Source organism: Clostridium aciditolerans (genome assembly GCF_016316925.1).
In the GTDB taxonomy this organism is placed as follows: domain Bacteria; phylum Bacillota; class Clostridia; order Clostridiales; family Clostridiaceae; genus Clostridium_AM; species Clostridium_AM aciditolerans.
Genome location: NZ_JAEEGB010000001.1, coordinates 1 through 57,671, shown reverse-complemented (window position 1 = coordinate 57,671; position 57,671 = coordinate 1). Strand labels below are relative to the sequence as shown.

The following is a 57,671-nucleotide window of genomic DNA, read 5'->3' as shown; positions in this document are numbered from 1 at the left end:
CAAGTATGGCCAAAGGTTGGTGACAAAGCGAATATTTTATTTGTAAAGGCAGAATCCTCTGCTCACTTAATAGGAAGAATTTGTAGGGAAAGAGTAGTTTTATTTAAAGGTACCTTTGTTTCTGGAGAATTTAAATAATAACAACAAAAAAGGAATACAAACTGAAAAGGCTGTGGAAGCTATTATTCCACAGCCTTTGCTTCATGCTTTTTTTCGTACCTACTTTATTCAAACTATAAAAAGCAGGATAAAAAACTTGAAATAATTCAACTAAAATACTATTTTCCAACCTGGAAACCATATTTTAAAGGATCATCGTTATCTATAATATAAGTAGAAACGCCTGTTAAATAAGCACTGCCTGTAATCTGTGGTATAACTGCAGGAATTTCACCGGCTTTTGCTTCTTCTTTAATAACACCCTTGAATGTTGTTCCAATAAAGCTTTCGTATACGAATGGCTCACCAATTTCAATCTTGCCTCTTCTATAAAGAGTAGCTAATTTTGCACTTGTACCAGTTCCGCATGGAGAACGGTCTGCCATATAGTCGCCAAAGATAACCACATTTCGCATATCACATCCAGGTGTGGATGTTGGACAGTATAACTCTGCTAAGTCTACAGATGTAATATCAACCTCTGGATGCTGGATTTGGTTTTCATTATTTGCATTTTCAATTAATTTCATACCAAACTCTGTTAATGCAGGGATGTTTTCAGGTATTATGTCAAGTCCAATCTGAGTCACATCACATAAAGCAAAAAAACTTCCACCGAAAGAAATATCATATGTAACTTCCTTGCCGCCTATAACTGTTTTTAAGTTTTCTTTATAAAGGAAAGCTGGTACATTTGTAAGGGTAACGTTTACAACCTTTCCTCCTTTTACTTCTGCTTTTGTGCGTATTAATCCAGCAGGAGCATCAAGGACAACCTCTGTATAAGGCTCTTTTGCTTCTACAAGTCCGGATTCTATGATAGCAGTAACAGTACCGATAGTACCATGTCCGCACATATTTAAATAACCGCCTGTATCCATATAGATAACGCCGTAATCTGCTTCTGAATTAATTGGATTTGTTACGATGGAGCCGAACATATCATGGTGTCCACGTGGTTCAAACATTAAAGCTTTTCTGTACTCATCACAATGTTCTTCTAAATACTTTTTCTTTTCAATCATGGTGTTTCCCGGCAATTCAGGGAACCCTGACAACACTACACGAGTAAATTCTCCTACAGTATGAGTATCAACAGCAACAAAGTTTTTTTCGTAAATACTTAAATTTACATTTGGTTTTAATTCCATAAATATATCTCCCCTTAGTTATAAAATATTGTTATATAACGTTATTTTATAATTGAATTTTGAAAAAGTCAATAGAATATAGGGAATGTAAATGACAATGCTGGAAATAGAAATAGAAATATGATATCGTATACCTAAACACAATGAAAAAATTGAAAAAGTACACAGTAAAGAAGTTTGATAAAAATGAAAAATATGAGGTGCAGCATGGAAAAAGAAGAGGAAAAATATACAAAAAACGCATCCATGCCTTCTGATTTAAAGTATTTGAACAGGAAGCGTATTTTGCAAATGATAAGGAACGAACAAGTTGTATCGGTCAATGATATAAGTGAAGCTACAAAAATCAGTCGTCCGACGGTAAAAAAAGCAATTCAAAGTTTTGAAGAGAAGGGGCTTTTGGTTTCGATAGGAAAAGGATCTTCTACAAGCACTGGTGGAAAACGTCCGGAATTATATGCCTTTTATTGTGAAGAAGTTATTTTGTGTATATATTTAGAAAAAGAATGCATTCATTTTACAATTTTAAATATGAAAAATGAGCGTATATGGGAAAAAGAAGTCTCATTTTGTTACGGGGACACTTTTGAAAAATTTCAGCACATATTAAAAAACAATATATATTTAATTTTAGAGGAAGCAGAAATTTCCTATGAAAGCTTATACGGAATCAGTCTGGCAATGGAAGGATTTATAGATCGCAATATTGGAATTGTACGGTTTTGTGCGTTGGCACCAGAATGGGGAAGAAATATTCCGATAAAAGCTTGGTTGGAAGAATTATTTCCAAAACAAGTGATTATTGTAGAAAATCTTGTAAGGATTGCAGGGAGCTCTCTTCTTTTAGAAGAAGAATATCGTAATAAAAGAATGGTGGTTATATATACTGAGGCAGGTATTTCTGCGTGTTACATAGATAGAGAAGTTTTTACTGGTAGAAATGCGTTAATTGGTGAAATTGGCCACATGACAATTGATTATAGTGACGAAGAAGTATGCTCATGTGGAAGCAGAGGATGTTTTGAACGTATGGTCAGTGAAAGTAGAATACAAAAAAAATTAAAAGAAAATCCTAAAAAACTATCTTGTTCTACCATGAAACAATGGATTGAATCAGATAACCTTATACGCCATTTGTTTGAGGAAGCTGATAAAGGGGATAAATTAGCAAAAGAGATTGTTAGTTATCTTGCAGAAATGTTTTCTTTGATGCTAAAAAATGTAGCAATTAATTTTGATCCTGAAATCATTGTAATTCAAGGAAAGTATGCTTATGCGGGAGAATATTTTAAAACGGAACTTAAAGAAGCAAGAAAAAAGGCCAGATTCTTTCCAGAAGAAACGGCTTCAAAATTATATTATGATATGCGTCCTCTAAGAGAATTACAAAAACTTGGAGGATATCAAGAACTGGCAGAAATGTTTTTCGAAAATCCAGAACTTTATGAAGGAAATACGGCAGAATAGAATCTTATAAGGAGGAAGATTTTTGTTTTATTTACAGAGTGTGCTAAACTTAAAAGAACGGATTGGGATGGATAAAGATATCCCAATGAAGAATGTATTCTTTTAGTATTATGATATATTAAAAGACTTATTTTTGAGCTTGTTCAGGTGACTCGTAATTGGCATTCTGAATAAGCTCTCTTTTTACTGCTCTATAGAAAGATTCCATCTAACATGCATTTCTTTCTGATTTAAAACCTTAGCAATTCGTATTGAATCATGCCTACCCTTGTTTTCTTCGGAAATTTGCTTTATTTCTTTTCGTAAGGCTTCATTTTCTATATCTCTGTTTGAAGGTTTATTATTTAAATATTTATAATATCCAGCTTCTTGATGTTGTACTTATTAAGGTCTTTTTCAGGTACTGAAATATTACTTGTTCTTTCGCTTCAAGAACGGGTTGAGCCGAGATACGTGTAAAAATAGGCCACATGCTGCAATAAATATCCAGAATGTAGCCTTATTCTAATTTATAGGTATAGAGTTAGAAGTATCAATTGCTCTTGGTATGTTATCAAGGTCAATCATATAATCTCCAAAACGTTTTATATGTCTAGTAAGTATTAAGAGCTGCTCTTTCCTCATACATAGAGGGTATTATATTCATAGGTATAAATTAACATCGACTGCATCGAGATTTTTCGTAGTCCTCGTAAAGTTGTATAGCACATGCCATGCTTTCCTTCATCTCTCCTAAGACTCGTTCAGGAAAACATCCATTATTTTATATAATTGATTAAAGTATCTTTGAAATTTTGTGCAGCTTCGGATAAATATCGATCCTCTATCCATATGAGGGCAGTTTCAGAGTTTATGTTTGGTATTATTTCAGCAAAAGATAAGTTATTATGCATTTTTATCTGCAATGCTATTTTGGGAATAATTGCAATTCCTAGTCCTGACTCTGCTAAAGTCATCAATGTTGTCACATCAGAGCTTTCACAAATAATCTTTGGATTAAACCCAAAGCTATTACATGTCTCAACAAACCTGTGAAAAACATTATACTCACCTTGGCCGCGTAAAACTAAAAGAGGCTGATTATTTAGTTCTTTTATAGATATCGTTTTTTCCTTAAAAAAAGTGCCATTAGAAGATTGAAGAGCTACAAGAGGTTCTGATTGTATATGGTGGATTGAAAAGTTCCTCATTTCGGTCGCTTCTTTGGATTGGAATGGCAATCTTATAATGCCTAGTTCAATGTCTCTATTTTGTAGAAGCTCTTCAATTCTTCGGGAATCTTCCTCCCAAATTTGAAACGAGACAAGAGGATACTTATCATTAAATATCATCAAAAGAGGTGAAAGGTAGGGTACACATGACATTACTGTCCCTATTGAAAGTTTCCCCCTCTTTCCATCCTGTTGTTCCCTTACTTCTGTAATCATTCCATCAATTGAATTTAAAACCTCTTTCGCTCTTTTATAAAATGTCTGTCCGGCTGGGGTTAATTCGAAATTTTTATTAGTACGTTTAATGAGTATTACTCCCAACTCATCTTCTAATCCTTTTAACTGCATACTTAAAGGGGGCTGACCAATGCGTAAACGATTAGCTGCACGTGTAATTTGTCCTTCATCTACAATTGTTACAAAGTAAATTAGTTTTTTTATATCCAAGATTTCACATCCTTTATCAATCATATATTTTTTATATGTATACCTACTATTATATATATTTTACAAATATTATACATCCAATTAAAATAAATATGTAAAACAAAAAGTTAACAAATAGAAGTCATTTTTAAGGAGGATATTGGATATGAAGCCATTAAAAAGTTTTCGAGAATATGTAAATACTTTAAAAGAACATAATGAAATAGTTTCTATTAATCAAGAGGTAGACTGGAACTTGGAAATGAGTGCTATAATTCGACGTGCTTATGAACTACCTTCTCCAGCACCACTTTTTAAAAATATTAAAGACAGTATACCAGGATTTGAAGTATTAGGAGCACCTGTAGGAATGAGTCCAAATAAGGAACATCCATTTATAAGAGTAGCTCTATCCCTTGGATTACCAATAAATACTTCTGGTCCTAAGCTTGTGGAAGCTTGGTCTAATCTTCATGATGTTAAGCCTATTCCCCCTCGTTTAGTTGAAACTGGTGAGTGTAAGGAAAATAAAGTATTTGGCGATGAAATTGACCTTACAAAACTCCCTGTTCCATTCATTCATGTTGGAGATGGTGGCCGTTATATTAATACTTATGGTATTCTTATTGTACGTACACCTGATGGTTCTTGGATAAACTGGTCTATATCACGTGTAATGCTAGATGGACCTCGTTCTATGGCTGGAGTCGTTATAGCATCACAAGATATCGGAAAAATATATGAAGAATGGAATAAAATCGGCAAAGAAATGCCTTTTGCTCTATGCCTAGGTGTAGATCCTGGTATAGCTATGATTGCAGGATATCCACTTCCTGACAATGTTAATGAGGGTGAGATGATAGGTGGATGGTATGGAGAGGCAATTGATGTTGTTAAATGCGAAACCAGTGATTTAGAAGTACCAGCTACTAGTGAGATTGTTATTGAAGGAACTGCCTCTCTAAAAGATAAGGTTCCAGAAGGTCCAATGGGTGAATACGCTGGTTATACATGGGTTGGTCATGGAAAATCAGTACCACTTTTTCATGTAAATGCTATGACTCATAGAAATAACCCAATAATGCCAGTAACTGCAGCTGGTATCCCTCCTGAAGAAAACCACACTAATTGGGGTGTTGCCATTGCTGCAAGTATTCAAAATGCTCTTAAACACAAAGGACTTCCTATTAAGGAATGTTTTATTCCACTAGAATCTGCTGTGCATTGGCTAGTTGTAACTGTAGACTCTAATTATAAAAGAGATGATGATGCAAAACTTGCTTATGAAATAGGAAAAACAGTTTTTGAGAGCAAAGCTGGCTCATATGTGCCAAAGGTAATTGTTTTAGATGATGACATTGATACAAGTGACCTTAATAGAGTAGTATGGGCTTTTGCAACTCGTCACCATCCAGATAACAGAATAATTATACCTAACCAAAAGGTATTACCTCTTGTTGCATATCTGGATAAAAAAGAAAAGAGTGAAGCAAGAACTAATAAAGTAGTTTACAATTGCTTATCACCTTCAAAACATTTAGACAAAGACAAACAGCCTATAGAAGCATCCTTTGGAAGTTATTCTGAAGAGTTACGTAATAAGATAATTAATAATTGGGAAAAATACGGATTTTAATTATTCTCATATTTAATAATATATATTATAACTACATTGTACAAGGAGTATTACTATTTATGGAAACTAAACTGAAAGTCTCCACAAAAAAAAGATTAGTTATTGGTATGAGTGGAGCAAGCGGTGCCATCTTAGGTATTGATATGTTAAAAATATTGAGCGACAACCCTGAATGGGAAACTCATTTAGTTATTTCCCATGGTGCTGAATTAACCATTTCCCAGGAAACAGGATATACAATAGATGAAGTAAGAAATTTAGCCGATAAAGTTCATGACATAAAAAATATCGGAGCCAGTATTGCAAGTGGTTCATTTAAAACAGAAGGCATGGTAATCGTCCCTTGCAGCATGAAAACTGTTGCCGGTATTGCCTGTGGATATTCTGACAACCTGCTACTAAGGGCTGCGGATGTTACAATAAAGGAGAAAAAAACCTTAGTGGTGGTTCCAAGAGAAAGTCCTTTAAGTTCCATTCATTTAAAAAATATGCTTTCTCTGTCCGAGACAGGCGCAATTATTATTCCGCCGATGGTTACCTATTATAATAAGCCCCTTAGTTTAGAGGATATGAATAGACATATCATTGGTAAAATTCTTGATAAATTTGATATCGAAGTATCAGGATTTAAGAGATGGGGAGAAACTGTGAGTTAGCAGGCAAAGTGATGAGGTGATATATTGCAGGACTTTAGTTTAGAAAATGGTAGAATAAAAATAAACATGAAAGCTATTGCCATTGGTGAAGATTTATGTGTGATCATTTCAGGTGGAGATAGCCCTCATATAGGCTGTGTAACCCTAAGTGTTCCTAGACCAAGTTTAGCAGATGCACGGGTTGTCAGTGCTACAACATCTTTGCTGAATCTGGTGGGACATAAAGACGATGAAGCTGCACGATATGTGTCACACGCAATTTCTTCCCGATTGAATAAAAACGTAGTTGTAACCTGTGGTATTCATGTTGATAATATAACAAGTGAGGAAATTAAGGTTATAATGGATCTTTTAAAGCAATTAACTGACATGTTAATACAAAAATATATTTAGTGCTGGTGTTTTTTATCGAGAAAGTCCATAAATTTGTGTAAATTAAAATTAATTAATCAAAATAGAATTGAAAATTACTATAGGAAATTTTCCTGTAGTAATTTTTAAATTTTAGGGAGTAACTAAATACTGAGAGTATATAGCCTTTATATAAAAAGAAAGTTTATAAATAAAGATAATCTACATAATGCAATATTAGCAGTAGTTAATACTATACTTAAAATTAGAGTAGAAGATATCTGGGGTGAAGGAACAACAACCTGTGCTTCAGATAGTAAAAAAATTGTTGATTCTCATAGTCAAAGTGAGGTTGCTTTCGCATTTTGTTACTTATTAGGATTCAATTTAATGCCAAGAATCAAAGCAATTCATTCTCAAAAATTATATATACCTGAAACTGGTATAAATGAATGAAAGATTAGCAATAGATATATAAATCTGATGAATCGAAAACCTTCAGGAAGTATATCTTGAAGGTTTTTGGTTATATGTACCACATACTTTGCCCCTAGTGACACGGATGCTGTTATTACCCCAGATGACGACTAAAAACACTCACTGGAGTTAATATCCACCATGTGGCTTGCTTTCACACTTATCTCGGCTATACCCGAAGAAGGCTTGGTATTTTTTTTATAGTTCTAATTCCTTCTTTACCTCGTTATTTTCCTGTCTCAGTTTTTTAATTTCATACTTACACGAATAGAGTGCAGTTCCATGACCAGGAAATGCACTCTATTCGTATTCCTCATATTCACATGTCTATTTGACAGTGAAAAGTTCAATCTTTTAATAGGGTCCACTGAATTAAAGTTTAGTTTAGTGGATAGAGGATAATTTTAATATTTATATATTATACATCCCTAGTAAGTTCTGTGTATTCATAAATAAAATGGTCTGCTACATCAAGTATGTTCTGTCTTTGATAATCAGAATGTTCCTCTTGTACTCCAAAAACTTTCATACCTGCTGCTTTTGCACTAATAATAGCAGGAAGTAAATCTTCAAAAACAGCACAGTTTTTTGGTTCAACTCCAAGCTTTTTTGCTGTGAGTAAATAAATGTCAGGGAAATTCTTGCCTCTTTTTGCTTCATCAGTGGTACTTATAATATTAAAGTATTGAAATATGCCATTAGTCTTTAAAACAAGTTCTAACAAGGTACGTGAATTACTAGTTGCTAGTGCTATTTTTATAGAGCTACTATGTAAAGACTCTATAAATCTCTTTACTCCAGGTTTTAATTTAACATTATGAGTATACTCATACATCGCCATGCTAGTCCATTCTTCTATTATTTCTTCTATTGTATCATTAAGATTAAATCTTTTCTTAAAATATTTTGCTTTATCTATAAAGCTCAAATGTTCAATATTTTCTTTTAAATCCTCAGGTAGTTCTAAGTTTCTTTTTTTTAAATAATCAATATTTATTTTACTCCAAACCCAAATAGAATCAATTAATGTGCCATCTAAATCAAAAATTACTGCCTCAATATTATTTAACATCGTTACCTCCTATGCTTTTATATTTGGTATCAACAGTGAAAAAGTTTTTTTCATAAGTTTACTCTCTTTAATTATAAAACATTGTTACGTAACTATATTTTATAAATTCATTTTCAAGAAGTCAATAGTGCATAGAAATAAGCACTTTGATTATATAATTTATGACTATAAATTTCTATCCAACTAATTATAATGCAGTGGCCAATTAAGACAGGAAGCTCGAGTATAACCTTGAGCTTCTGATATTTTTTAAAGATTAATGCAAGAAGGTACTACTTTAGTTATATAAAAATATTGCTTTGGGTTAATTTATTCTGTGATTATAGCATGATATATTTTTGTTGTAATAAGAGGTGCTTATTAATATTTAGAAATGTGACAATCTATAAGCATTTATAAGTTAAAGGTGATTTATTTAAGATAATAAACTCCATTTATAGAAATGGTGCAAAAGGGTCTCGTAATAGATTGTCAATAATGTCCGCATTAAAAACAATATATAGGGAGGAAATTAGTTATGCAGTTCGCAGATATTATACTTAAAAGTAATGCGATTTTCACAGGAACTGGTGAGGAAGTGTTCAGAGGTGGTGTAGCTATTATTGGAAATAGAATAGTTGCAGTTAAAAAAGATGATGAAATTGACTCACTAAAGGGTGATAAAACAAAGGTTTATCAATATGGAGACAACTTGATTTTGCCTGGATTTAACGATTCTCATTTTCACTTTGCTTACACTGCTGCTTTTGAAGATGATAGCTTCTGCATTGATTTATCTGCATGTAGAAGTGCAGAGCAATGTATAGACTTGTTAAAAGAATTTGATGAAAAATATCCAAACAATCCTTGGATATTTGGTCGTAATTGGAATTACACTATTTGGGATAATCCAATACTACCAGATCGTACTTCCTTAGATGAAATTTTCCCAAATCGTCCTGTTTGTATTAACTCTTGGGACTGCCATGCTCTGTGGATAAATACTAAAGCTTATGAAGTTTGTGGTATTGATCGTAATACACCTCAACCTGATGGTGGATTAATTGAAAAGGATGAAAATGGAGATCCGAATGGTATAATTTTAGACATAGGAGCTACTACTATGGTGCTTGACTATGCTCTTTTAGTACCTGATTTAAAATCTTCAGTAAAAAAATTCCTAGCTAAAATAGCGCAAAGAGGAATTACATCAGTTGGGGATGTGGATCCTATAGCTGTAAGTAATAAAAATGTTTATGAAATATATAAAGAATTAGAAGATGAGGGAGCTCTTACTACTAGAATTAATTTTTATCCTGAGTTAGAGAGCAGCTTTAAAAATGCAGCTTTAAAGACAAAGTACACTTCAGAAAAATTAAGATTTGCTGGACTTAAAAAGTTTGTAGATGGAGTATGTGAGACACATACAGGTTATTTAGTAGAGCCTTATGCAGATATGCCAGAAACTAAAGGTGTTCCTCTAATAAGTGAGGAGCAATTAAAAGAAGAAGTTATAAGAGCTAACAGAGAAGGAATAGATGTTAGAGTACATGCCATTGGCGAAGGTGCTGTACGTTTATCTTTAAATGTTTATGAAGCTTCCAATAAAGAAAATGGAAATGCAGGATTCCGTAATTCTATAGAGCATATAGAAACTATTCAAGATAGTGACGTTCCAAGGTTTAAGGAATTAGGTGTTGTGGCTTCAATGCAACCTCAACATGCTGTTGCTAATATAGATGGTTATCCTACACTTATAGGTGAAGAACGTGTTAAAAATGCTTGGGCAATGAAGAAAATATCAGATTCAGGTGCTGTACTTGCGCTTAATACAGATAGTCCTGTAGTTCAACCTAAACCAATAGTAAGTATTTATTCAGCTATTACTAGAACTACCGTGGATGGTTATCCAAATGGTGGGTTTAATTCTAAAGAGAAGCTTTATATGATGGAAATATTAAAGGGATGGACTTACAACGGTGCTTATCTTGAGCAACGTGAAAAAGATTTAGGAACACTAGAAGAAGGAAAGCTTGCGGATGTTATTGTTTTAAGCAAAAATCTGTTTGAAATATCAGAGAAAGAGATTTTAGACACAAAAGTTTTACTTACTATAATGGATGGACAAGCAACTTATGAAGAAAAATAAAAACTACAAATAAGAAACATATTAGAATAATGAACATACTAGAAGTTGATTGTTGTTTAATTTAATTAAATCTATGTCTTCTAGTATGTTTGTATTTATATATAGTAAATTGTCCTAAAGGCATATAATTGTTACAACACAATATTTCAATTTATGATTTTTTATGCTATAGTTTTTATTATTGACACTAATTTATATTATATTATTTATAGTATAATTAAAATACACAGTTTAAAACTGCATTTCAGTAATGTCCAGATGGTTGTTAATGTGTAATAAATCACTAATTATTAAATGGGAGATGAGTCTTATGGCTATTATGAGTGAAAAGGATTGGTTGCTTGTTAATGATATTATTTATTTGTTTAATGCTGTTTGTGACCATACTGAGAGAAGAAAAAGATTATTGGAAGTTTTACGCATATTAATTCCTTACAATTGTGCTACCTTTTATCATGCAGATATGAAGAAGGATAATGTGCTTATAGATCCTGTAGAAATAGATCTTTTGGAGGAGAAAAAACTATCATATGATGAGTATTTTTATAAATTAGATTATTGTAAAGAATTATATTACCTTGCAAAACCAATCGTATATAGAGAAAATGATTTAATAGAGAACAGAGAGAAAACTGAATACTATAATGATTACTTAATGCCAAATACTCATGCACATTATGTAGTTAATGTGAACATGGCTAATCAAGCAGGCTTATTAGGTCATATATCTTTGGCCCGCACCAAGGGAGAGGGACAATTTTCTGAGAGGGATATGTTCATTTTAAGATTACTTGAGCCTCATTTAACAAATAGTCTACATCAGTGGAAACAACAAAAATCAACTTTGAAAAACATATCCGATGTAGTAGATGCTGGCAGTTTAGCAAATGATTATAAACTTACTTCCAGAGAGCAAGAGTTAATCTCTCTAATGCTTGAAGGTTTAAATAATGATGAAATTAGCAATAAGCTTTTTATTAGCTTGGGAACTGTGAAAAAGCATATAAATAATATTTTTCATAAAATAGGAGTGAAAAATCGTAATCAGCTGATTTGTCTTTCTATTAAAACTGGATGGAATGCAAAATAGAAAGCTTGAAGTGGATAAATATATAGAAATTAAACGGAAAGGGAAGCTGTATAACTAACTAATAGTTAGTTATACAGCTTCCCTTTCTTTTTTTTACTCTGCAGGAATTTATAAAATTTTATAAATTCCTATAGAGTAAAAAGATAGGGTTCAGGGAAGACATTTCCCGCCGCTTTCAGGAGGGTGCTCAGACGCGAATGCGTCGTCGATGGGGTGAAAGGTCTGGATGACCTTTCACGGGCGAAGCTCCGGCCCGAAGGGATAGGGTTCCCTAGCGGAATCGCAAAGCGATTTTTTTATTTTAAAAATCTGTTTTGTCACCCTGTTTAGTTTACTTGTACAGCTTGCATTGGCTAAGCGTTTTTGCAAATTAGATTGAGGTATTAGAACTTTAGTATACCACCACAACTCAAAATACTACTTTAGGTGTATAAAGATATTACAATGGGATAATTCATACTTGAGGCACATCGTAGTAACATTGTATATATAGATTTTTCAAGGTTTTTTGATTTTATGGCCAGTAAGTCAAAAATATGATATTTATTTGATCACACAAAAATGTGTTGCCTTTGCAAAAATAGAGGAGGAAATTTATAATGTCTGAAAAGAAAATATCCTTAAGCTCAATGGTGTTATTTGCCCTTTGTAGTATAATGGTATTATATACTCTTTCTGTAACTGCTAGTTATGGAGTAAGTGGTATTACTACTTGGTTAATTGTTATAGTGCTTTTTTTCATACCCTATGCTCTAATCTCTTCTGAACTTGGAGCTACTTGGCCAGAAGATGGGGGAATATATATTTGGGCGAAAAGAGCCTTTGGCGACTTTATCGCTTCTCAAGTTTCTTGGTTATACTGGATCAACGTAGTATTCTTTGTACCAGCAGTTTGCGTTACTTTTGCTGGAAATTTGAATTCTTATTTCTTTCCGAATATGTCTAAATACGCTCAAATGGGTGTGGTAATTGGTCTACTTTGGTTTATAGTTGTTATGGGGATTACAAGAGAAGAGTTTACTAGAAAAATCACTCAATATGGTGGATATGTAATATCTGTACTCATAACAATTATGTTTATTTTCGCAACAATATATGGAATTAAGTATGGATATGCAAATGACTTTGCATTGAAAAATTTCAAACCTGATTTTTCAAGTTTAATACATTTTGCACCTGTTGTAATTTTTAATTTATTGGGATTTGAATTATTATGTTCTATAGCAAGTAAAATGGATAATCCTAAAAAAAATGTTCCTAAATCTATTATGTTATCAGGAGTTCTAGTTGCAGTATTTTATATACTAGGATCTGTTAGTATATTATCAGTAATCCCAGTTGAAAAAGTTAATTCAGTAACAGCAATTACTGATAGTTTTACAATAATGATTACAGGGGTGCTTGGAGAAAAGTTCTCATTTATAGCTACTATTATGACAGCAGCGGTTTTATATAATTTATTGGCAAGTGCAACAGCCTGGGTAATGGGAGCTAATAATGTTATGATGTCAACTGGAGCTGACCAAGGCTCAAAGATTCTTGGGCATGCACACCCTAAATATGGTACACCTGATTATGCATACTATATAGTTGGCTCAGTTGGTACTATATACACTATTTTTAACTATATGGGTGGTTCCAATGTTCAAGCTATATTCTGGACTATATTTGCCTTTTCCTCAATATTGTATGAATTGCCATATTTGGCTATGTTCTTAGCAGTAATTAAGCTTAGATATAAAGAACCAAATACTGAAAGGCCTTACAGAATTCCTGGTGGAAAAGTAGGATTATGGATTTGTGGACTCCTTGCATTCTTTGGTATAGTGGCTGGTATTATATTGTTTTCTCTTCCACCTGTAGGAACTGAAAATGTATTAAAATACGAGCTAACCGTATGGGGTGGACTGGCTGTAGTTATAGCTGTAGGTGTCTTAATTAATTTAAAAACATTAAAGAAGCAGAGTAAAGTGGAATTGGAAGCTGCTATTGGTAGAATAGATCCGCTTGAAGATAAGCATTAATTATATGGGAAACGTGGTATTTGTCTATAGGAATGAATACCACGTTTTTCTAATACTCTGAGAGCTATACTGATATTCCTTGAAAGTAGCCTCAGAAGAATTAGCTAAGTCATGCATGTCGTAAAAGCTGAATTGCTTTAGGTATAGCATCAGTTTCTATCCTGCCAAAGGCTAATAGAATCGTCCCATAAGTTTCATCCTCTTTTCTAAACCAAAGTTCAGATGGATGTAGTATGTTTATTCCTACTAAACATTTCATGGAACTTAGTTACTAAATGTTCTGGTAGAACCAAGTAAGAAACCCTAATGGAAGGAAAGAGAAATTTAGAAACACTACCTAAATAAATTACTTGGGCTGGACACAAAGATTGAAGCGATGGTATAGGCTTTATATTGTAGTGCAAATGACAGCTATAATCATCTTCTATAAATTAGTCTATTTTGGCTCGTTGCCAACTCAAAAAGTTCTAAACGTCTGGAGATAGGCATAATTTTGCCAGTAGGGAATTGATGTGATGGAGTAAGATATACAGCCTTAGCATCAATCCAGATAAACCCTGGTTCTTCAATAGCAATAGTAGCAGTTTCATTTAAAAGTAGTTGGCAAATAAGACTAATAGAGTAGGGGGGCCAGCTCCGATAATAATTTGTTCTAAAGAACATTTTATATCTCTATACTCTTGTGAATATTTCATGATTTCCTTGCGCAATCCTTGTTCTCCTGTGATATGTAAGTAATCGGTAAGATGGCTTCTATATTCTCTAAGACAATTGTTTGTTAACCTTCGCCATTTAGAGATAAATTGGTCATTCGGTACAAGGGTTCTATATCGAAGTCATAGGCAAAATTTTCCCTCCTTAACTCTTGGGTTTTAGGCTTTTCCTAGTCTAATTTTTGAACAAGAGGCATTAAAGAAATATCTAAATCCTCAATTATAAAAAAATCATGGATTATATAAATGAAAAACATATAAAAGTAAATGGGAATTTTCATGAAATATATATCCTCCCTCAAGTAAACGAATTTGGAGAGGAAAACACTTTAATGCAGCTTGAAATATTAAAAAGTGAGTTATAATTGTAGAAGATGCAATATCATACCATTTCGCTTTAGATTTATTACAAATGCCTATGTCTTAAAAACATTATTCTTTAGATCCTAAATCATATCTATGTAGTCCCCAAAAATAGTTCTGACACTAAAAAAGTCATGACAAAAAACGGAATATATAATTTAGGAAGAATCTCCTGTTTTGATTTAAAACTGAATCAAAAATGGGGGGTTTTTTTTATTGAGATTTTTTCTACTCTCTTTTCATTAAAGAAATTGTATTTTTTGCTTTGAGCTATATTACAAATCCTTTTGAATATAAGATGTAAAACTTATTGACATGTATAGTTTATAGACAACTCACAAATATTTAAGTATTGCGGGAAATGCTAGTATTAATAAAAAATGTGTATAAATAATATACACAAAGTCAAATAAATTAGCTTATAAGAAATGCAGTACGATCATGTATTTTAAAGGAATTAGCACAGATAAATAATATGGCATGGTTTTTGCTGAATACATTAATGAAGGGGGGATTACTTTGAAATATGAAAACGTTGTTCTAGATAAACAAAATCATATTGCTACATTAAGCTTTAACAGGCCATCGGTATTGAATGCATTAAATAGTGATGTTTTAAAAGAATTTAATCAAGTATTAGATGAAATAAAAAATGATGAAGAAATCTATGTTCTAATAATAACTGGATACGGTAAAGCATTTATTGCTGGGGCGGATATATCAGAAATGAAGGATAAAACTCCGGAGCAAGCTAGAAAATTTGCGGAATTAGGGTTAAGCGTATTTAGAAAAATGGAACTTATGGAAAAGCCAATTATAGCAGCTATAAATGGCTTTGCATTAGGTGGCGGATGTGAATTAGCTATGAGTTGTGATATAAGAATAGCTTCAGAGAAAGCAAAGTTTGGACAACCAGAAGTTGGATTAGGAATCATCCCAGGTTTTGCAGGAACTCAAAGATTATCACGTTTAGTTGGAATAGCTAAAGCAAAAGAACTAATTTTTACTGGAGATATAATTGATGCAGTTGAAGCAGAAAAATTAAGATTAGTAAATAAAATTGTACCTCATGATGAGTTAATGGTTGAATCTTTAACTTTAGCTGAAAAGATTGTTTCTAAAGCACAGGCAGCAATAAGATATTCAAAAACTGCTATAAATAGAGGTGTGGAAAGTGATATAGAAACAGGAATGCTAATAGAAAAAGATCTATTTGGGTTATGTTTCTCAACTAAGGATCAAAAAGAGGGTATGGAAGCATTTTTGGAAAAAAGAAAAGCAAATTTTATAAATAAGTAAACTTAAGCAGATATCCAAAATCTGTGATTTTGTGATGATCGATTAAGCAGAGAACTCAAATCTTTGATTTGAAGTGAATCGCTTACTCAGCGAGTACTCATTCGACAGTAGGAGAAGAAGTTTCATAATAAAAATATGGTGTGTTTTTAGGAGGAATTGGAATGAAAATATTCGTTTTAGGAGCAGGAACAATGGGCTCAGGGATTGTGCAGGCCTTTGCACAATCTGGATATGAAGTAGTAATGAGAGATATTGAAGAGAGTTTTGTCCAAAGAGGATTTGGCATAATTTCTAAAAATCTTGAAAAAAGCGTTCAAAAAGGAAAAATTACTGAAGATGAAAAGAAAGATATAGTTAGCAGAATAACGCCTACAACAGACATGAGTTTAGCTAAAGATGCAGATTTGGTTGTTGAAGCAGCAGTTGAAAATATGTCAATTAAGAAAAAGATATTTGCAGAGTTAGATGGATTATGTAAGCCAGAAGCTATACTTGCTACAAATACATCATCATTATCTATAACTGATGTAGCAAGTGCAACTAAGAGACCGGATAAGGTTATAGGTATGCATTTCTTTAACCCTGTTCCGGTTATGAAACTAGTAGAAGTTATAAAAGGAATTGCCACTTCAGAAGAAACTAAAAATATTGTGGTTGAGGTTTCTAAGAAACTTGGAAAAGATCCAGTAGAAGTTGAAGAGGCACCAGGATTTGTTGTTAACAGAATACTTATACCTATGATAAATGAAGCAGTAGGAATTTTAGCAGATAATGTTGCAAGCGCTGAAGATATTGATTTAGCTATGAAGCTAGGAGCTAACCATCCGATGGGACCATTAGCGTTGGCTGATTTAATAGGAATTGATGTATGCTTGGCTATTATGGAAGTGCTATATACGGAATTTGGAGACTCAAAATATAGACCACATCCACTACTAAGAAAGATGTCAAGGGCAGGATATTTAGGAAAAAAGTCAGGAAAAGGATTCTTCGATTATAACAAATAAATAATAAAGTTTCATAAGAACATAATCAGACATCCAAAATTTATGATTTTGAGATGGTCGGTTGAGTAGCGAACCCAAATCTGTGATTTGGAGTGAGTCACTTACTCAGCGAGTACTCATTCGACAAAGGAGAAGGAGTTTCATATAAAAATTAATTGGAGGGTAAAATATGAGAGAAGTAGTTATAGCAAGTGCTGTTAGAACAGCTATAGGATCTTTCGGCGGAAGCTTAAAGGATGTTACTGCCGTTGATTTAGGAGCTATTGTAATTAAAGAAGCATTAAATAGAGCTGGTGTAAAACCTGAGTTAGTAGACGAAGTAATCATGGGTAATGTTCTTCAAGCAGGAATTGGCCAAAATCCAGCAAGACAATCAGCTGTTAAAGCTGGGATTCCAGTTGAGGTATCGTCTTTTACTTTAAATAAAGTTTGTGGGTCTGGATTAAGAGCAGTTAGTTTAGCATTTCAGATGATTTTATCTGGATATAACGATATTGTTGTTGCTGGCGGAATGGAAAACATGTCAAGAGCTCCTTACCTTTTAAACAATGCAAGATGGGGTCAAAGAATGAATGATGGAAAGCTAGTAGATGAAATGGTATTTGACGGCCTTACAGATGCTTTTAATGGGTACCACATGGGAATTACAGCGGAAAACATAGCAGAACAATGGGGAATAACTAGAGAAATGCAGGATGAATTTGCCCTTAAATCCCAATTAAAAGCAGAAAGTGCTATTAAGGAAGGAAAATTTAAGGATGAGATAGTACCAGTTGCAATACCTCAAAGAAAAGGAGAGCCAAAGATATTCGATACAGATGAATTTCCGAGATTTGGAGCTACTATTGAAGGATTAGCAAAATTGAAACCAGCATTTAAGAAAGATGGAACAGTAACTGCTGGCAATGCTTCAGGAATAAATGATGGAGCTGCAGCTTTAGTTATAATGAGTGGAGAAAAAGCTAAAGAATTGGGAATAAAACCATTAGCTAAAATTGTATCCTTTGGTTCTAAGGGATTAGATCCTTCAATTATGGGATATGGTCCAGTTCCATCAACTAGAGAAGCTTTAGAAAGAGCAAACTTAACTGTAAGAGATTTAGATTTAATAGAAGCAAATGAGGCTTTTGCTGCACAAAGTTTATCTGTAGCTAAGGATTTAGAATTTAACATGGATATCGTGAACGTAAATGGCGGAGCTATAGCTCTTGGACATCCAGTTGGAGCCTCAGGTGCTAGAATTCTAGTTACACTAATTCATGAGATGATTAAAAGAGATGCTAAAAAAGGTCTTGCAACCTTATGTATAGGTGGGGGACAAGGAACAGCAGCTATTATAGAAAGATAGTTAATAACTATTATAAAGTTAGAATGTAAAGAGCGTCTAAGGCTGTGGACCATTTTGGCTGTGGACCTTAAGCTCTTAACAGAATATATATCATAGTAGAAGTTGGACAAGTATATGATTTGACTAACTGTTATTCTAAAATATACAACCATCTTGAATAATTGAACAAAGGTATACGTTGTCTTCCTTCTACTATGTATTAAAAATTAGGAGGTAAAATCATGCAAGGTTTAACAATTGATCAAATAAAAGTTGGAGATAAGGTTTCTGTTGAAAAGACTATATCCGAAACAGATGTATATTTATTTGCGGGAATTACTGGAGACTTAAATCCAGCACACGTAAATCAAACTGCATCAGAAAAAACAATGTTTAAGAGCAGAATTGCACATGGAATATTAGTTTCTGGTTTTATTTCAGCTTGTCTTGGTATGCACCTTCCTGGACCAGGAACAATTTATATGGGACAACAACTTAAGTTTACTGCACCAGTTTATATTGGAGATACAATTAAAGCAGAAGTAGAAGTTATAGAAATGAATGTAGAGAAAAATAGAGTTAAACTAAGAACGGTTTGTACTAATCAAAATGGAAAAGTTGTTGTAGATGGAGAAGCATTAGTTATGCCTCCTAAAAAAGTTTCTGAATAGCTATTCTTAAATAAAAATTAAATATATCAGTTAATTATATTTTACCTATATAAGATTGAACCCTTCCAAATAAAAATAGCTAAAATCAATCTGATATAGGTAAAATATAAAATAAAGCAAAATTAATATATAAAAATAGTTTGATTATTAACAAACAATTAAATATCTATCTAAAAATCAAGAGGAGGACCAATTATGGATTTTACATTGTCAAAGGAACAACAATTAGTACAACAGATGGTAAGAGAGTTTGCTGAAAATGAAGTTAAGCCGTTAGCAGCAGAAATTGATGAAACTGAAAGGTTCCCTATGGAAACAGTAGAAAAGATGGCTAAATACGGAATGATGGGTATTCCGTTCTCCAAGGAATATGGCGGAGCCGGTGGAGACACCCTTTCATATATATTAGCAGTTAAAGAGTTATCAAAGGTTTGCGGTACTACTGGAGTTATTCTTTCAGCTCATACTTCATTATGTGCTTCAGTAATTGATAAATATGGCACTGAAGAGCATAAGCAAAAATACTTAATACCTCTTGCAAAGGGAGAAAAGTTAGGAGCCTTTGGCTTAACAGAACCAAATGCAGGAACAGATGCTGCAGGACAACAAACTACGGCTGTTCTTCATGGAGACAACTATATCATAAATGGACAAAAAATATTCATAACAAACGGTGGAGCAGCTGATATTTTTATAGTATTTGCTATGACAGACAGAAGTAAGGGCACAAAAGGAATTTCAGCATTTATAGTTGAGAAAGGCTTTAAAGGTTTCTCAATAGGTAAATTAGAAGAGAAGATGGGAATTAGAGGATCATCAACTACTGAGCTTATATTTGAAGATTGTATGGTACCAAAGGAAAACTTATTAAGCAAGGAAGGAAAAGGCTTTGGTGTTGCTATGGGCACTCTTGATGGAGGAAGAATTGGTATAGCAGCTCAAGCGTTAGGAATAGCAGAAGGTGCTTTCAATGAAGCGGTAGCTTATATGAAAGAAAGAAAACAATTCGGCAGATCTTTAGATAAATTTCAAGGACTATCTTGGATAGTGGCTGAATTGGATACAAAGATCGAAGCAGCAAAACACTTAGTATACAAAGCAGCATGTAAGAAAGATGCTGGACTTCCTTATTCTGTAGATGCAGCAAGAGCTAAGTTATTTGCAGCAGATGTTGCTATGGAAGTAACAACTAAGGCTGTTCAGTTATTTGGTGGATACGGATATACAAAAGAATATCCAGTAGAAAGAATGATGAGAGATGCTAAGATAACTGAAATCTACGAAGGAACTTCACAGGTTCAGAAGATGGTTATCTCAGGAAGCATATTTAGATAAGAATAGACAAGGAGGACAACATTAATGAATATAGTAGTTTGTTTAAAACAAGTTCCAGATACAACAGAAGTTAAAATAGATCCAAAGACAGGAACTCTTATAAGAGAAGGAGTTCCATCAATAATAAATCCAGATGATAAAAATGCTTTAGAGGAAGCACTTGTATTAAAAGAAAAGGTAGGGGCAAAAGTTACTATAATAAGTATGGGACCACCACAAGCAGAAGCAGCTTTAAGAGAAGCAATAGCTATGGGAGCAGATGAAGCAATACTTATATCAGACAGAGCCTTTGCAGGAGCAGATACATTGGCTACATCAAATGCACTAGCAGGAGCACTAAAAAAACTAGACTACGACATAGTATTTGCAGGAAGACAGGCTATAGATGGAGACACAGCTCAAGTAGGACCTGAAATAGCTGAGCACTTAAACATTCCACAAATCACTTATGTAGAAAAAGTAGAAGTTGAGGGAGATTCTTTAAAAGTACAAAGAGCATGGGAAGATGGGTACGAAGTAATAAAGGTTAAGACTCCAGTTCTTCTAACAGCTATAAAAGAATTAAATGAACCAAGATATATGCATATGGCAAATATCTTTGAAACATACAAGAAAGAAATAAAAGTATGGAGTGCAGCTGATATAGATGTAGACAAATCTCTTCTTGGATTAGCTGGATCACCAACAAAGGTTAAGAAATCTTCAACAAAGGAAGCAAAGGGACAAGGTGAATTAGTAAATCTACCAGCAAAAGAAGCAGCAGCATATGCAGTTTCAAAATTAAAAGAAAAACACTATATCTAGGAGGGAATTACAATGAATATAGCAGAGTATAAAGGCGTATGGGTATTTGCTGAACAGAGGGAAGGAAAGCTTCAAAAGGTATCTTTAGAATTATTAGGAAAAGGAAGAGAATTAGCAGACAAGTTAGGCGTAGAGTTAACAGCTCTTTTACTTGGAAGTGATATAGATGATATAGCAAAAGAATTAGTAGCATATGGAGCAGATAAAGTAATATATGCAGATAATCCACTTTTAAAACACTTTACAACAGATGGGTACACAAAAGTTATATGTGACTTAGCAAAGGATATAAAGCCAGAAGCAATACTAGTTGGGGCTACATTCATAGGAAGGGATTTAGGACCAAGAGTGGCAGCAAGACTTGCTACAGGACTTACAGCAGACTGTACATCTCTTGATATAGATCCAGAAAACAAAAACCTACTTATGACAAGACCAGCCTTTGGTGGAAACTTAATGGCTACAATAGTTTGTGGAGACCACAGACCACAGATGTCTACAGTAAGACCTGGGGTATTTGAAAAGTTAGCTAAAGATACTGCAAGAAGTGGAGAAATCCAAAAGGTAGCTGCAAACTTAACGGTCGCAGATATAAGAACTGAAGTATTAGAAGTAGTTAAAGCTTGCAAGGGCTGCATGGATATTGGAGAAGCTAAGATAATAGTTGCAGGTGGAAGAGGAATAGGAAATAAAGAAGGTTTTGAAGTACTAAAAGACCTTGCTGACGCTTTAGGTGGAATAGTAGCTGGATCAAGAGCAGCTATAGACAACGGATGGTTAGATAAAGCATATCAAGTTGGACAAACAGGTAAGACAGTTAGACCAAATCTTTATATAGCTTGTGGTATATCAGGGGCAATACAGCATTTAGCTGGAATGCAGGATAGTGATTACATTATAGCTATAAATAAAGATGCAGACGCTTCTATAATGAAAGTAGCTGATCTTGCATTAGTTGGAGATTATAAGAAGGTTATTCCTGAACTTGTAGCTCAAATTAAAGAAATGAATTAATTAAAAAAGTTATGAAGTGGAAACTTGAATCAGATGGGATTTCAAACCCCACCTGATTCTTAGTTGAACGAATCCAGGGACATAGCTGCTCTTTATTCCCTCTTTAAGAAGAGGGAATATTAGAGCGGGTAGTCATCGGATAAAATCTCTTTTTAGAATAAATTATAAAATATAAGATTACTCTTTTAACCAATTTTAAATCATGTCTAGGAGCAACTTCAAATTTAGGTAGTAATAAACTGGGACTGTGTCAAAAACATAGTCTCAGTTTTTATTTAATGATATAATACTAGTATGGATTTTACTTGATTAGAGAGCTTATTATAATATTTATTATAACAATACTAATAGTTAAAAATTAAAGGGCGAAGCTATGATTAAATTCACAGAATATGGTTTAAGAGGGGGATGCTTTATGTTTTTCAAGGAATGCTTCCAGTCCATTGTAGAAAATATAAATGAAGCTGTGATAGGGATTGATAATACAGGAATTATATTTGTTATTAATAAAATGGCGGAAAAGTTGTTGGGAGTTGATGCTGAAAGTGGATTAGGGTTACATATTGAGCAAATCATACCTGAAACAAATTTACCTAGAGTATTGAAAAATTGTGAAAGTGAAATTAATCAGAACTTTATAACCAATGGAAGAGAATTTATAACGAATAGAATTGCTATAATGTCGGAAGGAAAAGCAAAAGGAGCTATAGCTATTTTTTATGATATTACTAATCATAAAAAAATGCAGGAAGAGTTGAATGCAGATAAATCATATATTGATATTTTAGACACTATAATAAATACCTTTAACGAATGGATAGTAGTAACAGATGAAAAAGGTATTATTACTATGATGAGCAAGGCTTATAAAGAGTTTGTAGGGTGTGCTAATCCTGAAGGAAAGCTAGTAGATGAAGTAATAGAAAACACAAGGATGAGTAAAGTTATAGAATCAGGCGTAGCAGAAATAGGGGAAGTTCAGGAGATAAAAGGGAATAAAATGATTGCTATGCGTGTTCCACTAAAAAAAGATGATAAAGTTATTGGTGCGGTAGGAAAGGTAGTATTTAAAGATATTAGCGATTTTCATTCTCTTAGTAAAAAATTAAATAATTTGGAAAAAGAAGTTGAGTTTTATAAGAATGAACTTGACAAAGAAAGAAAAGCCAAATATTCCGTTGAAAATATAGTCGGAGATTCAGTAAAAGTAAAAGAAGTAAAATCTTTAGTAAAAAAGGTTGCAAATACTAATTCAAATGTTTTGATAATTGGAGAAAGCGGAACAGGAAAAGAACTATTTGCTCATTCTATTCATAATGCAAGTAAAAGGTATTTAGCACCATTTGTAAAGATAAATTGTGCAGCGATACCTTCAGAACTATTAGAAGCAGAGCTGTTTGGTTATGAAGAGGGGGCTTTTACAGGAGCAAAAAAAGGTGGTAAAAAGGGTAAGTTCGAATTAGCCAATGGTGGAACTATATTCCTAGATGAGATAGGTGATATGCCTATGAATATGCAGGTAAAGCTCTTGAGGGTTATTCAAGAAAAAGAGATTGAAAGAGTAGGTGGCAATACGCTAAAGTCAATTAATGTTAGAATAATAGCCGCTACCAATAAAGATCTTGAAAACAGTATTAAAGAAAAAAAGTTTAGAGAGGATTTATATTATAGACTTAATGTAATGAAAATTTCAATACCTCCTTTAAGAGAAAGAAAAGAGGATATACCTAAATTAGTTAATGCGCTTAGAATTAAGGTTGCAAGTAGATTAGGAGTATATGTAGAGGGAATATCTAAGGAGGCATTAGATTGTCTAGTTAACTATGATTGGCCTGGAAACATCAGAGAGCTTGAAAACGTTATCGAAAGAGCGATAAATTTATTAGACTCAGATATAGTTATTAAATTAGAACATCTATCTGAAAGACTGACAAAAAACAAATTCAAACGTTATAGTAATAAAAGTAAACATTTGAAAGTTATTGTTGAAGAGGTGGAAAAAGAAATTATTTTCGAGTGCCTTAAGGAAACTAATTGGAATAAGAATAAAGCAGCTAGAATGTTAGGTATAAGCAGAGCTGGATTATACAAGAAAATAGAAGAATATAAATTAGAAAGTTTAACCTAAAATATATTTACTGCTTGAGTATTTTAAACCTACATGTCAGAATAAAATGTACCATTTGTCTAGGACAATAAAAAAAGACTATGCTGAATTAAGAAGATGATTTCTGTACTGAGCAGGAATCATTTTTTTAGTCCCCATTGATATCTGTAATTATTATAGTAAATCATGTACTTCGGATAAATAATTTTAGAAATAAATTTTAAAACATGTTGAAAATGATGTATAAAAAAAATACATGTAAATAAAATAGTCGCTTATAAAGATTGCAAAATAAAAGCAATATGGAAACAACAAATAATTAGTGTATATAAAATATACACTAATTATTTGTTTATTTTTTTTGTGTTAAATTAATTAAATAATAAATATTCTAAAAACATTGATATTTAAGAGTTTTGTTAACTTGCAAATGATTCTGTAGTTTATAGAGGTTTTGGCATGATAGTTGCTATATAAAGTAGTACTACATAACTATAACATGGAGGGAGAAAAATGAGATCTAAAGTTATATCGAAAGAACAAGCAGTTGAGCTAATAAAAAATGATGACACTGTTGCTGTAGGCGGTTTCATTGGATGTGGACATCCAGAAGAAATTACTATGGAAATAGAGAGAAAATTTTTGAAAACGCAAACTCCTAAAAATTTAACATTAGTTTATGCAGCAGGGCAAGGTGACAGTAAGGAGAGAGGATTAAACCATCTTGGACATGAAGGATTATTAGGTAAAGTAATAGGAGGGCATTGGGGATTAGCACCAAAGCTTCAAAAATTAGCTTTAGAAAACAAGATAAAAGCATATAACTTGCCACAAGGCACTATATCACATATGTTTAGAGATATTGCCGCTGGAAAACCAGGAACATTAACTCACGTTGGTTTGAAAACCTTTGTTGATCCTAGAATTGAGGGTGGCAAGCTAAATGAAATTACTACTGAGGAGATAGTAAAAGTAGTTAAAATTGAAGATAAGGAGTATTTATTGTACAAAGCTTTCCCTATCAATGTTGTACTTTTAAGAGCCACATATGCAGATGAAGATGGAAATGCAACCTTAGAAAAAGAAGCTGCAACACTTGATGCAACGGCAATGGCACAAGCAGCTAAAAACTCAGGTGGATTAGTTATTTTACAAGTTGAAAAGATTGTATCGAAGGGAACGTTAGATCCAAGAAAAGTAAAAATACCAGGAATATATGTAGATGCAATAGTTGTTGGAACACCAGAAAACCATATGCAGACTTTTGGTGAAAGTTATAACCCATGCTATGTTGGAGAAGTTAAAGTTCCTGTAGATTCATTAGATCCATTACCGCTTAATGAAAGAAAAATAATAGCTAGAAGGGCAGCTATGGAGCTCATACCTAATTCAGTTACAAACTTAGGAATTGGTGTACCAGAGGGAGTAGCAATAGTAGCTAATGAAGAGGGGATAGGAGATGAAATGACTTTGACTGTAGAAGCAGGTGGGGTCGGTGGTGTACCTGCAGGCGGCCTAAGTTTTGGAGCATCTACAAATCCACAATCTATATTAGATCAAGCTAGTCAATTTGATTTTTATGATGGAGGCGGCCTTGATGTAGCCTTTTTAGGATTAGCACAATGTGATAAGGTTGGTAATGTAAACGTTAGTAAGTTTGGACCTAAAATTGCAGGTTGCGGTGGTTTTATTAATATAACTCAAAATGCTAAAAAAGTTGTATACTGTGGAACCTTCACGGCAGGTGGATTAAAGATAAGTGTTGCAGATGGTGAATTAGTAATAGAGAAAGAAGGAAAATCGAATAAGTTCATCAATGCTGTTGAACAGATTACATTTAGTGGAGAATATGCAGCGAATATTGGACAATCTGTTCTTTATATTACTGAAAGAGCAGTATTTAGATTGACTAAAGATGGACTAGTCTTAGAAGAGCTTGCTCCAGGAATTGACTTAGAGAAAGACGTATTAAATCACATGGAATTTAAACCAATAATATCTCCTAATTTAAAAGGTATGGATGAAAGAATCTTTAAGGAAGAGTTAATGGGAATAAAAATTAGATAAGCAGGCATCCAAAATCTATGATTTTGTGATGATCGCTTACTCATTCGACGAAGGAGAAGGAGTTTCATAAAAAATATATACAAAGTATAAATTAAATGGAGGTTTTATTAATGGGCGTTATAGGAATTATTTTAGCTCTAGGATTATTAATTTTCTTAGCCTATAGGGGATTTTCAGTTATAGTATTTGCCCCTATTTTCGCACTATTAGCGGCACTTTTATCTGGAATGGCTCTTATGCCAACTTATACGGAAATATTCTTGCCTAACTTAGCAAACTATGTAAAAGTATACTTCCCGTTCTTCTTATTGGGAGCAATATTTGGTAAAGCTATGGAGCAATCTGGTGCTGCCAAATCTATTGCAAAGGCTATTATAGGAAAGTTAGGAAAAGAAAGGGCGATGGTTGCCGTAATTTTATCAGCAGCTATTCTTACTTATGGTGGAGTTAGTCTTTTCGTTGTTGCTTTCGCAGTGTATCCTTTTGCAGCTGCTATATTTAAAGAAGCAGATATACCAAAGAGACTTATACCTGCAACTATTGGAATGGGAGCTTTTACTTTCACAATGGATGCTATACCAGGAACACCACAGATTCAGAACTCAATACCAATGAAATTTTTTAATACAGACCTTTATGCTGCACCAGTTTTTGGTATCCTTGGAACTATAATTGTTTTTACAACTGGAGTAGCTTACTTAGAATGGCGTAAACGTAAAGCACAAGAAGCTGGTGAGGGTTATGGACAAAATCATAAAAATGAACCAGTAATTGTTGAAGATACGAACTTACCTAATCCTTTATTATCAGCTTTACCATTGGTTTCAGTGCTTGTTATAACTTTAATATTGCAAAAAATGGTTTTTCCTCATTGGGATATTACATCATGGGTAACTTTAGCACCTTACAATGTAGCTAAAACAGGTGTTGTAGGAACTATGAATAACTGGGCACTTATAATTGCGCTTGTTGTAGGTATAATACTTTCCTTCATTATAAACCCAAAAAGTATTAAAGGAAATTTAGCAACTGCCATCAACGCTGGAGCAATAGGTTCATTATTAGCAGTTTTAAATACTGCATCTGAAGTTGGTTTTGGTAACGTTATAAAATCCCTTCCAGGATTTAAAGTTATTGCTAATCATTTAATAAATATAAATCCTAATGGCAGCCCATTACTATCAGAAGCAGTAAGTGTAAACGTTCTTGCTGGTGTAACTGGTTCAGCATCTGGCGGTATGAGTATAGTACTTGATATGTTTGGAAAACAGTACTTAGATTGGGCGAATAGAATTGGCATGAGTCCTGAATTGCTTCACCGTGTTGCTGCAATGGCATCAGGCGGTATGGATACATTACCTCATAATGGAGCAGTTATTACACTTCTAGGTATCACAGGTTTAACTCACAAACAATCATACAGAGATATCTTTGCTATCACTATAATAAAGACAGGAACATGTTTTTTACTTATCCTATTACAAAGTGTCTTACATTTTGTATAAAAGGAGCAGAAGAAGCATTGACGATTACTTAGTGAAGATAGGTTTGATGTTCAAAAAAAGGAAACGGTCATTTAAACTTTGTAAATTATAAACCCTTTCGAATATATACTTTTAACTGCATTTTACTTATCAGTATATGCAGTTAAAATTTTTTATTGAGGTGAATAATTAATGAGTAACGAATTAAGTGAAAATACTGATAAATATATATATGGTACTGCAATAGACAGTGCAAAATATATATATGAGCTTTTTGATGGTAGTAGCACTGTAGCGATATACGACATGGAAAAGGTAATAGCATATCATGAAGCAAAGGAAATGAGACTTGGAATCAAAATAGGAGATTTAATCAAATCAAAAACTATTATTTATGAAGTCTTAAGAACTAAAAAACGTGTTTTCCTTCAAATTAGTAAGGAAAATTCTCCTTTTGGAGTTCCTTACATAGGAATGGGAATTCCGATAAAAAGTAGAAATGTAATTATAGGAGGAATAACAATTACATCTCCTATAGTTAAGCAGGAAATATTAAGAGAAACTTCATCACAGCTTAGTGAAACATCTGCCCAAACTAAAGAAGCCTCTGAAGGAATTGCAATGAACGCCAGTAATATAGCTACAGCAATGGATCAGCTTTCTATAAATTCAGTTCAAGCTCAAAATGAATTAAATGCTATAAGTGATGTAATTGCATTAATTAAAGGAATAGCTGATCAAACTAGATTATTAGCATTAAATGCAGCTATAGAAGCAGCTAGAGCTGGAGATGCTGGACGTGGCTTTGCTGTAGTCGCCAATGAAGTTCGTAAATTGGCTCAAGATACTAGTGGAAACGTTCAGGAAATATCTAAAAAACTTTTATCAATATCTTATGTAGTTAATATAGTAATAAAAAAAATAGGAGAGCTTGATACACTTTCACAAAATCAAGCAGCAGCTACAGAAGAAATTACAGCTTCAATGAATAGCCTAGATGACAGTATAAAGAAGATTATGGAGATTGCAAACAACTTGACTAATTAGCTTAGTAAATTACAACATTTACAGTAAGCAAAATAGCCTGTGTAAACTCCTATCAGAATATGCTTCTAAATATAAATTCAAGGGAGCACACAGACTATTATTTAAAAACTAATATGCAATTAATTTAATAATTTAAATAAGTTTAATTATATACAAAATGCAGTTTTCACGCCTTGTTTCAATAAATATTATTGAACAATAAACTTTTTTGCTAGTTTTATTGGGATATAGGATTCCTTTGCGCTTCTTAGACCTTCGATTCCAAGATCCTGCTCTCTATTTATGAAAGGAACATCACTAAAATAAGCATCAACAAATGCTTTGTTTATAAAATTATATAATCCCCTAATGTCCGAATCTGCCTTTTCTATATGAATTATTGCCATGTCTTTGTCAACTTTTTCTCCTATGGTAAAAGCAGAAACTTTGTTATCAATAAATACGACCATACCTTCAAAATTTAATATGGAATTATTTTTTAAAAGTTCTTCTATAGCCCTTAATTCATATAGCAAATACCCTTTGCAAATATGCTTATGACACCACTCTCGAGCAGCTTTTATACAAGGTTGTATTAACTCTGCTGTTATAGGAGATGTTTCATAACTATAATTTTTAATAAAATGATTATAATTATTTTTTTTCTTATGGAGTTTTTTCCCTGACAAGCTTATAAGTTTGCTGCTTTCATATATATAATCAAAGTTATCTCTGTCTTCTAATATAGTGAAAGTATTCTCACCATATATATCCTTAAGGTCATTAATAAAACACTCCTCAGCATCTTTAAAAAGATACTCAAGTTCAAACTTACTTTTATTTTCAATTAAAAAATCTATTATATCCTTCAAGTTTTCTTTTTTATATCCTATAGGCTGCATAAAATGATAACTTCCATTAAAATCTGTTTTCTTTATAATCAAGACATCTTTATGAATCGCGTATTGTATGTCACATGCTTTTCGCCAAATAAAAAGATTAGTAAATGAATACTCACAAGTCTCATATATATATGGCTCTAAATATTTATCAAAAATTTTTTTATCTTCAATTGTAAGAGGTTTAAAATGTAGCATATTAAATACTTCCTTTCTTTGAAAACAAATACTAAGTGATACTAAATATTACCTAATTTTATATAAGTATTATATTATAAAACTGTTATTTAATAAAGTGAAACTTAGATAGATTCAGTTTTTCTATGTAATTATATTATATGTACTATTTAGCATTCCAAGTAAAAATAGATTTACATATGTTAAGTACAGTTAACCTTTCGTTAAGTTATGGTCATTATGGTATAAGATGGAGCATAGAGGTGCTAAAATAAATCTAAGATTAACATCTATGGTAGGTTTTTCAATACTTAGATTTAGGGGGATTAGCTGTGAAAAAAAAGATAAAGTTTAAGAAGACTATTTCGGATATTTACGAAAAGTTAAAACTTTTAAAGCCTATGAAAGAAAAGAAAAACAATAAGGAATTAGAAAAGTTTATCAGTAAGATGAGAATATTAAGACCTGAGATTATAAATAGTGTTTCAGTAAAAATAACTCTTCAAATAGGAGTTCTTATTATATTCACATGTGGTATCCTAGGTGCAGTATCTTATAATAGTTCTTATAAGGCATTAGGTGACACCATTGAATCATCTCTTAAGGCCAAAGCCTCAGAATCAGCTAAGCTAATAAACTCTACACTAGAGCAAGACATAAAGGTAATGACTGTGCTAGCAGAAAGACCTGAAATTAAATCTATGAATGTTCAAAATCAAATACCAGTGCTTTTAGCAGAGGCACAGAGATTAAATTATGTGAATTTAAATATCATGGATTTAAATGGAATAATATACTTTTCAAATGGAGAAAAAACTAAGATAGATATTGAAAATATTTCGAGAGACAATGAATATCTAAAAAAAGCATTAAGCGGTATACCAGCAGTTTCAGATCCTGTAACTAACACTGAAGGAGAACAAATTATTGCAGTAGCTGTGCCTATAAAAGAAAAAGATGATAAGGTTTCAGGAGTATTATTTTCAAATATGTCAACGAAAAACCTTAATGAAATAGTTCAAAAGATGAAAGTAGGAGACAACGGGTTCTGTTTTATAATAAATAAAGATGGAACTAAAGTAGCACATAAAAACATGAAACTGGTTCTGAATAAAGATAATACACTTAAAAATGTGGAAAAGGACTCAACATTAAAACAATTAGCTGAGTTGGAAACCAAAATGATTAAAGGAGAAACAGGATCAGGATTTTATAGTGAAAATAGTGTGGAAATGTTCATGGCATATGCGCCTATTCCCGATACTAGTTGGTTTTTAGCATTAAGTATGCCTAAAAATGAAATATTCAAACAGGCGAACATACTTAAGTATGATATAGCAGCTATTACAATAATATTTATTCTTATAGGAGTGGGCGTAGGGCTGCTAATATCGAAATATATAAAAGTTCCTCTTCTAAAAATAAGAAAATATGCAAAAGGACTATCAGAGTGCAATTTATCACATAGAATAGAGATATTAAGAAGTGATGAGTTTGGACAAACTGCTTCAGCATTAAATAATGCTATTGATAATATAGAAAATATAATAAATTGTGTTAAACTAGAAAGCAAGGATACACTTGATTCAGTACATAACATAAGTGATATGTTTATAAGTGTACATAGGAATGTGCAAAGGGTTTCTGAGACTGCAGAGCAGATAACAGCAAATATGCAGGAGTCTTCGGCATTTATAGAAGAAATAGCTTCAAAAACTGTATCTGCTAAGGAGGAAATAAATAGGACTGTAGTTGAAGCTCAACAGGGACTTAAATTAGCAAATGAAATAAAAGATAGAGCAACTATTATGAGAAAAGAAACAAATCAATCTATGGTTAAAATGCAAGAAAGTTATGTAATATCTAAAGAGAGATTGAGTGATGCATTACAGGATATTAAGGTTGTTGAGAATATTTCCGTTATGACGGAGCAAATAAGAGAAATATCTAAAAAAACAAACATATTAGCTTTAAACGCTGCTATTGAAGCTGCAAGAGCTGGCGAAAATGGAAAAGGCTTCGGAGTTGTTGCAGGTGAGGTAAGAAAGTTAGCTGAGCAGTCTGCTGTTGTCGTGTCAGATATTCAAAAAAATATACGAGGAGTTTTAGCGGCGGTTTGTCACTTATCAGATTCTGCAGAATTTATACTAGATGTTATGAAAAATACAGTACTTGATGATTATGAAAAAGTGATAAATATAAGTGAAGAGTATAAAAATGACGGAGAAACCGTACAAAATATAGTAGAAAGGTTTTCGATTCTGTCAGAAGGAATGTGCCAATCTATAGAAAACATAACTGAAAATATGGAGTCATTAACAGTTACAGTAGGGGAATGTGCAGAAGCTTCTGGCCTTATATCTGACAACATAAATAAAATAAGCAGTAGAACCGATCATATTGCGGCTCAGTCTTCAAAAAATGCAGAAGGTGCTGAGGAGCTTCTTAAGCTTGTAAGTGAGTTTCAAGTATGTGAAAGTAAGAAAGAAGAAAATATAATTATAATTGAAGAGAATATGAAAGGGAAAATAAGTAAAAGTGCCTAGCAATGTTTAAGTATAATTTAGTATTTTATTATAGTATAATAGATTTAGTTAATATAAACTAAAATATTAAAAACTCCTACTCAATATTAAGTAGGAGTTTTTAATGTTAACTGAGTAACATATAAGGGGTGAACATTACAAGTGGAAGATTTAAAAGGTAAGGTTGCAATAGTAACGGGAGCATCAAGAGGCATAGGTAGAAGTATTGTTTTAGAGCTTGTAAAAGCTGGAGCAAATGTAGTTATAAATTATAAATCTAATGAAAAAGAGGCAAATAAAACTTTAGAATATATAAAAGATTTAAAAGGAATTGGAATGGCAGTTAAGGCAGATGTAAGCATTTATGAAGAGGCAAGGATGCTTGTTAATAAGGCAATAGAACAATTTGGGAAAGTAGACATTCTAGTCAATAACGCAGGAGTATCTAAGATTGCACTTTTTATGGATATGAATGAAGAAGATTGGAACCAAATAATAGATATAAATCTTAAAGGGACAATTAATTGTTCTCATAATTTAGTTAAACATATGATTTCAAGGAAATGTGGCTGCATAATAAATATATCTTCAATGTGGGGGAATATTGGAGCATCCTGTGAAACAATTTATTCTGCAACAAAAGGAGCAGTAAATCTGTTCACTAAGGCCTTAGCAAAAGAATTAGCACCTTCTAATATAAGAGTAAATGCCATAGCTCCAGGTGTTATTGACACAGAAATGAATAATTGGCTAAGTGAAGATGAGAAAAAAGGGCTAGAAGATGAAATACCTATGGGCAAGTTTGGAAGCGGACAGGATATTGGAAAAACAGTATTGTTTTTATGCGGAGAAGGGTCTCAATATATAACCGGACAAATATTAACTGTAGATGGAGGCATGACTTAAAATTTAAGGTTTAAAGAAAAATTTAACTTGCGTGGTGATACATAGATACTATGCAAGTTTTTATTCTACTTAGAATTTAAATCATTTTATAAGAAATATTAAATAATAAACAAGATATATACAAATTATGTACAAGTTATTCACAGACTTATCCACAAGTTGTGAATAAAATATAGAAAAGTATAAAGCTTTAATATATATAGATTATTCTTAAAATTATATAAGGAGCAGCTTAACATATAATTAAAAAAGTTAGCTTATTGGTATTACTATATTAATAAATATCTTTTAGATTTGTTAAAGCATAATATATCCAGGTTTACAATAAAATAATTGTGAATATAGACTAGATTTTTTCTTGAATTTGTTTTATTATAGTGACATAATTATCTGATTAATAAGATTTTTTAGAAAAGGGGTTGAGGGTATCGTGATATATTCATTAATTTTCGGGTTAGTAACATTAGGATTCGGAATAATACCTAAAATAGTAAGACCTAAACAAATAAATTCATGGTATGGTTACCGTACAACTTTATCAATGAAGAATCAGGAAACTTGGGACGAAGGAAATAAGTATTCTACTAATCAGTATATAATAGCTGGAGTTATACTACTTATTTTAGGGAAAATAGGATTTGCATTATTTCAAAGTAAAGGATATTTAGTTCCTTTAGTTGCATTCATTCCAGTATTGATGTTAACTGTATTTACAACAGAAAAACATTTAAAGAAAGTTTTTGATAGTAATGGCATAAGAATTAACAGACCTATGAAGTTAAATAAAAAAGAGCAGAGTAGTTAATTTGAAGGGTTAGCAGGAAGTATTTGCTAACCTCTTTATTTTTTGTTTATATTAAAAATAAGCTTAATGCTACGAAAATAATATTAATAATAATTTACAATTTTAGTTTTAGGAGGTGACCTAGTTGTTTTGCAGTAAAAAATATATGACAACTTTTATAATTACTTTTGTACTTTCTATATTCTTTGTTTTTGGTAGAGTTTGTCATGCACAAGAAGACTATAAAATAATGCAATCAAAAGAAGCAGTAGATTCAAAAAAAGTTTGGACAATCAAATTTAATAATGCCGTTGATTATACTAAAATGAGTGACTATATTCAGGTTTATGAATATGGAACGAATAACAAAATACAAGTTACTCTAAGTTATAATTCAGGGGATAGATCAATAAGTGTAACTCCTTTAAGTAGTTATGAAAACAACAAGATTTATACTTTAGAAATTAACAGTAGACTTAAATCTTCAATAGGGAAAGAGTTAAAGACACCTGTTAAATTTAATTTTACTATTAAAGATAGTACTGTTATACAAGTTCAAAATTCTAATCATATTAATGCTGATGATAAAGAAAAACTTCTGCAAGAAAAGACAAACCAGATAGTATCACAAGTTATAAAGCCTAATATGAAAGATTATGAGAAAGAGCTAGCTCTTCATGATTATTTGGTAACACATTCTACATATGATAAGAGACTTTTCACAGGAAATATGCCAGATGAATCGTATACTGACTATGGTGTGCTTATTAAGGGTACTGGGGTCTGTGAAGGATATGCTAGGGCAATGAAGCGTTTACTAGACGCTGTAGGTATAGAGAGTATAGTAGCCATTGGTGAGGCAAAAGACGGAGAGGAATGGATTGGACATGCTTGGAATATTGTTAAAATAGGCGGACAATATTATCAACTAGATCCAACCTGGGATGATCCAATAACAAGTGATGGAAAGGATGTCCTTAGACACTCTTATTTTAATATTACAGATCAGCAAATATCTGCAGATCATAGATGGGATGAAAATTATCCAGCTTGTAATAGCACAACTTATAACTACTACAATTTGAATGTTCCAGAAAAGGATGATGATGGACAAGATATTACAACAGTAAGAAGTTACTATCAATTTTATGGACTAATTAAAAGCTCTATGGAGAATAGTGTTTCCAGCATAAGTATGAAAATATTAAATTATGATGAAACTACTTATGATGTGAGTGCTACTCTACAGAAAATAATGAAAAGCAATCCACAGATAAATTACAGTGGATGTAGTATAAAATCATATTATGACGATGTAAATAATGTGGAATATGTAAAAATAGTTTTTGAAAAGTAGGAATATAGGGTTTCTAGGCGGTCAGTTAATTTTCTAGTTAGGAACCCTATAATTTTCGTTAGTAAAAAATTACTTGTAAATTCGGTTGAAGATTCACTATAGATAAAACTATAATTAAAATTGAACTACAATTAGAAAAGCGAAGAAAAAAGCTCTTATTATAAGTTATTTAAGTCATAACGCTTAGCAAAATATATTTGGTGAAGATTGATATTTTATTATATTTGTTCTATTATTTATATAACAAATATAATAAAGGAGGATGAATTATGGTAAGTAATTTATCAATAACTTTTATGATTGTATCTATGCTTTTATCTTTCGTACTACCACTTGCATTAATAGCTTATTTCTATAAAAAATACAAAATATCAATAAAAGCAGTATTGGTAGGTGTTTTAATATTTATAGTATTCTCACAGGTGTTGGAGAAAATGCTTCATTGGTATGTACTAGTTAGAAATCCGCAAACTGCTGCAATGCTTACAAATCCTTGGATATATATGGTGTATGGAGGCTTGGCAGCAGGCGTTTTTGAAGAAGTAGGTAGATTCATCGGATTTAAGTTTTTCCTAAAAGGCAGAACTCAATGGAAAGATGGTATGGCGTATGGTATTGGGCATGGTGGTATTGAATCCATATTAATAGGCGGAATGATGAGTTTACAATATATTGTGTATTCAAATTTAATAAACTCAGGAATGTTTGAAAAAACGCTTGGAGCAAAAGTGCCTATTGGCTCATTGGAGTCACTAAAACAAGTTTTAATCAGTTCCTCGCCATATTACTTTGGAGTTATAGGAGTGGAAAGGGTTTTAGCAGTAACATTTCATATAGCACTATCATTATTAGTATTATACGGAGTAAAGAATAGAAAAAATATCTATCTTTTATACGCAATAGTAATACATGCACTATTTGATTTCCCAGCAGCGTTATTTCAAACCGGACAAATAAAAAATGTATGGATAGTTGAATTTATTTTACTAGTAGTGGCTTTAATTAGTTTAATATTTATAATAAAATCCAAATATATGTTTAGTAAATCGAAAGATTAGAGCAGTTAAGTGATTTTGGAGGCAAAGTTATAGTTTAGGAGGATGCAAATGTTATTGAAAATAAATTTTGAATCGGATGTACCAATATATGCCCAACTTAAGAATCAAATTATACGAGGTATAGCGAAAGGGGAATTAGATGAAGGTGAGAGCCTGCCATCTGTAAGGCAGATGGCAGAAGACATAGGTATTAATATGCATACTGTAAACAAAGCATATAATCTTCTAAAAGGCGATGGATTTATAACAATAGATAGGAGAAAGGGAGCGATAGTAAATAAAATCCCTATTCCTTCTTCAGAAGAGTACGATGATATACTAAAAGAAGAATTGGAGTCTATTATATCGGAAGCGCACTGTAGAGGAGTTAGTGAAGAAGACTTTATTGAAGCTTGCAAAGAAATATATAGTGTTTATAAAAGAAAATAACTGTATAATGAAATATTAAAAGTTATTCTATGGAGGAATATATCTATGAGTGATAAAGTTATGGCTCTAATAACAACAGTTCCAATTATTATAATAATGCTTATAATACAAATAATTACACCTAAACTTACAAGAAGAGATATTTACTTTGGTGTTAGAGTGCCAGTAGAAGAGGTGGCAAAGGAAGAGTTAACCAATATATATAAAGAATATATCAAAAATAATCTTGTGATATCTGTAATCTATATATTAGTTTTTTCTATTCTTGTATACTCATCAGAAAAGTTTTGGGTTATTATTCAAATATTAGGTATATGTTTATATTTAATAATATCATTTTTAATTTATTATAGATCAAATAAAAAAGTAAAAGAGATTAAAGATAAGAATGGTTGGTATAAAATTAAGAAGTCAGTGACAGTTATAGATACTAATTTTACTAAAAACAAGAGAAAAAGTGTTTTAGTATCACCTTGGTGGTTTATGATACCTGAAATTATTATAGTAATGAATATAATTATAGGGATAAATGTTTATGATAGACTTCCAGATTTAATACCTACCCACTGGAATGCATTAGGTCAGGTGGATGGATGGACTAAAAAATCCTATAAGGCTATGATTCAAATGCCCTTTGTGCAGTTTTTTATGACTTTGGTATTATTCTTCTCATACAAGATTATAGGATGGTCAAAGCAGCAGATAAATGCATCTAATCCAGAAGAATCAAGAGAGAGGAATATAATTTTTAGGCGTAGATGGTCTGGGTACATGGTAATTATGGTTATACTGCTTAATTTGCTTTTTACTTATATAAATTTAAACATACTTCAAGTTATAAATACTAGTGGAAAAGGTATGATGGTAGTTACATTTTTAGTAACAGGTTTAATCTTGATTTTATCTATATATATGAGTTTAACGACAGGGCAAGGTGGAAGTAGAATTAAATTAAAAAGAGAAACTAATACCTCAAGTGGTTTAGTAGATAGAGATGATGATAAGTATTGGAAACTAGGGAACAGCATATATGTTAACAAAGATGATCCATCGCTTTTTGTTGAAAAAAGATTTGGTATAGGCTGGACTATGAATTATGGAAGAATAGAAAGCATAATAATAACAATTGTATTGCTAGCTTTAATTATAGCAATGCCACTATTTTTTAGGTAAAGATATAAAACTAGACCGAAAGTTAACTTTCGGTCTTTTGACTCTATATTTATCTCATATGAGAAATAGCACCAGATAAAAATGGAATTAACCATATTAACCAAACAGCTATGCTAAACTTATGAAACTTTGCAATCATTGCTTCGTTCTTTTTAATTAAAACATAAGTTGCCCATAGAGCATGAATGACCATTAAAATTATGGCAATTAAACCTGTAATTTCGTGAATAACACTTCCAGTTGATGAAGTTTTTGCTATAGACTCCATAACTAATGTACCTGTTGTGTCACATGCTAAACCAATAAAAAACATTACTAAATGCCAAGGCTTAAGTCTCCCACCGAGTTTTTCAGCCCATACACCTACTGTATAGAATAAAAGTGCTAAATTCATAAAAACAACTGCATAAATTAACATATTCATTTCTCCTTTTAAACTAAATTTTTTACATTAAATTCATTTAAATAATATTTGTCTTTTTTTATATGAACTTAGTTCATATAGTTTTAAAAAAATATCTCATATTTTAATGTGAGAGATAGATATTTAAACTAATAGATTTTCTCTTACATTTTCGATGAGTTTTGACATATTATTATCTTTTTTATGAACTATGTTCATATTATAGCATCAATACATTGAAATATCAATACATAAATAAATTTTAGTTTTACATCATGTAGTGGCAATTAAAGGGAACCTAGATATCTAGGTTCCCTTTACTAAAGTACTTTTTGTTAGTTTATAGTTTAATATAGTCAGAGTGTAAATATCCAACTTCAGAACCAGCTTTCACTTTATACCAGCGCCCACTAGTGCCTAGAATTTCTACTTTACTTCCGTAAGGCAAAGCAGATAATACTCGTCCCGTCCATGGAGTATTTCTTAAATTTAATGTTGATGATGCATCACTAAGATTTACGGTACCAATTTTGCTAACTGAAGAATTTGCAGCGGATGATGACTCAGTAGCAGTCCCTTGAGTTTGAGACACTGATACATAATTAGCAGATATATAACCAACAGTTCCATTGATATTTACTTTATACCAGCTACCACTAGTTTCTAGAATTCCTACTTTTGTACCATGTGGTAAAGATCCTATAACTTGTCCACCAGGAGTGCTTCTAAATTTTAGCGCAGAGGACTTATCGTTTAAGTTTACAGTGCCAGATTTTAAAGTAGGTGCCTTATCAGTTGATGTTGATGAATTACTAGTATTTGGAGGTGTACTAGATGAAGCATCTGATGTAGAGGTACTTATGTATTTAGAACTTACATATCCATAGGATGAATTAAATTTAATTTTATACCAATCTCCATAAGTAGCAACTATGCTTACTGTATCTCCTTTTCTCAATGTACCAAGGACACCTGATGAAGTATTATTGCTATTTCTAACATTTAATGATGAACTTGCGTTAGATAAATTTACAACACCTTTTTTGGTACTAGTTTCACTAGGCGTAGATGGTGGTGTAGTATTACTTGGAGTTTTATCAGCATCAGATGAAGAATACTTTTCGTTGATATATATATATCCTTTTAGATGTAAGTTGCCTCTATCTTTTATTTCTTCCTTTGATAAAGCTTTTACAGTTCCATCGTAAGCACCTCTTACACTAAAGTTTCCTTCATTAAAATATATAGTATTTCCTTCGACACTTTCAACAAAAGCTACGTGGCCATAACCGTAGTTCCCGCCAGACCATACTACTATGGAATTAGGTTTTGGCTCAGTACCGTATTTATATACATGATCTTTTTCATTAGCATACCACCAGTCTACTGCATTACCATAAAATTCAGAAGGCAGTGATATTCCAAGTTTTTCAAGAGCCCTTCCGTATGTAAACCAAGTACATTGACCTTTATAACCATACTTAGTAAAAATATTTGTATTACTAGTGTAGGCGCTACTTTGTGGATTAGGTGAAAATCCAGCAGCATGTACATTATTATGTAATAGACATTTACTGTTCATGATGGCTGCGGAAACAAAGAAAGCAAAAACTAGCTTTTTAGATCTATTCATGCTGTACCCCCTGTTATTTAATTCTTATATATAAATTATATTAAAAATTTCATTAAAATTTAAATTCAAAGCTATTATCGTTTACAAATTTAAATAATTAATAGTTTATAGTAATATTTTATATGCATTTATCATACATTAACATTTTATCATAAATTTTAGTGAATTTGGTACAAAGATGTACATAAATATTGTAAAATTTGAATTGTAAATAAAACATAAATTATATAAAATATTATAATAAGGTTTTGGATTTTTTAATGTGAAATGATCAAGAATGAGAAAAGAGTTGATTTTATGCAAATCAATGAGATAAAAATTTCCGTAAGAAATTTAGTAGAATTTGTTTTAAGAAGTGGAGATTTGGATAGTAGGTTTACAGGAAGCAGTAGAGCATTGGAAGGAACAAAAGCTCACCAAAAAATTCAAAAAGAATACAAAGATAAGTTTTCTAAGGAAAAACAAATTCCTATAGATGAACTTGTAAATAATAAAACTATAAAAAAGGAATATTATGCTGAGGTAGTATTAAAGCATAATATTGAATATAAGGATTTTTTATTTATAGTTGAAGGTCGTGCAGATGGAATAATAATAGAAGGAGATAATTTTATTATAGATGAAATCAAAACTGTAACAAGACCTTTGGAAACTGTAGATGAAGATTACAATCCTCTTCATTGGGCTCAAGCCAAATGTTATGCTTACATATATGCCCTGCAAAATGATTTGAGAAATATAGATGTGCAGCTCACTTACTATAACATAAATGATAATGAAACTAAAAAGTTAATACAAAATTTTAATATTAATGATTTAGAAAGTTTTTTTAAGGACTTATTAGAAAAATATTATTTTTGGGCTAATTTAATAAAAGATTGGAATATAAAAAGAACTAATTCAATAAAAAATATAGATTTTCCATTTAATAGTTACAGAAAAGGCCAGAGAGAATTAGCTGTAGCAGTATATGGAACTATAAAAGAAGGAAAAAATATTTTTGTACAGGCACCAACAGGAATAGGTAAAACTATATCTACATTGTTTCCTTCGATAAAAGCTATGGGTGAAAATTTAACTTCGAAGGTTTTTTATTTAACTGCTAAAACAATAACAAGAAGCGTAGCAGAAGAAGCTATAAAGCTAATGCTAAATAAAGGATTAGAGTTAAAATCAGTTACATTAACTGCTAAAGACAAAATATGTTTTAAAGAAAAATCATCCTGTAATCCAGAAGAATGTGAATTCGCCAAAGGGCATTTTGATAGAATAAATAACGCATTAAAGGAAGTTTTATCAAAAGAGAATATCATGGATAGAGAAACAATAATAAGATACTCCCGTGAATTTAATGTTTGTCCTTTCGAATTTTCTCTAGATTTAGCCCTACTATCAGATTGTATCATATGTGATTACAACTATGCTTTTGATCCTAGAGTATATTTAAGGAGATTTTTTGATAATGATGAGAATTATGTTTTCTTAATAGATGAAGCTCATAATTTAGTAGATAGGGCTAGAGATATGTTTTCGGCAGAGCTTTACAAGAGTAAATTTTTAGAATTAAAAAAGATAATGAAAAATAAGGAGCCAAAAATATATAAAGCCTTAGATAAGATTAACTCCTATATGCTAAAATTAAAGAAATTATATAAAAATCCTCATATTCAAAGTAATAGCTTAGAAGATATTTATCCTTTACTGAGAAAGCTTGTTTCAGAATCAGAACAGTGGCTTACTCAAAATAATAAAATAGAAGGACATGAGCAGTTATTAGAATTATATTTTAATATATTGACCTTTATAAGAATATCAGAGTTTTATAACGATGCATATGTTACTTATATAGAAGAACAAGATAAGGATATTAAAATAAAAATATTTTGTTTAGATCCATCGTCATTACTATATGATAGAGTAAAGCAAGCAAAAGCCTCAATATTTTTTTCAGCAACACTGACTCCTATAAATTATTTTAGGGATATATTAGGTGGATGTGATAACGATTATATTTTGAGGTTAGAATCTCCATTTTCAACAGAGAATAGAGCAATATTAATTGGAGATAGAGTACCGACAAGGTATAAATATAGAGAAAAAAGTTATTCAACAATCGTTCAATATATTAAAACAACTGTAGGTAGTAAAAAAGGAAATTATATAGTGTTTTTTCCTTCTTACAAATATATGAAAGATGTTTACAGTGAATTAAAAGAGAAGTATCCGAATATTAAGACCTTAATTCAAGATAGTTCTATGAAAGAAGAAGAAAGAGAGTTATTTTTAAGTGAATTTAAGGAAAATAATGAAGAAACTATGGTAGCTTTTGCGGTGCTTGGAGGAATATTTTCAGAAGGTATAGATTTAAAATATGATAGATTAATTGGAACTATTATTGTAAGTGTTGGAATTCCTCAAGTATGCTTGGAAAGAGACATAATTATGAATTATTTTAATAAAAAAGATGATAAAGGCTTTAAATATGCTTACATGTATCCTGGAATGAATAAGGTTTTACAAGCGGCAGGTAGAGTTATTAGAACAGAACTTGACAAAGGCGTTATAATTCTTATTGATGATAGGTTTTCGAATTTAGAATATAAAAAACTTTTCCCTAAAGAATGGTATCCTAATTTAGGTGTTAGAAGTGTTAAAGATATAGAAAATAATCTTAAAGGTTTTTGGGGAAAATACTAAGTACCAAAACATTTAATAAAGGAGGAGAAATCATCGTGGATAATTTAAATGAAATATTTGATGAAATTGATAAACATCTAATGAATGATGACAAACCCTCAATATATCTTAATGATTTGGTTAAAAGTAGAGTGTTCTCAGATTTGTATCCATTTACATTATTAGGAAAATTAATTGAAACACCTCAATCTCCAATATATCATCCAGAAGGAAGTGTATGGGAGCACACTATGATGGTCGTCAATGAAGCTGCTAAAAGAAAGAAACAAAGTGAGGATTCAAGAGCCTTTATGTGGGCTGCGCTTCTTCATGATATAGGAAAACCTCCTACTACTAAATTGAGAAAAGGCAGAATTACTTCTTATGACCATGATAAGGTAGGTAGAAAAATAGCTGTAGAGTTTCTAAAAAATTTTAAATGTAGTGATGATTTTATAAGAAAGGTATCTTCACTGGTAAGATGGCACATGCATACGCTTTTTATAGTTAAAAAACTACCTTTTGCAGATATAAAGAGTATGCTTTCAGAGGTAAATGCTGATGAAATAGCACTATTCTCTACCTGTGATAGGTTAGGAAGAGGAAATATGACAAAAGAAAAAGTACAAGAAGTTGAGAAAAATATGAAATACTTCATTAACGAATGCGAAAAGTATATGGGTGTAGGTGTATAACAACAAAGAGAGATGTTGCGTTAGCAACATCTCTCTTTATTTATAAAATTAATAAAAATTAGTGATATTTTTCCATTGATGTTCATATTGTAAAAGTAGGTTGTCACATAATTAACAGAAAAAATATTAATATACATTAAATTTAAAGGGGATGGCATAATGGAAAGATTAAAATCATTTATATTAGAGATATCCATGGTTATATTAGTTTTTTTCATAGTATCTATAGCTGGTTTGGTAGATATAAAAGCTAGAGAATCTCCTAAAGATCAGCAAAGGATTAAAGAAATAAATGTTGTGTTAGAAAGTGATAAAAAAAATATTGAGGAAATGAGCATTAAAATAGAAAAACAGCATCAGGAGCTAGAGAAAATAAAAAAGCAAATGGGAACCTTTAAGGAAAAAGGCAATAGTAAAGAATGGAATAATATGGTTATAGATTATAATAATAAATTAATTCAATATAATAAGGATTCATCTGAATATAAACAAAAGTTAGATGAATATAGTAAAAGATATAATAATTTTAAATCTCAAGGCAAAAATAATGAAAATGTAATGGAATGGATTAAATCTGTATTAGGAATTTAGTGAAATGGGCAGGTATTGATTTTAATTAACAATACTTGCCTTATTTTAATTTGATGTTTCACTTTATTTGAGTATTATACATATATATCCTAATTTTGAATAATAAAGATAAAATATTGGTTAAGAAAAAATAAAATTAACTAGCAAAACATGGATTGAGTTATCCTAATATCAATGATGCTCAAAGGGGATTAGAAAAAGGTCTTATTGATAAAGATGTATATAATAGAATTAAACAGGCTATAGATGAGAAAAAGCAGCCAACCTGGAACACTCCTCTAGGTGGAGCAGTGGGTATTCATGGAGGAGGTAACAAATATGATTGGACTTATGGATGTATTGCTCTCACAAATGAAGATATAAATATTTTGAAAGAATATGCACCTATTGGGACTTTAGTAGAAATTTATAAGTAAAAAATAAACGGAANNTTCCGTTTATTTTTTACTTATGCTTTTTAATGCTTTAACTAGAACATCTATATGCTTTTTAGTATTAAAATAACCTATTCCGATTCTAACTGCTCCTTTTTTTAGCGTTCCCATTAAGGTATGTGCTGTTGGTGCACAATGAAGTCCTACTCTAACCATGATATCATATTTAGCATCTAGTTCATGGGCAACATCTTCAGCAGGAATATCACCTAAATTAAAAGCTATAACTCCAACTATTTTTGTTGAATCTTTAGGTCCATATATTTCTATATCTTTAACTTCAGAAAGTCTTTTCAGAGCATAATTTATAAGAGATTCCTCTTTTTCTCTTATTTTATCTACTCCAATTGTATGAACATACTTAAGAGATTCACCAAGTCCTACAATTCCAGCAACATTTGGTGTACCAGCCTCATATCTGTTTGGTGAATAATCTGGCTGGAATTCAAGTGTTGAGTCTCCACCAGTTCCGCCAGCTTTTAAAGGCTCAATACACATATCGCAGTTTATTAAAAAGCCACCAGTGCCAGTTGGCCCGAGAAGACTTTTATGTCCGGTGAATGCTAAAATATCTATGTTATCTTTAACTACATCAATTGGATATGCTCCTGCGGTTTGAGCCGAATCTACAAGTAATTTTATATTATGTCTTTTAGCAATTTTACCAATTTCACCTATTGGTTGAATTGTTCCTAATACGTTTGAAGCATGTGTAAAAACTATAAGTCTAGTATTTGGTCTAATAAGTTCTTCGATATCTTCTGCATTAGTAATACCTTCGTTGGTACATGGAGCTGTTGAAATTTCTAGACACTTATCTCTTTCCAGTGTTTTTAATGGTCTCCATACAGCATTATGTTCTATGCCGCTTGTTATAACATGGTCGCCTTTTTCTAAAAATCCATTAATTACAGTATTTAATGATTCGGTAATATTTGAGGTAAATATGACCTTAGCAGGGTCACTTCCGTTAAATAACTTACAAATCATTTCTCTACAAAAGTAAACTAGCCTATCAGCTTCAACAGCAGCTTTATATCCGCCTCTTCCAGCAGTAGCACCAATATTTTTCATGTAATCTGTCATTTTATTAATCATTACATCAGGTTTTGGATAAGATGTAGCAGCATTATCAAGATATATTCCCAATACAAACACTCCTTCATACAAAGTACCATAGATTATAATATGGTACTGTTTTTGAAAGTGTTACTGAATATAGATATCTAACCTGAATGTTTGACTTATTAGCGGCATTCATAGGGGTACCTCTTCTGTACTGTTAATAATTTTAGTTATCTCTAGGGCTTGCTGCTAAGAACTTCAACAAGCTTAAATAAACTCGCTATGCTCAGACAGTATTTAAGCTTGTTGAGGTTCTAAAGCAGCTTCGCCAAGAGCTAACATAAAATCATTAAATGTACTGTCAGATGTACCCCTATGAATACCTTAGTTAAGTCAATTATCAAAGTTGGATATTATATATAGAAACGTTAGCTGAGATATACAAAAACTAATTTTTATCTATCTTTTTTAATACTAGAGATACAGCAAGAGAAATAACACTGCTGAAGGATAGAATTTTATAAAGAAAAAATACATTTGAATACTGAAGAAGAAAGCCGCCACCTATATTTCCGACAAAGCTGCCTAGTCCGGCTCCGATAGCGGAATATAAGGTTATTCCAGACGTACGCATTCTTTCAGGTACAATTCTGTTTATATAGTTTAATGCTGCAACTAAATATAAGGGGAAAGTTATTCCTTGCATTAGCTGTATCAATATTACGGCATTATAATTTTGGCATATAGAGTCTAAAAAATATCTAAGAATGTATAGAATAAAGCAAATTATATAGAGATTCATATCTCCAACTTTCATTAATAGTTTGTTGCCAAAGAAAAAAGCAGGAAGCTCACTTATTGCCACAACAAACCATAGAAGCCCAAGGTTAGATACATCTCCACCAGTTTTTTGTATGAGTATTGTAATATAATTGCCGTTTGCTCCCATGGATATATTTATGAAAAAAACCGTTACTATGAATACGAAAAATTTTTTGTTTTTAATCAACACTAATAAATCATTTGGGTTTATCCTATAAGTGGCCGATCTTCCTTTAAAAGATACAGTTTTTAATAGGAAGAATCCAATTATAGACAAAATAAAATAGATATAAAATGAACTATTTATATTGGTTTTTTTTATAATAATTCCCATAGCAAGAGCTATAATAGCATAGCCTACAGAGCCCATTAGCCTTACCTTGCCATACTGTATAGCTTTATTTTTTTCCATTAAATCATAACAATAGGAATCTGCCAAAGATGCTATAGGACTTAAAAAAATCATAAATATTGTAAGTACCGTTAGTATTGATATCCAGCTTTTAACTAGTGCAAATAACAACACAACAATACAGCTTATTATTATTGATATAAGTAGAGAGGATCTCTTGTCCAAATATTTATCTGTTATGTATCCCCAAACTGGTTGAACGATAACTCCTACTAAAGAGTTAACAGCGAGAGCTATACCGATTTGTGAATAACTCAAGCCTTTGGTTGTAAAATAAAGAGTAATAAAAGGATAATAACATGCCATAAATCCATAAATTATAAAATAAAAGGAGTTAAGCTTAAAAAGTAAGTTTTTATCTTTCATATACACCTCATTTAAGGCATCCGAAAGAAAATAATAAGTCAAAGATGCCTAAATTAAAAACTAGAATACTATAATATTATAAAGGAAATTTAATATTATTACTAATATCGCTAATAAAAATAATGTGTACAAGCTATTGACGAAAAATAATTATATTTATATAATGAATATATGAACAATTATTCATATGAAACATATAATGAATTATAAAGTTAAAATGAATATAGACTAAAAGGAGGAAAATGAGTTTTATGGAGCAAAAGAATATTATTGAAAGTTGTAATTGTACAATAATACATGAGGATTTGGTGACTAAAGTAAGAGAATGTATTCCAAAGGAAGAAACACTATACGATTTAGCAGAACTGTTTAAGGTATTTGGAGATACCACAAGAATTAAAATGTTATGTGCTCTATTTCAGTCAGAAATGTGTGTATGTGATATGGCTGCATTACTTGGAATGACTCAATCAGCAATATCACACCAGTTGAGAGTATTAAAGCAGACTAGACTAGTTAAATTTAGAAAAGAGGGTAAGGTTGTATATTATTCTCTAGATGATGAACATGTAAAACAAATATTTGATCAGGGGCTAATACATATAAATGAAAAATAGCTCAAAGTGTTCTTATTATGAGGGGGGATAAAAATGATCACTAAAGCAAAGAACCTAAAACAATCTAAAGGTAATGCTAGAATATCGAAAACAGCAATGGCAAGTATTAATAATACAAGAAAGATAAATAACTCTAATAAAAAATATGCCTTGAAGAAACAATGCACATCAGAAGCAAAAAAAACAGCGGGCCTTATAGCTGCTGGAAAAGATACTACAAATGCTATAAAATCCAATGATAATATAAGTGAGAGAAATTCATCTGATTTTTATAAAAAGAAACTAATACTTGAAGGATTATGCTGTGCTAATTGTGCAGCTAAAATAGAAAGAGAATCTAGAAGCATATCTGGTGTAAAAGAAGCTTCTATAAACTTTATTTCAAAAGAGCTAACTATAGAGATTATGAGAAAAGAGAATGAAAAAAGAATAGTTGAAGATATAGAAAGAATTGTTAATAGAGTTGAACCGGATGTAAAAGTAATAAGCGACATCAAAAATAAAAAGCACTCACATGGACATAGCCACGAGGGAGAAGAGGAAGAACTAGACAAAAATGAGCTGTTTAGGTTAGGGATAGGAGCAGCAATTTTTGGCATAGCCTGTGCATTTAGCTTCTCAGCAACAGTTGAATTTATATTATATTTTGTTAGCTATATACTGATAGGTGGAGAAGTTGTTTTAAGAGCACTAAAAAATATTTCTAAGGGACAAGTGTTTGATGAAAACTTTTTAATGGGAATTGCAACTGTAGGGGCTTTTGCTATTAGGCAGTATCCGGAAGCGGTAGCGGTTATGCTATTTTATCAGGTTGGAGAGTTTTTCCAGGATATTGCGGTTAACCGTTCAAGAAAATCAATTTCTGAACTAATGAATATTAGACCTGATTTCGCAAATGTGAAAAATGGGATACTTATAAAAAAGGTATCACCAGAAGATGTAAATATAGGAGACATAATAGTTGTTAAACCGGGAGAAAAGGTTCCACTAGATGGAAAGATAATTGACGGAAAATCTATGGTAGATACTTCGGCTTTAACTGGAGAATCCGTACCAAGAGAAGTGCGAAATGGAGATAACGTTCTAGCTGGCTTTATAAATAAAAATGGTCTTTTAAATGTTAAGGTGACAAAAGAATTTAGTGAATCTACAGTAGCTAAAATACTAGATTTAGTTCAGAATGCAAGCAGTAAAAAAGCACCTACGGAAAACTTTATAACAAAGTTTGCAAGATATTATACTCCTTTCGTAGTTATATCCGCTGCTGCTTTAGCTTTTATTCCGCCACTAGTTATAAGTGGAGCAAGTTTTTCAGAGTGGATATACAGAGCCTTAGTATTTCTAGTTGTATCATGTCCTTGTGCTTTGGTAATATCCATACCTTTAAGTTTCTTCGGGGGAATAGGAGGAGCATCTAGAAATGGTATATTAGTTAAGGGCGGGAACTATTTAGAAGCTTTAAATGATGTTGACATAGTAGTATTTGATAAAACAGGTACACTAACAAAAGGCGTATTTAAGGTTACTGAAATAAAACCTAAAAACAACTTAACAAAAGATCAGCTATTACAATATGCTGCTTTTGCAGAAAGTTACTCAAATCATCCAATTGCAGCTTCGATTTTGAAAGCTTATGGTAAAGAAATAAATAAGAGTGAAATAAAAAGCTATGAAGAAATACCAGGACAGGGAATTAAAGTAAGATTAAAAGATAAAGAAATACTTGCAGGAAACATTAAGATGGTGGAGAAGCAGAATATTTCTTATGATAAGATACAATCACTTGGTACCATTGTTTATGTAGTTATCGACAGACAATATGCTGGATACATTATAATATCTGATGAAGTAAAAGAAGATTCAGCTAAAGCTATAAAAGCATTAAAATTAGTAGGAATCAAAAAGACAGTAATGCTCACAGGAGATAACAAAGTTGTAGCTGCAAAAGTAGGGGAAGATTTAGGGCTAGATGAAATATACTCAGAACTTCTTCCAGATCAAAAGGTTGAAAGAGTCGAGATTTTAGATAAACAAAAATCAGCTAAGGGAAAATTAATCTTTGTTGGAGATGGAATAAACGATGCACCTGTGCTTGCAAGAGCAGATATAGGGATAGCTATGGGGGGAGTAGGCTCAGATGCAGCTATTGAGGCAGCCGATGTAGTTATCATGACAGATGAGCCATCTAAAATAGTTTCTGCAATAAAGATAGCTAAAAGAACAAAAAGCATAGTAATGCAGAATATAGTTTTTGCCTTAGGAGTTAAAATAGTAATTTTAATTTTAGGCGCATTTGGAATAGCTACCATGTGGGAAGCAGTATTTGGAGATGTAGGGGTTGCATTGATAGCGGTATTAAATGCTATGAGAGCGATGAAAATGGAAAAAATGTAAAATATTACTAAGTTTCGTAGAAATTTTGTAAGGAAATAGATGAGGATATGTTTCTCATCTATTTCTTTATTTCTAATACTTCTTTTAATCCTTCCGAAGTTAGGGTCGTTCCAGCTCGGCCCTTTTGAATTTTAACGAGCCCCTTATTAGATAAATCATCAAGTGTTTTTCTTACATCGCTTTCTGTTATAAAGACACCTGCCTCACGAGCTTTATCTAATATGTTGCGGCGCCCAATACCTTTTAACTCCTTTCTAGAATCATATAAACATTTAAGAATAAAAGTTCTGCAATGCATTAAATTAACATCTTCTAAATTATTTGCTAGGTTATGATCAGTAATATCATTACTTATTAGGAACTTATTTAAGTCATTTACTTCAATTGTTTCTTTTTCAAGATATGCTAGATATTCAATGCAATTTCTTAACTCTCTTAGATTACCTTCCCAATTATATCTTAATAAAAAGTTTTTTGATTTGTCGGATAGCGTATAAGTCGCACCTATTTGATTTCTCATATGTTCAAACAATACTAATACATCATTTTCTCTTTCTCGTAAAGGTGGAATTGTTAGAGGTAATACATTTAAGCGATAGTATAAATCACTTCTGAACTTACCTTTTTTAACTAATTCCTTCAAGTTTTTATTTGTAGCAGCTATAATTCTTATGTTTACATGGATAATATTTTCTCCTCCAATACGCATAACCTCTCTTTCTTGAATTACTCTTAGTAAACGACTTTGCAATTGTAAAGGCATCTCACCAATTTCATCAAGAAATAATGTTCCATTATGAGCTATTTCAAACATTCCCATCTTTCCACCTTTTTTTGCTCCGGTAAAAGCACCTTCTTCATAACCAAAAAGTTCACTTTCAAGAAGATTATCAGGAATGGCAGCACAATTAATCGCTACAAATTGATAATTCTTTCTACTTGAAGCATTATGAATAGCCTGAGCAAAAAGTTCTTTTCCAACTCCGGATTCTCCAGCGATTAATATGGATGAATTTGATCTAGCCATTCTTTTAGCCATATTCTTAGTGTCTTCAATAATATCACTAACTCCAATAATACTTTCAAAGGTATATCTTGCTTTATGGCCTTTGCTGAGCAATTTGGTTCTTAATTTATGCTGACTTCTTTCCTTTTCCTCAAATATATTTGCAATCATTAAAAATCCAGTTATATCCCCTGCTGTTTTAACAGGCACAACTTGAAAGGAAATATAATTGCCGTTAATATTTATCAATTCCTGATCAATTAATACCTTTTTTTCAATTGCTTTTTTTATTGAAGAATGGCGGATAACGCTTAGAACGTTTGTTCCGATATTCTTTGAATTTAGTTTAAATATTTCAGAAGCTTTTTTATTTAAGGCAAAAATAATTCCGTTTACATCAGTAGCAATAATACCTTCATCGATTACATTAAGTAATTCAAAAAACCTACTTTCTAGAATAGTTGCTCTATCTAATAATGTAGAAATGCTGCTTGATGCCTTCTTTAATTTCTTAAAATGGTTTAAAAATCTATCACTTCTTAATAAATCTTCCCGATCTATTTTGATAGCTACATCACTTAGAGTTGAAATATCTAAGGTTCTGTGTCCTATATCAATAATTTGTTTAACAAAAGATGGAACTTTATCTGCCTCACCAGGTGTTAAAGCAATATCAAGCTTTGGAATATTTTTTTTACCAGGATAAACAGGAATAAAATCATATTGAGTTAAACCAATTTGCCTAAATAAGGACAATGTTTCCATAGTCATTTCAGGGCTATAATTTACTAGCATTATCTGTGAAGTAGGTGGAATTTTAATAATCTTTTCATATTGTTCTTGTGTAATTGTGGTTGCTAAAATAATTACTTTTGCATTTGCAGGTATATATTTTTTTATTTCTACGTATATAGAATAAAGAGATATTAGTAGTACATCTGCCTCTATTATATTGGTAATAGGATCGTTATCAAAGGAGTAGGTGTCTACATTTATTACATCTAAAAATAAATCTTTCAATACTTTTTTATGTAGTTCTGCCACAGTTGAAAAGTTTGTAATAACAGCTATTTTTTTCATGTTACCTCCATTAATTTTAGTGCAATTTATTTTAAGGAATAGCAGACTAATTATATTAAATTTTAATATTAATTTGACTATATTACAAATGTGGTTTAATAAAAATTAATATTAAAACGGGGTAAATGGGATAAATAGATTTCAAATAACCCGTTTATCCTATTTATTTTGTAAATTGCTAATGAATTAGTCGATAAATCAAATGAAATTTGTTATATTGCATGTTGGCATCATAATTGCTTGTATAAATAATGTATTTGCAAGTACATTAAAACTAATTATTGAGAAAATAAAAATTACCATACAAGGAGGACTAAAAATGAAATATAATTTTGATGAAATTATAGACAGAAAAAGTAACTTTGCAGCAAAATATGATGAGTTAACACTTAAATATGGAAAAGGTGACTTAATACCAATGTGGGTTGCGGACATGGACTTTAAAGCACCACAACCTGTAATTGACACAATGAGAGAAAGATTAGAACAGGGTATATTCGGATATACATCAAGACCAGATTCTTATTATGAGTCAATTAGTCAATGGTTAGAAAAAAGACATGGTTGGAAGGTTGACCCTAAACATATCATTCATAGCCCATTGGTTATTCCTTCAATAAATGTAATAATCAAAGAATTTACACAGCCAGGAGATAAGATAATAATTCAAACACCTGTGTATTCTCCATTCTTTGATGTTGTAAAAAACAATGACAGAGAGTTAGTAATTAATCCTTTAAAACTAGTTGATGGAAAATATGTAATGGATTACAAAAATTTAGAAGAAGCGGCTAAATCAGGAGCAAAAATGCTTTTATTATGTAACCCTCATAATCCTGTAGGTCGTGTATGGACTAGAGAAGAATTAGTAAAGCTTGGAGATATCTGCTTAAAATATGGCGTTAAAGTTGTTTCTGATGAAATACATTCTGACCTTATATACAAGGGTAATAAGCATGTACCATTTGGTATGATTTCAGAAGACTTTTTCAAAAATTCTATAACTTGTAGTGCACCAAGTAAGACATTTAATATTGCAGGTTTACAGGCTTCATATGTAATCTTCCCAACTGAGGAAGAAAAACAAATATTTGATCATGCATGGACTTTAATTGATATTAAAAGAAATAACTGTTTCAGTCTTGTTGCAACTGAAGCAGCATATAGACATGGAGAAGAATGGCTTGAACAGCTATTAGAATACTTAGAAGGAAATGTTGATTTAGTAAAGGATTACTGTGATAAATATATACCTAAGATAAAGCCAAATAGACCAGAAGGAACTTATTTAATATGGATAGACTGTAGAGAGCTTGGAATGGATAAAGATCAGTTAACTAAATTTATGATAGATGAAGTGAAGGTAGCATTTAATGCTGGACACGCATTTGGTGTTGAAGGCGAAGGCTACATTAGAATGAATATTGCATGCCCAAGGCCAATAGTTCAAGAGGTTTTAGATAGATTAAAAACAGCTATAGATAAACTATAAAAATATACTCATTAGGGGGAAGATTACATGAGCCAAGACCAGAAACAACAACTGAAAAAGACGATGAATGTATTCCAAGGTATTATGTATGTAATAGGACTAGTAATTGGTTCCGGAGTATTTCTAAAGCCAGCGGTAGTATTAAGAAATACTGGTTCCACAGGTGCGGCACTTTTAATGTGGGTTTTTGGGGGTGTAATTACTATAGCTGCTGCCCTTACAGTTGCAGAACTTGCCGCTTATATACCTAAGATTGGTGGGTTATACACTTATTTAGTAGAATTATATGGCGAGGCCATTGGTTTCTTATTTGGATGGGTATCAGCATTAGTAAATGCCCCAGGGACATGTGGGGCAGTTGCAATAGCTTGTGCTACATTTGCAACCTTCTTTTTACCAATGACTGCTACTCAGCAGAAGATTTTTGCTATATCTCTTGTTATAATATTGGTTATAGCTCAGATAATTTCAACAAAATATGGAGTGTGGCTGCAGACAGCAGCAACAATAGGAAAACTTTTACCGATTGGAGCTATTATAGTTTTTGGTTTAATTAGTGGAAGTGCACATGATATTAATTTTGCAACAATAGGAAATGTAAAAAGTGCGGGGACTGGAGTTGCATTACTGGGTGTATTATGGGCATATGATGGTTGGGTTACTACTTGTACACTAGCTGCTGATATGAAAGAACCAGAAAAAAATATACCAAAAGCTGTAGTTATAGGTATACTAACTGTTATGGGAGTATACGTTGCATTTAATGCAGCTATATTCAATGTATTACCAGGGGCTGTTGCAGCAAATTCACAAAAAATAGGAGTAGATGTGTGTACAAAACTCTTTGGATCAGCAGGCGCTGCATTTATAACAGCTGGAATGATGATTTCTGTATTTGGAACTTTAAATGGAATGTTAACCTGTGGTGCTAGATACACTCTTGCAATGGGTGAGCGTGGACACTTGCCAGCAGCTAATGTTTTAGGTACATTGCACCCTAAACTAGGCACTCCAATTAATGCGTTAATATTCCAAGCAGTAGTTTCCATAGTATATATACTAACAGGTACATTTAACTCAATAACTGACTTAATTGTATTCGTTTTATGGATTTTCTTTAACTTAGGTATTGGTGGTGTATTTATACTTAGAAAGAGAGTAACTCGTAACCCAAAACTTTATCATGTTCCACTATTCCCTATACTTCCTATAGTAGGATTTGGGGGAGGTTGTTACTTGTTATTTGCTACATTTAAAGATTCACCTTCTAGTGCTTTGTTAGGACTTGCAATAACTTTAGTAGGTCTACCTGTATATTTTTATTGTAAGCATAAAGCAATAAAAGAAGAACCAGTAGATAAGAATATGAATTAGGCAAGCAAAATAAAATTGCTTATTGATGATTCTAGATATAAAGCAATAAATACTTAATAGGTATATAAATAAACCCGGTAATTTTTACCGGGTTTATTTGTTGAGAGCTTTTATATAGGCCTTCATTTCATCGAGAGTCATAGCACCTGTTTTCTTATAAATTATGTTTCCGTTCTTATCAATAAAAAACGAAGCTGGTATTCCTGTTATGCTGTATTTGGATGCTGTGCTCTGATCAGAATCTAGCAATATTTGGAACTTATAACCATTTGAATCTATAAATGATTTAACTGTATCTTTATCTTCTCCTATATTTATAGCGATAATTATAAAATCACTATTTTTATTTTCCTCATATAGCTTCTGGATATCAGGCATTTCACCTCTGCAAGGAGGGCACCATGTTGCCCAAAAATTCAAGAATACACCTTTTCCTTTTAAGTCGGATAAAGATACTTCTTTGCCATTTAAGTCTTTAAGCTTAAAATTTGGAGCTTTTACTTTTACAGAAGTAGGATTAATCACTACTGAGGGATCTGGCTGATTTGTAGTAGAATCGCTTGGATTCTGAGATTTTTGCTTAGTAGATAAATTACTGTTTATATCGCTATTAAAATTTTTTACTTCGTATACAGCTACACCTAAGATTAAAACAATCAATAGTGCCAATATACCCTTTTTCATTTCTTTCTCTCCATTCATTTAAAAATTAAAAAAATATAAGTAACGACTTAGTATATTAATGGTGTTAGTAAAAATCAGAATACCCATCAATATCATTAATATTCCACTAACAGCAGATAATATAGGTATGTACTTTAATAATTTCACCCTATACTTTAGAAAGTTTTCAATAAGTAGTGCAGTCAAAATAAAGGGAATTGCTAATCCTAAAGAGTAAACAATAAGAAGAAAAATCCCTTTGCTTATAGTTGCAGTACTAGCAGCATAAATTAATATTGATGATAGTATAGGACCTATACAGGGAGTCCAGCCAGCTGCAAAGGCCATCCCCATGAATATTGAGCTGAAATTGCCTGGAGCATTGATGGTAGATAAAAACTTTTTTTCATAGTAAAGTCTCTTTATTTTAATCAATCCTAAAGTATGCAATCCAAATAATATTATTAAGACTCCTCCAACCGTTCTTAAAAGCCATTGATAGTTAATTAAAATCTTTCCCAAGGTGGTAGCAGAAGCCCCCATAATAATAAATATGATAGAAAAACCTATTACAAAACCTAAGGATTTATATAATGCATTTAATTTTGATCCATTGTTTAGCTCAGATATAGAAGTACCTGTTAAATAACCTATATATGCTGGTACAAGAGGTAGAACACAGGGAGAAAGAAATGAAAGTAGCCCAGCAGAAAAAGCTAGTATAGCAGATATGTTTTCCAAGATTAAAGTCACTCCTAACTTGTTAAAATTAATGTGTATTTAATATTATAACATAAAAAATGTGGATAAATTGTGAAGATGAATAAGATATATCAAAGTAATAAGTAAATTGAACAATTATTCTTGAAAGTCTAATATTAATTAAATTTATGAACCTTTATATATTTAGGTATTAAGAACATATTAAATAGATATAGTTAAAAATTTTAGGAAATTTTGTAGAATGGCATAGAAATGAAAAGAATTAGTACAGTAAAAATACCTGTATTAATCTATTTTTAAAATTCGCCTAAAATCAAAGGAAAAAAGGTATTGATACAGTTGAAAATAAATTGTATAATAGAGTCATAAATAAAACAACAGATTTCAAATTTTCAAACTATTATAGTTTAATTCCGTTATATAGTTAAAATATAGATTTAAATCAAGGAGAGATGTAAAATGATGAAACAATGGCAAGGATTCCAATTAGGAAAATGGACAGAAACAATAGACGTAAGAGACTTCATACAAAAGAACTATACAATGTATGATGGAGATAAAAGCTTCTTAGCAGCTCCAACAGCTAAAACTAAAAACTTATGGGACAAGGCAGAAGCTCTTATTATAGAAGAAATTAAAAAAGGCGTTATGGACGTTGAAGCTAATGAGTTCTCTGGTATAAACAACTTCAAACCAGGATACTTAGATAAAGAAAATGAAGTAATCGTTGGATATCAAACAGATGCTCCATTAAAGAGAATAATGAACCCATTTGGTGGAATGAGAATGGTTGAGCAATCCCTTGAAGAGTACGGCTTCAAAATGGATGAAGAATTAAACAAGAACTTTAAG

The 57,671-nt window shown here is 31.7% G+C and carries 48 protein-coding genes and 1 pseudogene (1 of these 49 running past the window's edge); 37 read left to right on the top strand and 12 right to left on the bottom strand.

What is annotated here, in order from left to right; genetic code table 11:
• On the top strand, positions 1 to 138 hold the 3' end of the coding sequence (locus I6U51_RS24595; RefSeq protein WP_246517008.1) for an amidohydrolase family protein. Its footprint begins 219 nt before the window's first position; 138 of the gene's 357 nt are visible here — the last part of the coding sequence; its start codon lies beyond the left edge, outside the window; the stop codon is at positions 136 to 138.
• A 140-nt stretch (positions 139 to 278) separates the two neighbouring features.
• Here the strand turns inward: I6U51_RS24595 and I6U51_RS00235 are convergent, their stop codons facing one another.
• Complete coding sequence (locus tag I6U51_RS00235) at positions 279 to 1,310, bottom strand: proline racemase family protein (RefSeq protein ID WP_211140598.1); 1,032 nt, start codon at positions 1,308 to 1,310, stop codon at positions 279 to 281.
• Between the two features lie 207 nt (positions 1,311 to 1,517).
• On the opposite strand from I6U51_RS00235, the gene I6U51_RS00230 reads away from it, so the two are divergent.
• Positions 1,518 to 2,777 carry an ROK family transcriptional regulator gene (locus I6U51_RS00230; RefSeq protein ID WP_211140597.1) on the top strand — a complete coding sequence of 420 codons (1,260 nt, stop codon included), beginning with the start codon at positions 1,518 to 1,520 and terminating at the stop codon, positions 2,775 to 2,777.
• 758 nt (positions 2,778 to 3,535) lie between these two features.
• Here the strand turns inward: I6U51_RS00230 and I6U51_RS00225 are convergent.
• Positions 3,536 to 4,459 carry a LysR family transcriptional regulator gene (locus tag I6U51_RS00225; protein ID WP_211140596.1) on the bottom strand — a complete coding sequence of 308 codons (924 nt, stop codon included), beginning with the start codon at positions 4,457 to 4,459 and terminating at the stop codon, positions 3,536 to 3,538.
• 121 nt (positions 4,460 to 4,580) lie between these two features.
• Between I6U51_RS00225 and I6U51_RS00220 the strand changes: the two genes are divergently transcribed.
• The 4 genes and pseudogenes from I6U51_RS00220 to I6U51_RS00205 form a co-directional block, all read left to right on the top strand.
• On the top strand, positions 4,581 to 6,050 hold the full coding sequence (locus I6U51_RS00220) for a UbiD family decarboxylase (protein WP_211140595.1): 1,470 nt from the start codon (positions 4,581 to 4,583) through the stop codon (positions 6,048 to 6,050).
• Positions 6,051 to 6,109: 59 nt separating this feature from the next.
• Entirely contained in the window at positions 6,110 to 6,706 is a 597-nt protein-coding gene (locus I6U51_RS00215) for a UbiX family flavin prenyltransferase (RefSeq protein ID WP_211140594.1), read from the top strand.
• A gap of 24 nt (positions 6,707 to 6,730) precedes the next feature.
• A complete protein-coding gene (gene lpdD, locus I6U51_RS00210; protein ID WP_211140593.1) occupies positions 6,731 to 7,099 on the top strand; it encodes a prenylated flavin chaperone LpdD in 369 nt (122 codons plus the stop codon).
• Positions 7,100 to 7,243: 144 nt separating this feature from the next.
• Positions 7,244 to 7,510 (top strand): annotated as a pseudogene (locus I6U51_RS00205) (Tn3 family transposase); the annotation flags it as partial.
• A gap of 442 nt (positions 7,511 to 7,952) precedes the next feature.
• Here the strand turns inward: I6U51_RS00205 and I6U51_RS00200 are convergent.
• Complete coding sequence (locus tag I6U51_RS00200) at positions 7,953 to 8,606, bottom strand: HAD family hydrolase (RefSeq protein ID WP_211140592.1); 654 nt, start codon at positions 8,604 to 8,606, stop codon at positions 7,953 to 7,955.
• A 517-nt stretch (positions 8,607 to 9,123) separates the two neighbouring features.
• Here I6U51_RS00200 and I6U51_RS00195 point away from each other — a divergent pair.
• The 3 genes from I6U51_RS00195 (at position 9,124) to I6U51_RS00185 (ending at position 13,848) form a co-directional block, all read left to right on the top strand.
• Positions 9,124 to 10,734, top strand: coding sequence for an amidohydrolase (locus I6U51_RS00195; RefSeq protein ID WP_211140591.1), 1,611 nt, complete (start codon positions 9,124 to 9,126; stop codon positions 10,732 to 10,734).
• A gap of 310 nt (positions 10,735 to 11,044) precedes the next feature.
• On the top strand, positions 11,045 to 11,824 hold the full coding sequence (locus I6U51_RS00190; protein WP_211140590.1) for a helix-turn-helix transcriptional regulator: 780 nt from the start codon (positions 11,045 to 11,047) through the stop codon (positions 11,822 to 11,824).
• 599 nt (positions 11,825 to 12,423) lie between these two features.
• Positions 12,424 to 13,848 (top strand): APC family permease, encoded by a 1,425-nt coding sequence (locus tag I6U51_RS00185; protein ID WP_211140589.1) that lies wholly within the window; start codon positions 12,424 to 12,426, stop codon positions 13,846 to 13,848.
• A gap of 109 nt (positions 13,849 to 13,957) precedes the next feature.
• Here I6U51_RS00185 and I6U51_RS00180 read toward each other — a convergent pair whose 3' ends face one another.
• Positions 13,958 to 14,107: a hypothetical protein gene (locus tag I6U51_RS00180; RefSeq protein ID WP_211140588.1), complete on the bottom strand. Its 150-nt coding sequence runs from the start codon at positions 14,105 to 14,107 to the stop codon at positions 13,958 to 13,960.
• A 687-nt stretch (positions 14,108 to 14,794) separates the two neighbouring features.
• Between I6U51_RS00180 and I6U51_RS24975 the strand changes: the two genes are divergently transcribed.
• The 12 genes from I6U51_RS24975 to I6U51_RS24970 all read left to right on the top strand — a co-directional run bounded on the left by I6U51_RS24975 (position 14,795) and on the right by I6U51_RS24970 (position 29,086).
• Complete coding sequence (locus tag I6U51_RS24975) at positions 14,795 to 14,926, top strand: hypothetical protein (RefSeq protein WP_281395886.1); 132 nt, start codon at positions 14,795 to 14,797, stop codon at positions 14,924 to 14,926.
• A 517-nt stretch (positions 14,927 to 15,443) separates the two neighbouring features.
• Entirely contained in the window at positions 15,444 to 16,223 is a 780-nt protein-coding gene (locus I6U51_RS00175) for a short-chain-enoyl-CoA hydratase (RefSeq protein WP_211140587.1), read from the top strand.
• A 161-nt stretch (positions 16,224 to 16,384) separates the two neighbouring features.
• Positions 16,385 to 17,230 carry a 3-hydroxybutyryl-CoA dehydrogenase gene (locus I6U51_RS00170; RefSeq protein ID WP_211140586.1) on the top strand — a complete coding sequence of 282 codons (846 nt, stop codon included), beginning with the start codon at positions 16,385 to 16,387 and terminating at the stop codon, positions 17,228 to 17,230.
• A 169-nt stretch (positions 17,231 to 17,399) separates the two neighbouring features.
• Positions 17,400 to 18,578 carry an acetyl-CoA C-acetyltransferase gene (locus I6U51_RS00165; protein ID WP_211140585.1) on the top strand — a complete coding sequence of 393 codons (1,179 nt, stop codon included), beginning with the start codon at positions 17,400 to 17,402 and terminating at the stop codon, positions 18,576 to 18,578.
• A gap of 221 nt (positions 18,579 to 18,799) precedes the next feature.
• Complete coding sequence (locus tag I6U51_RS00160) at positions 18,800 to 19,228, top strand: MaoC family dehydratase (protein WP_211140584.1); 429 nt, start codon at positions 18,800 to 18,802, stop codon at positions 19,226 to 19,228.
• 195 nt (positions 19,229 to 19,423) lie between these two features.
• On the top strand, positions 19,424 to 20,563 hold the full coding sequence (locus tag I6U51_RS00155) for an acyl-CoA dehydrogenase (RefSeq protein WP_211140583.1): 1,140 nt from the start codon (positions 19,424 to 19,426) through the stop codon (positions 20,561 to 20,563).
• 24 nt (positions 20,564 to 20,587) lie between these two features.
• Positions 20,588 to 21,367, top strand: a complete 780-nt coding sequence (locus I6U51_RS00150) for an electron transfer flavoprotein subunit beta/FixA family protein (protein WP_178906508.1) — start codon at positions 20,588 to 20,590, stop codon at positions 21,365 to 21,367.
• A 12-nt stretch (positions 21,368 to 21,379) separates the two neighbouring features.
• Positions 21,380 to 22,381 carry an electron transfer flavoprotein subunit alpha/FixB family protein gene (locus tag I6U51_RS00145; RefSeq protein WP_211140582.1) on the top strand — a complete coding sequence of 334 codons (1,002 nt, stop codon included), beginning with the start codon at positions 21,380 to 21,382 and terminating at the stop codon, positions 22,379 to 22,381.
• A 415-nt stretch (positions 22,382 to 22,796) separates the two neighbouring features.
• Positions 22,797 to 24,509 carry a sigma 54-interacting transcriptional regulator gene (locus I6U51_RS00140; RefSeq protein WP_211140581.1) on the top strand — a complete coding sequence of 571 codons (1,713 nt, stop codon included), beginning with the start codon at positions 22,797 to 22,799 and terminating at the stop codon, positions 24,507 to 24,509.
• Positions 24,510 to 25,001: 492 nt separating this feature from the next.
• Positions 25,002 to 26,555: an acyl CoA:acetate/3-ketoacid CoA transferase gene (locus I6U51_RS00135; RefSeq protein WP_211140580.1), complete on the top strand. Its 1,554-nt coding sequence runs from the start codon at positions 25,002 to 25,004 to the stop codon at positions 26,553 to 26,555.
• Between the two features lie 110 nt (positions 26,556 to 26,665).
• Positions 26,666 to 28,060, top strand: a complete 1,395-nt coding sequence (locus I6U51_RS00130; protein WP_211140579.1) for a GntP family permease — start codon at positions 26,666 to 26,668, stop codon at positions 28,058 to 28,060.
• 171 nt (positions 28,061 to 28,231) lie between these two features.
• Entirely contained in the window at positions 28,232 to 29,086 is an 855-nt protein-coding gene (locus tag I6U51_RS24970) for a methyl-accepting chemotaxis protein (RefSeq protein WP_211140578.1), read from the top strand.
• Between the two features lie 188 nt (positions 29,087 to 29,274).
• On the opposite strand, the gene I6U51_RS00120 is transcribed toward I6U51_RS24970, so the two are convergent.
• Positions 29,275 to 30,162 (bottom strand): DUF2156 domain-containing protein, encoded by an 888-nt coding sequence (locus tag I6U51_RS00120; RefSeq protein WP_211140577.1) that lies wholly within the window; start codon positions 30,160 to 30,162, stop codon positions 29,275 to 29,277.
• Between the two features lie 311 nt (positions 30,163 to 30,473).
• On the opposite strand from I6U51_RS00120, the gene I6U51_RS00115 reads away from it, so the two are divergent.
• The 7 genes from I6U51_RS00115 (at position 30,474) to I6U51_RS00085 (ending at position 38,373) form a co-directional block, all read left to right on the top strand.
• Positions 30,474 to 32,687, top strand: a complete 2,214-nt coding sequence (locus tag I6U51_RS00115) for a methyl-accepting chemotaxis protein (RefSeq protein ID WP_343069397.1) — start codon at positions 30,474 to 30,476, stop codon at positions 32,685 to 32,687.
• Positions 32,688 to 32,828: 141 nt separating this feature from the next.
• Positions 32,829 to 33,572 (top strand): elongation factor P 5-aminopentanone reductase, encoded by a 744-nt coding sequence (gene ymfI, locus I6U51_RS00110; protein WP_211140576.1) that lies wholly within the window; start codon positions 32,829 to 32,831, stop codon positions 33,570 to 33,572.
• 430 nt (positions 33,573 to 34,002) lie between these two features.
• Positions 34,003 to 34,377: an SdpI family protein gene (locus tag I6U51_RS00105; RefSeq protein WP_211140575.1), complete on the top strand. Its 375-nt coding sequence runs from the start codon at positions 34,003 to 34,005 to the stop codon at positions 34,375 to 34,377.
• Between the two features lie 145 nt (positions 34,378 to 34,522).
• Positions 34,523 to 35,713, top strand: coding sequence for a transglutaminase domain-containing protein (locus tag I6U51_RS00100; RefSeq protein ID WP_211140574.1), 1,191 nt, complete (start codon positions 34,523 to 34,525; stop codon positions 35,711 to 35,713).
• A gap of 269 nt (positions 35,714 to 35,982) precedes the next feature.
• On the top strand, positions 35,983 to 36,771 hold the full coding sequence (locus tag I6U51_RS00095) for a YhfC family intramembrane metalloprotease (protein ID WP_211140573.1): 789 nt from the start codon (positions 35,983 to 35,985) through the stop codon (positions 36,769 to 36,771).
• Positions 36,772 to 36,819: 48 nt separating this feature from the next.
• Positions 36,820 to 37,200 carry a GntR family transcriptional regulator gene (locus tag I6U51_RS00090; RefSeq protein WP_211140572.1) on the top strand — a complete coding sequence of 127 codons (381 nt, stop codon included), beginning with the start codon at positions 36,820 to 36,822 and terminating at the stop codon, positions 37,198 to 37,200.
• 45 nt (positions 37,201 to 37,245) lie between these two features.
• Complete coding sequence (locus I6U51_RS00085) at positions 37,246 to 38,373, top strand: DUF1648 domain-containing protein (protein WP_211140571.1); 1,128 nt, start codon at positions 37,246 to 37,248, stop codon at positions 38,371 to 38,373.
• Positions 38,374 to 38,422: 49 nt separating this feature from the next.
• Here the strand turns inward: I6U51_RS00085 and I6U51_RS00080 are convergent, their stop codons facing one another.
• The gene (locus I6U51_RS00080) at positions 38,423 to 38,791 is read right to left on the bottom strand and encodes an HsmA family protein (RefSeq protein WP_211140570.1); all 369 of its coding nucleotides are present in this window, start codon (positions 38,789 to 38,791) and stop codon (positions 38,423 to 38,425) included.
• Between the two features lie 325 nt (positions 38,792 to 39,116).
• Complete coding sequence (locus tag I6U51_RS00075) at positions 39,117 to 40,409, bottom strand: SH3 domain-containing protein (protein ID WP_211140569.1); 1,293 nt, start codon at positions 40,407 to 40,409, stop codon at positions 39,117 to 39,119.
• A gap of 267 nt (positions 40,410 to 40,676) precedes the next feature.
• On the opposite strand from I6U51_RS00075, the gene I6U51_RS00070 reads away from it, so the two are divergent.
• The 4 genes from I6U51_RS00070 to I6U51_RS00055 all read left to right on the top strand — a co-directional run bounded on the left by I6U51_RS00070 (position 40,677) and on the right by I6U51_RS00055 (position 44,787).
• The gene (locus tag I6U51_RS00070; protein WP_246517007.1) at positions 40,677 to 43,106 is read left to right on the top strand and encodes an ATP-dependent DNA helicase; all 2,430 of its coding nucleotides are present in this window, start codon (positions 40,677 to 40,679) and stop codon (positions 43,104 to 43,106) included.
• Between the two features lie 80 nt (positions 43,107 to 43,186).
• Positions 43,187 to 43,780 (top strand): HDIG domain-containing metalloprotein, encoded by a 594-nt coding sequence (locus I6U51_RS00065; RefSeq protein ID WP_211140682.1) that lies wholly within the window; start codon positions 43,187 to 43,189, stop codon positions 43,778 to 43,780.
• Between the two features lie 159 nt (positions 43,781 to 43,939).
• A complete protein-coding gene (locus I6U51_RS00060) occupies positions 43,940 to 44,371 on the top strand; it encodes a hypothetical protein (protein WP_211140568.1) in 432 nt (143 codons plus the stop codon).
• Positions 44,372 to 44,526: 155 nt separating this feature from the next.
• Positions 44,527 to 44,787: a L,D-transpeptidase family protein gene (locus tag I6U51_RS00055; protein ID WP_211140567.1), complete on the top strand. Its 261-nt coding sequence runs from the start codon at positions 44,527 to 44,529 to the stop codon at positions 44,785 to 44,787.
• A 21-nt stretch (positions 44,788 to 44,808) separates the two neighbouring features.
• Here I6U51_RS00055 and I6U51_RS00050 read toward each other — a convergent pair whose 3' ends face one another.
• A complete protein-coding gene (locus I6U51_RS00050; RefSeq protein WP_211140566.1) occupies positions 44,809 to 45,954 on the bottom strand; it encodes an aminotransferase class V-fold PLP-dependent enzyme in 1,146 nt (381 codons plus the stop codon).
• A gap of 364 nt (positions 45,955 to 46,318) precedes the next feature.
• Positions 46,319 to 47,470: an MFS transporter gene (locus I6U51_RS00045; protein WP_211140565.1), complete on the bottom strand. Its 1,152-nt coding sequence runs from the start codon at positions 47,468 to 47,470 to the stop codon at positions 46,319 to 46,321.
• Between the two features lie 251 nt (positions 47,471 to 47,721).
• Here I6U51_RS00045 and I6U51_RS00040 point away from each other — a divergent pair, with 251 nt between their 5' ends.
• Positions 47,722 to 48,087, top strand: coding sequence for an ArsR/SmtB family transcription factor (locus tag I6U51_RS00040; protein ID WP_178907369.1), 366 nt, complete (start codon positions 47,722 to 47,724; stop codon positions 48,085 to 48,087).
• Positions 48,088 to 48,120: 33 nt separating this feature from the next.
• Entirely contained in the window at positions 48,121 to 50,481 is a 2,361-nt protein-coding gene (locus I6U51_RS00035; protein WP_211140564.1) for a heavy metal translocating P-type ATPase, read from the top strand.
• Positions 50,482 to 50,539: 58 nt separating this feature from the next.
• Here I6U51_RS00035 and I6U51_RS00030 read toward each other — a convergent pair whose 3' ends face one another.
• Positions 50,540 to 52,567: a sigma-54 interaction domain-containing protein gene (locus I6U51_RS00030; protein WP_211140563.1), complete on the bottom strand. Its 2,028-nt coding sequence runs from the start codon at positions 52,565 to 52,567 to the stop codon at positions 50,540 to 50,542.
• Between the two features lie 319 nt (positions 52,568 to 52,886).
• Between I6U51_RS00030 and I6U51_RS00025 the strand changes: the two genes are divergently transcribed.
• Entirely contained in the window at positions 52,887 to 54,059 is a 1,173-nt protein-coding gene (locus I6U51_RS00025; protein ID WP_211140562.1) for a MalY/PatB family protein, read from the top strand.
• Between the two features lie 27 nt (positions 54,060 to 54,086).
• A complete protein-coding gene (locus tag I6U51_RS00020) occupies positions 54,087 to 55,433 on the top strand; it encodes an APC family permease (protein ID WP_211140561.1) in 1,347 nt (448 codons plus the stop codon).
• A 93-nt stretch (positions 55,434 to 55,526) separates the two neighbouring features.
• Here I6U51_RS00020 and I6U51_RS00015 read toward each other — a convergent pair whose 3' ends face one another.
• Both I6U51_RS00015 and I6U51_RS00010 read right to left on the bottom strand, forming a co-directional pair.
• Positions 55,527 to 56,117 carry a TlpA family protein disulfide reductase gene (locus tag I6U51_RS00015; RefSeq protein WP_211140560.1) on the bottom strand — a complete coding sequence of 197 codons (591 nt, stop codon included), beginning with the start codon at positions 56,115 to 56,117 and terminating at the stop codon, positions 55,527 to 55,529.
• 18 nt (positions 56,118 to 56,135) lie between these two features.
• Positions 56,136 to 56,837 (bottom strand): cytochrome c biogenesis CcdA family protein, encoded by a 702-nt coding sequence (locus I6U51_RS00010; protein WP_211140559.1) that lies wholly within the window; start codon positions 56,835 to 56,837, stop codon positions 56,136 to 56,138.
• 441 nt (positions 56,838 to 57,278) lie between these two features.
• Here I6U51_RS00010 and I6U51_RS00005 point away from each other — a divergent pair.
• On the top strand, positions 57,279 to 57,671 hold a 393-nt coding region (locus tag I6U51_RS00005), incomplete at its 3' end, for a pyruvate formate lyase family protein (RefSeq protein WP_281395878.1).

Coding starts and splice junctions, on each gene's coding strand:
- I6U51_RS00235 (WP_211140598.1), bottom strand. CDS start 1,310: ATGGAATTAAAACCAAATGTAAATTTAAGTATTTACGAAAAAAACTTT.
- I6U51_RS00230 (WP_211140597.1), top strand. CDS start 1,518: ATGGAAAAAGAAGAGGAAAAATATACAAAAAACGCATCCATGCCTTCT.
- I6U51_RS00225 (WP_211140596.1), bottom strand. CDS start 4,459: ATGATTGATAAAGGATGTGAAATCTTGGATATAAAAAAACTAATTTAC.
- I6U51_RS00220 (WP_211140595.1), top strand. CDS start 4,581: ATGAAGCCATTAAAAAGTTTTCGAGAATATGTAAATACTTTAAAAGAA.
- I6U51_RS00215 (WP_211140594.1), top strand. CDS start 6,110: ATGGAAACTAAACTGAAAGTCTCCACAAAAAAAAGATTAGTTATTGGT.
- I6U51_RS00200 (WP_211140592.1), bottom strand. CDS start 8,606: ATGTTAAATAATATTGAGGCAGTAATTTTTGATTTAGATGGCACATTA.
- I6U51_RS00195 (WP_211140591.1), top strand. CDS start 9,124: ATGCAGTTCGCAGATATTATACTTAAAAGTAATGCGATTTTCACAGGA.
- I6U51_RS00190 (WP_211140590.1), top strand. CDS start 11,045: ATGGCTATTATGAGTGAAAAGGATTGGTTGCTTGTTAATGATATTATT.
- I6U51_RS00185 (WP_211140589.1), top strand. CDS start 12,424: ATGTCTGAAAAGAAAATATCCTTAAGCTCAATGGTGTTATTTGCCCTT.
- I6U51_RS00180 (WP_211140588.1), bottom strand. CDS start 14,107: ATGAAATGTTTAGTAGGAATAAACATACTACATCCATCTGAACTTTGG.
- I6U51_RS24975 (WP_281395886.1), top strand. CDS start 14,795: ATGGATTATATAAATGAAAAACATATAAAAGTAAATGGGAATTTTCAT.
- I6U51_RS00170 (WP_211140586.1), top strand. CDS start 16,385: ATGAAAATATTCGTTTTAGGAGCAGGAACAATGGGCTCAGGGATTGTG.
- I6U51_RS00165 (WP_211140585.1), top strand. CDS start 17,400: ATGAGAGAAGTAGTTATAGCAAGTGCTGTTAGAACAGCTATAGGATCT.
- I6U51_RS00160 (WP_211140584.1), top strand. CDS start 18,800: ATGCAAGGTTTAACAATTGATCAAATAAAAGTTGGAGATAAGGTTTCT.
- I6U51_RS00155 (WP_211140583.1), top strand. CDS start 19,424: ATGGATTTTACATTGTCAAAGGAACAACAATTAGTACAACAGATGGTA.
- I6U51_RS00150 (WP_178906508.1), top strand. CDS start 20,588: ATGAATATAGTAGTTTGTTTAAAACAAGTTCCAGATACAACAGAAGTT.
- I6U51_RS00145 (WP_211140582.1), top strand. CDS start 21,380: ATGAATATAGCAGAGTATAAAGGCGTATGGGTATTTGCTGAACAGAGG.
- I6U51_RS00140 (WP_211140581.1), top strand. CDS start 22,797: ATGTTTTTCAAGGAATGCTTCCAGTCCATTGTAGAAAATATAAATGAA.
- I6U51_RS00135 (WP_211140580.1), top strand. CDS start 25,002: ATGAGATCTAAAGTTATATCGAAAGAACAAGCAGTTGAGCTAATAAAA.
- I6U51_RS00130 (WP_211140579.1), top strand. CDS start 26,666: ATGGGCGTTATAGGAATTATTTTAGCTCTAGGATTATTAATTTTCTTA.
- I6U51_RS24970 (WP_211140578.1), top strand. CDS start 28,232: ATGAGTAACGAATTAAGTGAAAATACTGATAAATATATATATGGTACT.
- I6U51_RS00120 (WP_211140577.1), bottom strand. CDS start 30,162: ATGCTACATTTTAAACCTCTTACAATTGAAGATAAAAAAATTTTTGAT.
- I6U51_RS00100 (WP_211140574.1), top strand. CDS start 34,523: ATGACAACTTTTATAATTACTTTTGTACTTTCTATATTCTTTGTTTTT.
- I6U51_RS00095 (WP_211140573.1), top strand. CDS start 35,983: ATGGTAAGTAATTTATCAATAACTTTTATGATTGTATCTATGCTTTTA.
- I6U51_RS00090 (WP_211140572.1), top strand. CDS start 36,820: ATGTTATTGAAAATAAATTTTGAATCGGATGTACCAATATATGCCCAA.
- I6U51_RS00085 (WP_211140571.1), top strand. CDS start 37,246: ATGAGTGATAAAGTTATGGCTCTAATAACAACAGTTCCAATTATTATA.
- I6U51_RS00080 (WP_211140570.1), bottom strand. CDS start 38,791: ATGTTAATTTATGCAGTTGTTTTTATGAATTTAGCACTTTTATTCTAT.
- I6U51_RS00075 (WP_211140569.1), bottom strand. CDS start 40,409: ATGAATAGATCTAAAAAGCTAGTTTTTGCTTTCTTTGTTTCCGCAGCC.
- I6U51_RS00070 (WP_246517007.1), top strand. CDS start 40,677: ATGATCAAGAATGAGAAAAGAGTTGATTTTATGCAAATCAATGAGATA.
- I6U51_RS00065 (WP_211140682.1), top strand. CDS start 43,187: ATGAATGATGACAAACCCTCAATATATCTTAATGATTTGGTTAAAAGT.
- I6U51_RS00060 (WP_211140568.1), top strand. CDS start 43,940: ATGGAAAGATTAAAATCATTTATATTAGAGATATCCATGGTTATATTA.
- I6U51_RS00045 (WP_211140565.1), bottom strand. CDS start 47,470: ATGAAAGATAAAAACTTACTTTTTAAGCTTAACTCCTTTTATTTTATA.
- I6U51_RS00040 (WP_178907369.1), top strand. CDS start 47,722: ATGGAGCAAAAGAATATTATTGAAAGTTGTAATTGTACAATAATACAT.
- I6U51_RS00035 (WP_211140564.1), top strand. CDS start 48,121: ATGATCACTAAAGCAAAGAACCTAAAACAATCTAAAGGTAATGCTAGA.
- I6U51_RS00030 (WP_211140563.1), bottom strand. CDS start 52,567: ATGAAAAAAATAGCTGTTATTACAAACTTTTCAACTGTGGCAGAACTA.
- I6U51_RS00025 (WP_211140562.1), top strand. CDS start 52,887: ATGAAATATAATTTTGATGAAATTATAGACAGAAAAAGTAACTTTGCA.
- I6U51_RS00020 (WP_211140561.1), top strand. CDS start 54,087: ATGAGCCAAGACCAGAAACAACAACTGAAAAAGACGATGAATGTATTC.
- I6U51_RS00015 (WP_211140560.1), bottom strand. CDS start 56,117: ATGAAAAAGGGTATATTGGCACTATTGATTGTTTTAATCTTAGGTGTA.